The organism is Streptomyces sp. NPDC051569, from assembly GCF_044454085.1.
In the GTDB taxonomy this organism is placed as follows: Bacteria; Actinomycetota; Actinomycetes; order Streptomycetales; family Streptomycetaceae; genus Streptomyces.
On record NZ_JBITDJ010000021.1, the window covers coordinates 1 to 57333 of the forward strand.

At 71.6% G+C, this 57333-nt stretch carries 45 protein-coding genes, 3 pseudogenes and 1 riboswitch; of the genes and pseudogenes, 23 read left to right on the forward strand and 25 right to left on the reverse strand.

The features are described from left to right. Positions 1-281 (forward strand): hypothetical protein (locus tag ACIBAE_RS24675; RefSeq protein WP_399289361.1); only part of this gene is annotated, 281 nt, incomplete at its 5' end. Positions 282-349: 68 nt separating this feature from the next. Here ACIBAE_RS24675 and ACIBAE_RS24680 read toward each other — a convergent pair. Then, positions 350-1117, reverse strand: a complete 768-nt coding sequence (locus ACIBAE_RS24680; RefSeq protein ID WP_399289363.1) for an IS5 family transposase — start codon at positions 1115-1117, stop codon at positions 350-352. Between the two features lie 248 nt (positions 1118-1365). On the opposite strand from ACIBAE_RS24680, the gene ACIBAE_RS24685 reads away from it, so the two are divergent. Both ACIBAE_RS24685 and ACIBAE_RS24690 read left to right on the forward strand, forming a co-directional pair. Next, a complete protein-coding gene (locus ACIBAE_RS24685; protein ID WP_399289365.1) occupies positions 1366-1770 on the forward strand; it encodes a nucleic acid/nucleotide deaminase domain-containing protein in 405 nt (134 codons plus the stop codon). A gap of 57 nt (positions 1771-1827) precedes the next feature. Continuing rightward, positions 1828-2310: an SUKH-4 family immunity protein gene (locus ACIBAE_RS24690; protein ID WP_399289367.1), complete on the forward strand. Its 483-nt coding sequence runs from the start codon at positions 1828-1830 to the stop codon at positions 2308-2310. Between the two features lie 122 nt (positions 2311-2432). Here ACIBAE_RS24690 and ACIBAE_RS24695 read toward each other — a convergent pair. Then, positions 2433-3208 (reverse strand): annotated as a pseudogene (locus ACIBAE_RS24695) (tyrosine-type recombinase/integrase); the annotation flags it as partial. Positions 3209-3212: 4 nt separating this feature from the next. On the opposite strand from ACIBAE_RS24695, the pseudogene ACIBAE_RS24700 reads away from it, so the two are divergent. The 5 genes and pseudogenes from ACIBAE_RS24700 to ACIBAE_RS24720 form a co-directional block, all read left to right on the forward strand. Next, a pseudogene (locus tag ACIBAE_RS24700) lies at positions 3213-3705 on the forward strand (polymorphic toxin-type HINT domain-containing protein); the annotation flags it as partial. Positions 3706-5651: 1946 nt separating this feature from the next. Beyond that, positions 5652-6017 (forward strand): hypothetical protein, encoded by a 366-nt coding sequence (locus ACIBAE_RS24705; RefSeq protein WP_399289369.1) that lies wholly within the window; start codon positions 5652-5654, stop codon positions 6015-6017. Between the two features lie 1475 nt (positions 6018-7492). Continuing rightward, the gene (locus ACIBAE_RS24710; protein WP_399289371.1) at positions 7493-7834 is read left to right on the forward strand and encodes a hypothetical protein; all 342 of its coding nucleotides are present in this window, start codon (positions 7493-7495) and stop codon (positions 7832-7834) included. 159 nt (positions 7835-7993) lie between these two features. Then, positions 7994-8731 carry a DsbA family oxidoreductase gene (locus ACIBAE_RS24715; RefSeq protein ID WP_399289373.1) on the forward strand — a complete coding sequence of 246 codons (738 nt, stop codon included), beginning with the start codon at positions 7994-7996 and terminating at the stop codon, positions 8729-8731. Between the two features lie 69 nt (positions 8732-8800). After that, entirely contained in the window at positions 8801-9850 is a 1050-nt protein-coding gene (locus tag ACIBAE_RS24720; protein ID WP_399289375.1) for an aminotransferase class V-fold PLP-dependent enzyme, read from the forward strand. Positions 9851-9929: 79 nt separating this feature from the next. Here the strand turns inward: ACIBAE_RS24720 and ACIBAE_RS24725 are convergent, their stop codons facing one another. Then, a complete protein-coding gene (locus tag ACIBAE_RS24725; RefSeq protein ID WP_399289377.1) occupies positions 9930-10442 on the reverse strand; it encodes a MarR family winged helix-turn-helix transcriptional regulator in 513 nt (170 codons plus the stop codon). Between the two features lie 132 nt (positions 10443-10574). Here ACIBAE_RS24725 and ACIBAE_RS24730 point away from each other — a divergent pair, with 132 nt between their 5' ends. Next, positions 10575-11639 (forward strand): alkene reductase, encoded by a 1065-nt coding sequence (locus tag ACIBAE_RS24730; RefSeq protein WP_399289379.1) that lies wholly within the window; start codon positions 10575-10577, stop codon positions 11637-11639. A 214-nt stretch (positions 11640-11853) separates the two neighbouring features. Here ACIBAE_RS24730 and thpD read toward each other — a convergent pair whose 3' ends face one another. The 5 genes from thpD to ACIBAE_RS24755 all read right to left on the reverse strand — a co-directional run bounded on the left by thpD (position 11854) and on the right by ACIBAE_RS24755 (position 16668). After that, positions 11854-12750, reverse strand: a complete 897-nt coding sequence (gene thpD / locus ACIBAE_RS24735; protein WP_399289381.1) for an ectoine hydroxylase — start codon at positions 12748-12750, stop codon at positions 11854-11856. 2 nt (positions 12751-12752) lie between these two features. Next, on the reverse strand, positions 12753-13151 hold the full coding sequence (locus tag ACIBAE_RS24740; protein WP_399289383.1) for an ectoine synthase: 399 nt from the start codon (positions 13149-13151) through the stop codon (positions 12753-12755). A 156-nt stretch (positions 13152-13307) separates the two neighbouring features. After that, positions 13308-14576, reverse strand: a complete 1269-nt coding sequence (gene ectB, locus ACIBAE_RS24745; RefSeq protein ID WP_399289385.1) for a diaminobutyrate--2-oxoglutarate transaminase — start codon at positions 14574-14576, stop codon at positions 13308-13310. A gap of 101 nt (positions 14577-14677) precedes the next feature. After that, positions 14678-15217 (reverse strand): diaminobutyrate acetyltransferase, encoded by a 540-nt coding sequence (ectA, locus tag ACIBAE_RS24750; protein WP_399289387.1) that lies wholly within the window; start codon positions 15215-15217, stop codon positions 14678-14680. Positions 15218-15549: 332 nt separating this feature from the next. Then, the gene (locus tag ACIBAE_RS24755; protein WP_399289389.1) at positions 15550-16668 is read right to left on the reverse strand and encodes a pyridoxal-phosphate-dependent aminotransferase family protein; all 1119 of its coding nucleotides are present in this window, start codon (positions 16666-16668) and stop codon (positions 15550-15552) included. Positions 16669-16791: 123 nt separating this feature from the next. Here ACIBAE_RS24755 and ACIBAE_RS24760 point away from each other — a divergent pair, with 123 nt between their 5' ends. Beyond that, the gene (locus ACIBAE_RS24760; RefSeq protein WP_399289391.1) at positions 16792-17883 is read left to right on the forward strand and encodes an amidohydrolase family protein; all 1092 of its coding nucleotides are present in this window, start codon (positions 16792-16794) and stop codon (positions 17881-17883) included. 338 nt (positions 17884-18221) lie between these two features. Beyond that, a complete protein-coding gene (locus ACIBAE_RS24765) occupies positions 18222-19199 on the forward strand; it encodes an SCO1860 family LAETG-anchored protein (RefSeq protein WP_399289393.1) in 978 nt (325 codons plus the stop codon). 224 nt (positions 19200-19423) lie between these two features. Here ACIBAE_RS24765 and cobC read toward each other — a convergent pair whose 3' ends face one another. Further along, positions 19424-20485 (reverse strand): Rv2231c family pyridoxal phosphate-dependent protein CobC, encoded by a 1062-nt coding sequence (cobC, locus tag ACIBAE_RS24770; protein ID WP_399289395.1) that lies wholly within the window; start codon positions 20483-20485, stop codon positions 19424-19426. Positions 20486-20697: 212 nt separating this feature from the next. After that, positions 20698-21072, reverse strand: a pseudogene (locus ACIBAE_RS24775) (cobalamin biosynthesis protein); the annotation flags it as partial. A 45-nt stretch (positions 21073-21117) separates the two neighbouring features. Here ACIBAE_RS24775 and ACIBAE_RS24780 point away from each other — a divergent pair. Further along, the gene (locus ACIBAE_RS24780) at positions 21118-21873 is read left to right on the forward strand and encodes a ZIP family metal transporter (protein WP_399289397.1); all 756 of its coding nucleotides are present in this window, start codon (positions 21118-21120) and stop codon (positions 21871-21873) included. Positions 21874-21941: 68 nt separating this feature from the next. On the opposite strand, the gene ACIBAE_RS24785 is transcribed toward ACIBAE_RS24780, so the two are convergent. The 7 genes from ACIBAE_RS24785 to ACIBAE_RS24815 form a co-directional block, all read right to left on the reverse strand. Continuing rightward, complete coding sequence (locus ACIBAE_RS24785) at positions 21942-23324, reverse strand: cobyrinate a,c-diamide synthase (RefSeq protein WP_399289399.1); 1383 nt, start codon at positions 23322-23324, stop codon at positions 21942-21944. Then, positions 23318-23917 (reverse strand): cob(I)yrinic acid a,c-diamide adenosyltransferase, encoded by a 600-nt coding sequence (gene cobO, locus ACIBAE_RS24790; protein WP_399289401.1) that lies wholly within the window; start codon positions 23915-23917, stop codon positions 23318-23320. Before cobO ends, ACIBAE_RS24785 begins: the two co-directional genes overlap by 7 nt. Next, positions 23917-26061, reverse strand: coding sequence for a putative cobaltochelatase (locus ACIBAE_RS24795; protein WP_399289403.1), 2145 nt, complete (start codon positions 26059-26061; stop codon positions 23917-23919). The genes cobO and ACIBAE_RS24795 overlap by 1 nt, the downstream gene beginning before the upstream one ends. A 115-nt stretch (positions 26062-26176) precedes the next feature. Continuing rightward, positions 26177-27763: a cobyric acid synthase gene (locus tag ACIBAE_RS24800; protein WP_399289405.1), complete on the reverse strand. Its 1587-nt coding sequence runs from the start codon at positions 27761-27763 to the stop codon at positions 26177-26179. Further along, positions 27760-28758 (reverse strand): cobalamin biosynthesis protein, encoded by a 999-nt coding sequence (locus tag ACIBAE_RS24805; protein ID WP_399289407.1) that lies wholly within the window; start codon positions 28756-28758, stop codon positions 27760-27762. Before ACIBAE_RS24805 ends, ACIBAE_RS24800 begins: the two co-directional genes overlap by 4 nt. A gap of 32 nt (positions 28759-28790) precedes the next feature. Continuing rightward, positions 28791-28935: riboswitch (cobalamin riboswitch) on the reverse strand. A 70-nt stretch (positions 28936-29005) separates the two neighbouring features. Further along, the gene (locus ACIBAE_RS24810) at positions 29006-29236 is read right to left on the reverse strand and encodes a hypothetical protein (protein ID WP_399289410.1); all 231 of its coding nucleotides are present in this window, start codon (positions 29234-29236) and stop codon (positions 29006-29008) included. Continuing rightward, entirely contained in the window at positions 29233-30501 is a 1269-nt protein-coding gene (locus ACIBAE_RS24815) for an anion permease (protein ID WP_399289411.1), read from the reverse strand. Before ACIBAE_RS24815 ends, ACIBAE_RS24810 begins: the two co-directional genes overlap by 4 nt. A gap of 322 nt (positions 30502-30823) precedes the next feature. On the opposite strand from ACIBAE_RS24815, the gene ACIBAE_RS24820 reads away from it, so the two are divergent. The 3 genes from ACIBAE_RS24820 (at position 30824) to ACIBAE_RS24830 (ending at position 34286) form a co-directional block, all read left to right on the forward strand. Beyond that, positions 30824-31483: a class II aldolase/adducin family protein gene (locus ACIBAE_RS24820; RefSeq protein ID WP_399289413.1), complete on the forward strand. Its 660-nt coding sequence runs from the start codon at positions 30824-30826 to the stop codon at positions 31481-31483. Positions 31484-31568: 85 nt separating this feature from the next. Then, positions 31569-32711 (forward strand): alpha/beta hydrolase, encoded by a 1143-nt coding sequence (locus tag ACIBAE_RS24825; protein ID WP_399289415.1) that lies wholly within the window; start codon positions 31569-31571, stop codon positions 32709-32711. A gap of 132 nt (positions 32712-32843) precedes the next feature. Beyond that, on the forward strand, positions 32844-34286 hold the full coding sequence (locus ACIBAE_RS24830; RefSeq protein ID WP_399289417.1) for a hypothetical protein: 1443 nt from the start codon (positions 32844-32846) through the stop codon (positions 34284-34286). Between the two features lie 49 nt (positions 34287-34335). On the opposite strand, the gene ACIBAE_RS24835 is transcribed toward ACIBAE_RS24830, so the two are convergent. Then, complete coding sequence (locus ACIBAE_RS24835; RefSeq protein ID WP_399289420.1) at positions 34336-34776, reverse strand: VOC family protein; 441 nt, start codon at positions 34774-34776, stop codon at positions 34336-34338. Between the two features lie 281 nt (positions 34777-35057). On the opposite strand from ACIBAE_RS24835, the gene ACIBAE_RS24840 reads away from it, so the two are divergent. The 3 genes from ACIBAE_RS24840 (at position 35058) to ACIBAE_RS24850 (ending at position 38204) form a co-directional block, all read left to right on the forward strand. Further along, a complete protein-coding gene (locus tag ACIBAE_RS24840; RefSeq protein ID WP_399289422.1) occupies positions 35058-36656 on the forward strand; it encodes an ABC-F family ATP-binding cassette domain-containing protein in 1599 nt (532 codons plus the stop codon). Between the two features lie 407 nt (positions 36657-37063). Further along, positions 37064-37285 carry a helix-turn-helix domain-containing protein gene (locus ACIBAE_RS24845; protein ID WP_030753304.1) on the forward strand — a complete coding sequence of 74 codons (222 nt, stop codon included), beginning with the start codon at positions 37064-37066 and terminating at the stop codon, positions 37283-37285. Positions 37286-37412: 127 nt separating this feature from the next. Next, on the forward strand, positions 37413-38204 hold the full coding sequence (locus ACIBAE_RS24850; RefSeq protein ID WP_399289424.1) for an enoyl-CoA hydratase/isomerase family protein: 792 nt from the start codon (positions 37413-37415) through the stop codon (positions 38202-38204). 71 nt (positions 38205-38275) lie between these two features. Here the strand turns inward: ACIBAE_RS24850 and ACIBAE_RS24855 are convergent, their stop codons facing one another. Beyond that, positions 38276-38986 carry a hypothetical protein gene (locus ACIBAE_RS24855; RefSeq protein WP_399289426.1) on the reverse strand — a complete coding sequence of 237 codons (711 nt, stop codon included), beginning with the start codon at positions 38984-38986 and terminating at the stop codon, positions 38276-38278. A gap of 94 nt (positions 38987-39080) precedes the next feature. On the opposite strand from ACIBAE_RS24855, the gene ACIBAE_RS24860 reads away from it, so the two are divergent. Genes ACIBAE_RS24860 through amaP form a run of 5 tightly spaced genes read left to right on the forward strand, consistent with a single transcriptional unit; the run spans position 39081 to position 41450 of the window. Next, positions 39081-39569, forward strand: a complete 489-nt coding sequence (locus tag ACIBAE_RS24860; protein WP_399289428.1) for an Asp23/Gls24 family envelope stress response protein — start codon at positions 39081-39083, stop codon at positions 39567-39569. Positions 39570-39617: 48 nt separating this feature from the next. Then, complete coding sequence (locus ACIBAE_RS24865; protein WP_399289430.1) at positions 39618-39827, forward strand: hypothetical protein; 210 nt, start codon at positions 39618-39620, stop codon at positions 39825-39827. 6 nt (positions 39828-39833) lie between these two features. Then, positions 39834-40181: an Asp23/Gls24 family envelope stress response protein gene (locus ACIBAE_RS24870; RefSeq protein ID WP_399289432.1), complete on the forward strand. Its 348-nt coding sequence runs from the start codon at positions 39834-39836 to the stop codon at positions 40179-40181. Next, positions 40178-40849, forward strand: a complete 672-nt coding sequence (locus ACIBAE_RS24875) for a DUF6286 domain-containing protein (protein WP_399289434.1) — start codon at positions 40178-40180, stop codon at positions 40847-40849. Before ACIBAE_RS24870 ends, ACIBAE_RS24875 begins: the two co-directional genes overlap by 4 nt. Before the next feature lie 4 nt (positions 40850-40853). Then, the gene (amaP, locus tag ACIBAE_RS24880) at positions 40854-41450 is read left to right on the forward strand and encodes an alkaline shock response membrane anchor protein AmaP (protein ID WP_399289436.1); all 597 of its coding nucleotides are present in this window, start codon (positions 40854-40856) and stop codon (positions 41448-41450) included. 136 nt (positions 41451-41586) lie between these two features. Here the strand turns inward: amaP and ACIBAE_RS24885 are convergent, their stop codons facing one another. From ACIBAE_RS24885 to ACIBAE_RS24910, 6 genes are all read right to left on the reverse strand, one after another. Continuing rightward, the gene (locus ACIBAE_RS24885) at positions 41587-43389 is read right to left on the reverse strand and encodes a glycoside hydrolase family 15 protein (RefSeq protein WP_399289438.1); all 1803 of its coding nucleotides are present in this window, start codon (positions 43387-43389) and stop codon (positions 41587-41589) included. Between the two features lie 41 nt (positions 43390-43430). Continuing rightward, entirely contained in the window at positions 43431-44237 is an 807-nt protein-coding gene (locus tag ACIBAE_RS24890) for an SURF1 family protein (protein WP_399289440.1), read from the reverse strand. Between the two features lie 192 nt (positions 44238-44429). After that, on the reverse strand, positions 44430-44894 hold the full coding sequence (locus ACIBAE_RS24895) for a hypothetical protein (RefSeq protein WP_399289442.1): 465 nt from the start codon (positions 44892-44894) through the stop codon (positions 44430-44432). A gap of 18 nt (positions 44895-44912) precedes the next feature. Continuing rightward, positions 44913-45668, reverse strand: a complete 756-nt coding sequence (locus tag ACIBAE_RS24900) for a thioesterase II family protein (RefSeq protein WP_399289444.1) — start codon at positions 45666-45668, stop codon at positions 44913-44915. After that, a complete protein-coding gene (locus ACIBAE_RS24905) occupies positions 45665-48106 on the reverse strand; it encodes a beta-ketoacyl synthase N-terminal-like domain-containing protein (protein WP_399289446.1) in 2442 nt (813 codons plus the stop codon). Before ACIBAE_RS24905 ends, ACIBAE_RS24900 begins: the two co-directional genes overlap by 4 nt. A gap of 6 nt (positions 48107-48112) precedes the next feature. After that, on the reverse strand, positions 48113-57319 hold the full coding sequence (locus ACIBAE_RS24910; RefSeq protein ID WP_399289448.1) for an SDR family NAD(P)-dependent oxidoreductase: 9207 nt from the start codon (positions 57317-57319) through the stop codon (positions 48113-48115). Positions 57320-57333 lie beyond the last annotated feature (14 nt).

Genomic DNA, 57333 nt, shown 5'->3' on the forward strand with positions numbered 1-57333 from the left:
ACTCTCCGAACGCCGGCGCACCAGTACGCGATGCCTCTCGGGGGCGCTACCGCTTCCGCGAGTACCACGTGACCACCGTCCCCGACCCTCTGGCGCTGCCGACCATGGAGGCGGTCTGCGTCACCGGTGAAGGGCGCAACTGCGGTGCCACGTCAGGCACGCTGCACACCTCGGACGAGCTGACCCGTTGGATCGCCGGACACTGCGCCCAGAGCGGCCACGAACTGTATGAGCAGACCGTCCGCGCCCTCGTCCGTGCCGAGCCTGGCGCATGGCCGTGAAGTCCCCGAGGGTGACACCACGCCAGCGGCAACGCGACCGCGCGGCCCGAGCCCTTGAGGCTTTTCCATCATGGCTCTGAGCTGGCCAGATGCAGGGTGAGGACGGCTTTGACGAGGGCGGTGATCCGGGTGGTGGAGCATCGGATCTTGCGCAGGAGTCGCCAGTTCCTGAGGGTGGCCATGGCCTGTTCGACGAGTGCGCGGATCTTGGCGTGGGATCGGTTCACTGCTTTCTGACCTGGGGAAAGGGTGTCCCATCGTCCCCAGTACGGGATGCGAACTGTGCCGCCGGCGCCGCGGTAGCCCTTGTCGGCCCAGCATGTGATGTCGGCCTGGGCGAGGGCGTCGATGATGCCGTGTTCGCGGGCGGCTCGGATGTCGTGGACGGCGCCGGGCAGGGCCGGCGAGGCCCACAGCAGGCGGCCGAACGGATCGGTGAGGACCTGCACGTTCATGCCGTGCCTCTTGTGCTTTCCGGAGTAGAAGGGTTGGTCTGCGGCGATGCGGTCGATCGGCAGGAGCGTGCCGTCCAGGAGCACGAAGGCCTTCGTGGACGCGGTGCGTACGGCATCGGCCAGGGTGGGTGCGAGGGCGGCCAGGAGGTCGACGGCCTCGGTGACGTAGCGGTAGGCGGTCGTGGTCCCGACGCCGAACCCGGCGGCGAGCTGGGCGTAGGTGTGCCCCACGCGAAGGTGGGCGAGCGCGAGGAGGGCCTGGCGGCCGGCACTCAGCCTCCGCCAGCGGGAGCTGATCGCACGGCGGTGCCGCCGCAGTTGCTCGGCGAGGAAGCGAAGGGTGGAGCTGGACACGTCCACGCCGGACGGGTAGACAAGCATGCGAAGCCTCTGGTGGAGACGGTTCTCTTGGTCGAAAACCCATCTACCAGGGGCTTCGCCGTGTTGTCACTCCAACTGCACCACCGCATCAGCAGGTTGGAAAAGGCTCCTTGACGGCAGTAGCGACGGCAACGCCCACGGATTCCCCCGCACAACCACGGACACCAGCGGAACCCGAAACAGGCGCTGACCTGCAAAGAAGCAGGTAGAAGGGGTCCGCATAGCACACGTACTATGTGCTGGCGGGAGTGACGCCGGTCCTGGTTCACAACTGCCAGGTCGAATACGGGAGCACGGATCTCAGCCAGGCGGTAATTCAGGAGCGCCTCAAGCTCGGAAACAAGGCCAACAACTTCGCTGCGGCCCGCTACACGGATTCGTCAGGTGCGGAGCAGGTCATGGTTGCCTTCTCCTCCAAAGGGCGAGGTAATCACGCTGAGCAGAAGCTGATTCGAGCAATCGGGAAGGATAACATCTCCGAGATCTATTCGGAGTTGCAGCCCTGTCGGAATTCGTGCGCTCCGGCAGTTGCGGGAATCAGAACTACATGGTCCTGGAATTGGACCACTTCCGCGGAGGGTGCGGTCTCCCGCAAGAGCCAGCTAGCGGCCGTGCGTGGAGTGTTTGCTGACGCCCTCTCTGGGAACTGGTAGCCTGCGCGAAGTCGTCAGTGTCCGCCACTTTGGCTGCAATTGAACCTGGATCTGTATATGTCACCGAAACTCACGTACGCCATCCAGTCCCTGAAGGGCCTGCGCAACGACCCGGCTCGGCGGTTCTTGGGTGATGTCGGGCTTCCGGCCGACAACCTACTGTTCGGATTTGCGGAGCCCATCGCTCGGCAAGTCGAGGCGGATGGTGGTGAGCGAAAGTTCATCCGGGTTGGCGAGGGTGGAGACGATGAGGAGTTTTGCGTAGATATTGACACGGGAGAGGTTGTCTGCGTCAACCTGGCGGATGCCAGTGTCTGGCACGTGAATGAATCGCCAGAGAAGTTCCTTGCATGTCTCGAAGAGTTCACGTCTCGTTACCCGTATGGGGAAAGCGAATCTGAACTTGAGGACAGAGAGGTCATGGCGAACGCTCTGAAAGAGGCGCTTCTTGCGATCGACGCCACCGTCTTCGATGAGGACCCGGGGTATTGGTACACAATCCTCGGCGACGTGGCTATCGGTGACTACAGTGATGAGTGACACTTTGGTTTGAGGCGCTGATTCTCTCGCGAAGTAAGCTACGCAGTAGCAAATTTGAGGTCCCGTCAGGTGTGTTCTGACGGGGCTTCCGCGTGGGGTGACGGCAGTAGTTGACGGCAACGTCAGTGGACGGTGGCTGCACACAGTGGCGGATCGTCGCCGTCGTCGCGGGCAGGGCCGTCAAGGGCACTGCTGAGGGTGTCGATGGCGTCGCGCTGGAGGCGGAGTCGGACGTGGGCGTAGACGGTGGCGGTGACGCCGATGTGGGCGTGGCCGAGGAGTTCTTTGATCACGATGAGTTCGACGCCTTGCTCCAGGAGGAGGGTGGCGGTGGAGTGCCGTAGGTCGTGGAAGCGAATCCGGCGGAGCCCTGCCCGATCGAGGAGGGCGCGGAAGCTGCGGTTGAGGTTCGCGGGATCGATCGGCCCTCCTGCCCGAGTGCTGAAGACGAGGCCGTTGTCCCTCCAGTCGTCCGCTGCCGTCTCTCGTTCTCCTTCCTGTACCTCACGGTGTTCCTTGAATGACTGGATGCACTCGCTGGGGAGGGCGATGCGGCGTTCGGAGGCGCGGGTCTTGGTGGGCAGGTGGGTGAGGCCGTCGGTTCGGGTGCGCTGGAGCGAGCGGCGGATGCTGGCCGTTCCGGTGCTGAGGTCGAGGTCTTCCCAGTGGAGGCCGAGGAGTTCGCCCTTGCGGAGTCCGGTGTGGAGGGCGAGTTCGAACAGGGCGTGCAGCCGGTGACCGCGCACGGCGGTGAGGACCGGAGGGCTTCGTCGGCGGTGAGGGGTTCGAAGCGGCGGGGCCTAGGGTTTCCGGTGCGGGCGTTGCGGGCGATGTTGCGCGGGATCTCCTCTTCGCGGACGGCGTGTTCCAGGGCGGGCTTGAGCGCGGAGTGGACGTAGACCGGCTCCGGTAAAGCCGACGAAGGCGGTTCCTGCTCGGCCAAGAACAGCTTCATGCCGGGTGCGAAGGTCCTGATGGCCGACGGCACCACCAAGTCGATCGAACAGGTGAAGGCCGGCGACCGGGTCATCGCGACCGATCCGGAGACCAGCGAGAGCCGGGTGGAGACGGTCACCGCGGAGATCACGGGCGAGGGCCTCAAACACCTCGTCAAGGTCACCATCGACACCGACGGCGACAAGGGCACGGAAACAGCCGGGACCACCGCGACCGACGGCCCCTCCTTTCTGGGTCCCCGAACTCCGCCAATGGATCGACGCCACCGATCTGAACGCCGGCCAATGGCGCCGGACCAGCGCGGGCACCCACGTCCAGATCACCGCGATCACCCGCTGGACCAGCCACGGCACCACCGTCCACAACCTCACCGTCGGTGACCGCCACACGTACTATGTGCTGGCGGGGGCTACGCCGGTACTGGTTCACAATTGCGGAACGGGTCCCCGAGATGGTGCAGGTCTGGGTCCAGATGAACTCATGTCGAAGGCGGAAGGGCTTCGAGATGAGTACGCCGGAGAAATGGCCCAGCTCTCCAATAGGAAGAGGCCAGCCACTGTCACGGCTGGATACAATTCGGAGACCGGACAGTACGCCGCAGGTGCATCGTCTAAGGGTGTCTGCGCAGAGACTTGCGTTGTCAATCAGCTCGGAGGCGACCCGTCGAAGATTGTATTCACTACTGCCGTAAGGCCTCGGACTGGGGCGCCGATCAATATCTGCGTCTCATGCGAAGGCCAGTTCGGACGTAGTGGGTTCAAGGGGGCGGGTACAGTGTTCGATTCAGACGTATTGAGACTCTTCGATGAATAACGCTTAAGGGTGGTTGGGGCCGATATGGACCTTGAACTGAGACGGCATTCCTGGGGATCGCTCCAAGGAGTCTCTGGTGATGCTCGTATACTCGGGGATGCTCTCTGGGACCTTTCCCGCGCTGGCAGCCGGGAGGTTGCGGTGGGCGCTGCGCGCCGGGTAGAGCAGGTCGCATTTGCGCAAGGACTTCTATGTGAAGCCTCAACCGCCTTGGCGTCTAGTCTCGTTCATTGCCTATGGCGCTGCTCGGACTATTCGGAAGATCTAATTCTAGGGCTTCTCTCGGATATTTCGGCCGCCGTGGTGAGCGAGGAGGATCCGGGCGTATACGGCCCGGCGTCCGAAGCGGAGTGCATGAAAGAGATCAGCCTAGGATATCCGGCCTACGTTGAGATTCTTGAAACGAGCGCAACGCTTGATTCTCGTACGGCTTGTATCGACCTAATTCTCATGTGTGGGCTATTTAGTAGCGAGCTTAGGTCTCGGTCCGTATATTTCCTGGAGAGTGCTCAAGGGCTAGCCGGACTAGAGGGGAATCTAGGCCTAATTTCTGCCTCGATTGAAGAATTGCGAGACGCTGGCTAATTTTCTCGGAATGTTCGAGACATCTCCGATGGTAGGGGTGGTGTCGATGTTCAGGGATGAGCAGACTGACCTCCGTCGGATTTTGATGTCGCCGAGGATCTGCCGAAGGCCCGCCGGAAGCATTCCGGCGGGCCTTCGGGGCTTTGACGGCAACGGTGACGGCAACGTCCGTGGACGACGGCTGCGATGGATGGGTCTTCAGGGTCGTCGTCGGCCTGGCCGAGTGCTTCGTTGAGGGTGTCAATGGCTTGGCGGGCAGTTGCCGATGCACCCCACCCAACAACTCGGGCTCCAGCACACTTCCAGGAAACAGCGAGAAGCCGTACCTTGGCTGAACCCACTGACGGCAGTAGCTGACGGCAACAACCCCGGACAACCACAGACGCCCACGCACTTCAACGGACCAGCAAATGAAGCTTGACCTGCGAAGAAGCAGGTCGAGGGGCTCGCGTAGCACACGAACTATGTGCTCGCGGGTACCACGCCGATCTTGGTCCATAACACTGGTGGGGAATGCCCGACCGGAGGGAGCAGCGGCGGGGCGAGTGGTGGACGTGGCGCGCAAATAGCGGGCGATGCCTATGAGGCGCATCTTGTAAATACTCGGCGGTGGCGGCGGATTCTCCGAAATGGGGCGTCAGTTTGATGGAGCTTTCGTCGATCCTGAAACAGGGGTGGGCGCGTGGTATGAGGCGAAATCGGGTGGATTCTGGCAGAGCACGCTTAAGAATCCTGGCCGCATGAGCAAATTCTTCTCACTGAGGGGCAGAAGCTCGGGATTGCCAATCAATATGGCGTCGGATATCGAGTGATATCCGAGAATCCAATCCCCAGCGAGTTTACAAATTGGTTCGACAAGAAGGGTATTCCGTGGCAGGTAATTCCCGGGTCGTCGGGGTGAGTATGGAGCTGTTGGGGCAATGAGTAGGTCGGCGGATATTGACTTCACGTTCAGGAGTCCGGTTGATGTCGCAGGTATGCTAAACATGCTGGCAGTGGTCGGCGTCTCGTTCTCCAGGGCGGGGCATGTGTCTTACCTGTTGGACGACGACGGCATGTTCGATTGGATCCAGGATGCCGACGACGATCTAAGTAGAATCATCTTGGAAATGGGCGATACCCGATGGAGCCGGGGAATCGTCGGCATCTCTCTGATGTTCTCGGGCTCGGCCCAAGGGGGCGATCTTCTTTTTCAGCCAGGACGATCGGTCATTTCCTTTCTGATTTCAATCAATCGAAAGAACCTGTCGAAATCCTCCAAGTTTTGTGATCTTGGATGGTACCTTGATCGCCTTGTCCCTGCATTGGAGCCGCTGGGGTTGGTTGAGATCGAAGCAAGGGACTCGGAATGATGCGCGCAGATTAAGGGCGTGAGGAGATGTCGATCGAGGCGTCCGCTATAATTTCCGATCGCTCCCAATTGGCTTCCATTCGAATGTCTAAATAAATTCTGGAGTAAAGCCAAAAAATTCAGAGGCCCCACCGGGTGGCGCTCCGGTGGGGCCTCTGGCCTTCTGACGGCAGTAGCTGACGGCAACGTCGGCGGACGGGGCTGCACGAGTGGAAGGTCTATCGCCGTCGCCGGTCTGGCCCGTGGTGTCGGTGAGGAGTGGGGAAGCGCGTCCGGATGCGGGTGTCGTGGCCGGTGACGCCGATGCAAGTGTGTCCGAGAGGGCTCCTTCATGACGGCGTACTCGACTGCCCGCTCCTCGTGCTCATCGTCGTGCCGCCTGCGGCCGGACAGGGACACATGCGGTTTCTGCGCACGTTGTGGAGCTGTTCAGAGTTCTTTACTGGATCAAGGCGGCCCGCCGGCGCGGCCCGGGCACGCAACAGCCAGCACAGCGAACCATGCTGGGGCCCTGCCCCAGACCCCTGCCCTCTCTCTGAGGGGCAGGGTGCCCGGTGCGGGTGCGGCTTCGTCGTGTTGAAGGGTTCGCGGTCGCGGGAGAGGTCCCTCGTCGCTCGGTCACCGGGGGCATACCAGGAACCCCCGGGGGCCGCCAAGGCCGAGCGCACGCGTCACGGATGGAACATTCGACCTCGCGTTGAGCAGGCCCTATCCCGGATACCGGCTGCCGGCCGGAGCCGCAGCTGGGTATGAAACGCACGTTGAAGCTCAGGCAGCCGCATTGATGGATCACTTCCAAGCAAAGAACGCGCGGCTGATGATCAGTCACCTCGATGAGATCTGCGGTACATGCGCCGGCACGATTCGCGCGAGCTCCCGACAGGCGCAGAACTCGGGTTGAGATTCCAGCATGGCAGAAGATTCCTCACGGGTGGAGTTTTCGTTGGGGATTGACACCTCCAGAGAATGACTGATGCCCTGCCTGTAGAGGACGGGGCCTCCTGGTAGCTCACGGCCATCAAGGCAAAAGTCTCCTGGAGGCCCTGTCGCCGTTTCTCGTCCTGCATGTGACATGGTTCGTACCGATGGGTTTCCCTGACGGCTTTGGGGATTCCTGGTCCGTCGTTAGATTGACCTTGCGGACGGTGTGGCAGTAATGGGCGTGATCAATCCTGGCCTATATCCAGAGATTCGAGAGTTTGGCTCACTATCATCGGCGATGACTGCTCCTGACGGGGATTCTTCGTCTTCTTCATCGGTCCGCATGAAGGCGCCCCAGGTCGCTCGACGGAGAATCCCGGCCTTTCCTCCGGAGATTCTCCGGCCGACGAAGGGGAACATCTGGCCGGGCAGGGGCCCGATGGGTGAAGGGGGAACGATTCTGCGCACTGCGTTCGGGTGACCCGGCGCCTATGCGCGTGCCCTTCCGGGCAGCTTCTCGGTGCCTGATCATCCATCCGACAAGGAGTATTCCTCATGCGTTTCCGTACCGCCCTGGCCGCCGCCCTCGGCGCGTTCGCGCTGGTCGTCACCGTTCCCGGTTCCGCATCGGCCGCCGAAGGGCACTTCGAGTACCTGTACACCGGCTTCGACGGGGAAACGGAGGTCGGGCTGCTGGTGAATCCGGACAGCCGTGAGTGCATCACCCTCCGCGAGGTGGCCGGTGAGTACGTGCCGCCCGCCGACGCGCCGCGTAACCGCACCGATGCCAGTGCCACGGTCTTCACGGGGGCGCACTGCGAGGGCGACTACTACACGCTGCGGCCCGGCGGGTCCGCGAGTCGCCGGCTCAAGCTGCGGTCCGTCGTCTTCTCCTGATTCCGGTCCCGCGCACGCGCCCCGTCCGGTTCGTCGAGCCGGGCGGGGCGCGCGGGGAGCGCGGGAAGAGCGGGGGCGGGGAATGGGGTCCGGGGCGGGCGCGTTGGCGTCCAAGCGGAGGACTGCTCCGCATCCACGGACCTGGAGAAGAACAGACACATGCGCGTCGAGATATGGAGCGACATCGCCTGCCCCTGGTGCTATGTCGGAAAAGCCCGCTTTGAGAAGGGCCTCGCGGCCTTCGCCCACGGGGACGAGGTCGAGGTGGTGCACCGCTCCTTCGAGCTGGATCCCGGGCGGGACAAGGCCGACATCGTGCCGGTCGCCGAAATGCTGGCGACCAGGTACGGGCGTACTCCCGAGGAAGTTCTGGCCATCGAGGAGACCATCGCCGCCAGCGCGCGATCCGAAGGGCTCGATTACCGTGCCGAGGGCCGGGACTCCGGCAGCACCTTCGACATCCACCGCGTGCTGCACTACGCCACGTCCCAGGGGCGCGGCGAGGAGATGCTGAACGGCGCCTACCGGGCCAACTTCGCCGAGGAGCGTTCCGTCTTCGCCGAGGAGACGCTGGTCGCCGTCGCCGTCGAGGCCGGTCTGGACGAGGTGGAGGTGCGGAAGGTCCTCGCCGACCCGGTCGCGTACGCCGATGACGTACGGGCCGACGAGCGCGAGGCCGCCGAGCTGGGCGCGAACGCGGTGCCGTTCTTCGTGCTCGACCGTAAGTACGGGGTGTCCGGCGGGCAGCCCGCCGAGGTGTTCACGCAGGCGCTGGAGCAGGCGTGGGAGGCCCGTACGCTCCCGCAGATCACGACGGTCGGCGGATCCGGGCACGACGCGGCGGTCTGTGACACCGACGGTTCCTGCGCGATTCCGCACGCCGGAGCCCATACGTAAGCAGCGCTTGGGTGTGTTCTTCAGGGATGCGTGATTGACGATGGGGTCCGGCCGTCCCAAGGTGGGGTCATGGACACCCTGGGAGGCGCCGAGTTCGCGCCGGACACGACGTATCTGGACACTGCGGCCTGTGGCCTGCTGCCCCGTCGTGCCGTCACAGCCGTACAGACCCTGGCCGAGGAGAACGCGACCGGGCGGCGGGGCCAAGGCCCGGGCGGGTTCGGGACGGTGGGTGCGGCCCGTGCGTCCTTCGGCCGGCTCGTCGGGGTCCCGGCGGAGCGGGTGGCCGTGGGTGTCGCGGTCTCCGTGCATGTCGGGCTGATCGCCGCCTCGCTGCCCGCAGGTGCTGAAGTCCTCATCCCCGAAGGGGAGTTCAGCTCCGTGGTCACCCCCTTCGTCGTCCGCGGCGACCTCAAGGTCCGTTACGCGCCGCTGGACGGCCTGGCCGACGCGGTCCGGCCGGGCACCGCGCTGGTGGCCTGTTCCGCGGTCCAGTCCGCGGACGGCAGGATCACGGATCTGGTCGCGGTCCGGGCCGCTGCCGCCACGCACGGCGCCCGTACGCTGGTGGACGCCAGCCAGGCCGCCGGCTGGCTGCCGTTCGAGGCCGGGGCGTACGACTACACCGTCACGGGCGGGTTCAAATTCCTGGTCTGCCCGCGCGGGACGTCCTTCCTCACCGTGACGGAAGAGGCGCAGGAGTCACTGGTGCCGTTGCACGCGGGGTGGGTCGCCGGCGAGGACCTCGGGGCCAGTACGTACGGTCCCCTCGGGCAACTGGCCCACTCCGCGCGCCGCTTCGACGAACCGGTGTCCTTCCTCTCGTACCACGGCGCCGAGCGCTCCCTCGCGCTCCTGGAGGAGATCGGGGTCGAGGCCATTCACGCCCATGGCACCGCGCTCGCGGCCCGTTTCAGGGAAGGGCTGTCCGGGCTCGGGCTCGAAGCTGTGCCCGGGACGTCCGTGACGGTCGCCGTGCCAGGGGTGGGAGACCGGCAGTCGGATCTGCACCGGGCGGGAGTGGACGTCTCCGTACGCGCCGGGAATCTGCGGGTGGCTTTCCACCTCTACAACTCCGCCGCCGACGTGGACCGGGTGCTGGACGTGCTCGCCGGCTGAGTGCGGGCGGGCGGGCCGGGGGCGCTCATGCCCGGCCGGTCTCGCCCGGCTTCATGCCCGGCTGTTCAGGCCCGGCCTTTCATGTCTCGGTGGGCCGGCTCCCGGGGCAGTTCTCGGTCTCCTGACCGTGCGTGCACAGGTTCGCCTCGACCTTGGCGAGCAGCCGGACCAGCTCCGCCCGCTCGGTCTCGTCGAGTCCCGCGAGCGTGGTCTCCTCCAGCTCGGTCCACGCGCCCTCGACGTCGGCGCGCAGCGCGCAGCTGTCCACCGTGGCCTCCACCAGCACGGCCCGCCGGTCGTCGGCGCACGGGGAGCGCTGTACGTACCCCGCCTGATCCAGTCGCTGGAGCATCTTGGTCACCGTCGACGGGTCCAGGTCCATCGACTTGATCAGCTCGGACTGCCGTACCGCCTCCCCGTCCCACAGGCGCATCATCAGGAACTCCTGGCCCGGATAGAGGCCGGTGCGCCGCAGGAGTTTGGCCGCCGTGTTGCGGTGCAGCCGGGAGATCCGGGACAGGGCGTGGCTGACCGGGCCGCCGCGCGCGGCGCCGGGCAGGTCGTCGGTACAGGCAGGGTCGTCCGATGTCATACGAGCGAGCTTAACCGGGGCGGCCAAGGGCCCGGCCGGATCGGCCCAGAAGTTAGCTTGGTCGGCCAAGGAATGGGCTACAGTGACGATCGATTGATACTTGGCCGACCACATATCGCCTTGGGAGTCTCCTTGACCACCGCGTTCGACCCGATCGATCTCTCCGGTACGCAGCTCGCGAACCGCATCGCCATGGCCCCGATGACCCGTAGCCGCGCCTTCGGCCCCGGGAACGCGCCCACCGACTCGGTGACGGAGTACTACGCCCAGCGCGCCTCCGCCGGTCTGATCATCACCGAGGGAACCCAGCCCTCGGTGGTCGGCCAGGGTTACCCCTTCACCCCTGGTCTGCACAGCGCGGAGCAGATCGCCGCCTGGCGCAATGTCACCGACGCGGTGCACGCCAAGGGCGGGACGATCTTCGCCCAGATCATGCACGCCGGCCGTATCGGCCACCCGGACCTGCTTCCCGAGGGCCTGCACCCGGTGGCGCCCTCCGCCGTCGCCGCGACCGGCCAGGTCTACCTCCCCGAGGGCCCCAAGGACCTGCTCACCCCCCGTGAGCTGACCTCCGACGAGGTCCACGCGACCATCGCGGACTTCGTCAGCGGCGCCCGCAACGCCATCGAGGCCGGGTTCGACGGCGTCGAACTGCACGGTGCCAACGGCTACTTGATCCACCAGTTCCTGGCCCCGAACAGCAACCTGCGCACCGACGAGTGGGGCGGCTCCGTCGAGGGCCGTATCCGCTTCGCCGTCGAGGTGGCCAAGGCCGTGGCGGCGGAGATCGGCGCCAACCGCACGGGCATCCGGCTCTCTCCCGGAAACCCGTTCAACAGCATCGAGGAGCCGGAGCCGGCGGAGACGTACACGGCGCTGGTCCAGCAGCTGGAGCCGATCGGCCTCGCCTACCTGCACCTCATCGAGAACACCCGCGAGTTCACCAACGTCGTGCGCAAGCTCTTCACGGGCACGCTGATCCTCAACGCCGCGACCGAGGGCCCCACGGGCGCCGGCGAGCTGGCCCTGATCGAGGACGGCACCACCGACCTCCTCTCGTACGGCTCGCTCTTCATCGCCAACCCGGACCTGCCGGCGCGGCTGAAGACGGACGGCCCGTACAACACCCCGGACAACGCCACCTTCTACGGCGGCGACGACAAGGGGTACATCGACTACCCGGCCCTGGAGGCCTGAGCGGTCGCAAGGCGCTGAACAGGGGCGGGGGGGGGGGGGGGGGGGGCGGCGCCCCCCCCCCCCCCCCCCGGGGGGGGGGGGGGGGGGGGGGGGGGGGGGGGGGGGGGGGGGGGGGGGGGGGGGGCCCCCCCCCCCCCCCCCGCGCCCCTGCCCCGCTGTCGTCGTCCGTCGCGTCTGTCGTTGTCTGTCGTTGTCCGTCGTCGTTGTGGAGGCGTCAGCGCACCGGCGTGAAGTCCCGGGCTCCGATGAAGTCCGGTCGCGGGGTGGGTGCCGCGAAGGGCTCCACCGCCGCGTTCTCCACGCTGTTGAACACGATGAAGACGTTGCTGCGCGGGTACGGGGTGATGTTGTCCCCGGAGCCGTGCATGCAGTTGCAGTCGAACCAGGTCGCGGAACCGGCCTTGCCCGTGAAGAGCTTGATGCCGTGCTGGTCGGCCAGGCTTGTCAGCGCGTCGTGCGACGGCGTGCCGGCGTCCTGCATCTTCAGCGACTGCTTGTAGTTGTCCTCAGGCGTCTCGCCCGCGCAGCCCAGGAAGGTCTTGTGCGACCCAGGCATGATCATCAGGCCGCCGTTGGTGTCGTAGTTCTCCGTCAGCGCGATCGAGACCGACACGGTCCGCATGTTCGGCAGACCGTCCTCGGCGTGCCAGGTCTCGAAGTCCGAGTGCCAGGAGAAGCCCGAGGCACCGAAACCCGGCTTGACGTTGATCCGCGACTGGTGGACGTAGACGTCCGAGCCGAGGATCTGCCGGGCCCGGCCCACCACGCGCTCGTCGCGGACGAGGCGGGCGAAGACCTCGCTGATCCGGTGCACCTCGAAGACGGACCGTACGTCCTGGGTCCTGGGCTCGATGATCGAGCGCTCGTCGGCCCGTACGCCGGGATCGGTGATCAGCCGTTCCAGTTCGGCGCGGTAGAGCGACACCTCGTCCGGGCCGATCAGCTGGTCGACGGAGAGGAAGCCGTCCCGCTCGAAGGTGCCCAGTTCGAGCGGTTCGATGGGTCCCGGGGCGTCGGGCGCGGACCAGACGACGGGGTCCTGACGCGGGGTGATCACCTCGCCGACGCCACGGGTGGGATAGAGATCGGTACGTACAGGGGCGGTGGTCATGGTCAGCCCTCCTCGGTCAGCAACGGGTAGACGCCGTTCTCATCATGGTCCTCCCGCCCGGTTACCGGCGGGTTGAAGACACAGACGCAGCGGAAATCGGTCGTGGGGCGGAGCGTGTGGCGCTCGTGCCCGTCCAGCAGGTACATGGTGCCGGGGGCGATCCAGTGGGTCTCACCGGTCTCTTCGTCGGTGAGTTCGGCCTCGCCCTCCACGCACAGCACGGCCTCGATGTGGTTGGCGTACCACATCGACGTCTCCGTGCCCGCGTACAGGACGGTCTCGTGCAGGGAGAAGCCGACCTTCTCCTTGGCGAGCACGATGCGCTTGCTCTCCCAGGTGCCCGAGGCCGACTTCACATGGCGGTCGGTGTTCTCGATGTCCTTGAACGATCGGACGATCACGGTGGGTTCGTGCCTTTCTCTTGGGCGGGATCGGGCTCGGGATCGGGTCTCGGGATCGGGGTCTCGGGGCCCTGTGTGCCAGGTCCCTCGACGAGCTCTCCGGTACGGAGCCGGGGCAGGGGGCCTGTCCGTACGCGCCCGGCGGGCGGGTCCGGGTCAGGCGGTCTCGCGGACCGCCCGGGCCAGCGTGCGCAGGCCCTCGTCCAGCTCGTCGGGCGAGACGGTGAGCGGCGGCAGCAGCTTCACCACCTCGCTGCGCGGGCCCGAGGTCTCCACCAGCAGCCCCAGCTCGAAGGCGCGGGAGCAGACGGCGGACGCCCGGGTCTTGTCCCCGAACTCCAGGCCCCAGACCAGTCCCCGGCCGCGGTATTCGACGGCCGTACCGGTGGTCTCGGCGCAGATCGCCAGCAGTGCCTGCTCCACCTGCTCGCCGCGTGCGATGGTCTGCTTCTCCATCTGACCGTCGGCCCAGTAGGTGGTGAGGGCGGCGGCCGCGGTGACGAACGCCGGGTTGTTGCCCCGGAAGGTTCCGTTGTGCTCGCCCGGCTCCCAGATGTCCAGTTCCGGGTTGAACAGGCAGAGCGACATGGGAAGCCCGTACCCGCTGATGGACTTCGAAAGCGTCACGATGTCAGGTGTGATGCCCGCCTCCTCGAACGAGAAGAAGGCGCCGGTACGGCCGCAGCCCATCTGGATGTCGTCGACGATCAGCAGCATGTCGCGGCGGTGGCACAGCTCCGCCAGCGCCCGCAGCCACTCCGGGCGGGCGACATTGATGCCGCCCTCGCCCTGCACCGTCTCGACGATGACCGCGGCGGGCTTGTTCAGGCCCGAGCCCTGGTCCTCCAGCAGCCGCTCGAACCAGAGGAAGTCCGGGACCTGGCCGTCCAGGTAGTTGTCGAACGGCATCGGGGTGCCGTGCACCAGGGGGATGCCGGCGCCGGCCCGCTTGAACGCGTTGCCGGTGACGGCGAGCGAGCCCAGCGACATGCCGTGGAAGGCGTTGGTGAACGAGACGATCGACTCCCGGCCCTTCACCTTGCGGGCGAGCTTGAGGGCGGACTCGACCGCGTTGGTGCCGGTCGGGCCGGGGAACATGACCTTGTACGGGAGGTCACGCGGCCGGAGCACCACATTCTGGAAGGACTCCAGGAAGGCGCGTTTGGCGGTCGTCGCCATATCGAGGCCGTGGGTGATGCCGTCGCGCTCGATGTAGTCGATCAGCGCCCGTTTCAGGACCGGGTTGTTGTGCCCGTAGTTGAGTGAGCCCGCGCCGGCGAAGAAGTCGAGGTAGCTGTGGCCGTCCTCGTCGGTCAGGCGGCTGCCCTGCGCCCGGTCGAACACGGCGGGCCAGCCGCGGCAGTAGCTGCGCACCTCGGACTCAAGCGTCTCGAAGACACTCAGGGCGGGCGGGGTGATGGTCACAGGGGTCTCCTGCCGATGGGGTGATGAGAGAAGAGGAAAGAGGGAGCGTCCGCGCTAAAGAGGGAGCGTCCGCGCTCGTGCGCCGGGGCCGGCCCGTGTGCTCAGAGGCCGAGCGGGCCGATCCGGTACAGCACCTCGGGCTGGTGCACCCCATCGGGGAACAGCCCGCCGTCGAAGAGGACCTCGCGCTCCAGGACCGCGCCGTGCCGCGCGGCGTACGCGGTGAACAGCCGGTCGGAGGCGGTGTTGTCAGGCGTCACGGTCGTCTCGATCGCCGTGATCCCCTGCTCCCCGGCCACCCGGGCGGTCAGCTCGTCGAGCAGTGTGCCGGCGAGGCCCTTGCCCCGCTGGCCGCTGTCGACGGCCACCTGCCAGATGACCAGCGCACCGGGGCGTTCGGGCCGGATGTATCCCGTCACGAAGGCGATGGGTGATCCTCCGTCGTCGCGGGCGACGACGGACGTGGCGGCGAAGTCACGACACCACAGCAGATAGCTGTACGAGGAGTTCAGATCCAGGACCTCGGAGTCGCGGGCAATGCGCCAGATCGCGGCCCCGTCCTCCACTCGCGGGGTATCGATCGCAAAGGATCGGGTGAATTCACTTCGGGCACCTGCAAGGTCTGCTTGTGCGGCGGTCATGGGGATTAAATTTACCCAGCAAATTAAAAAGATGCATCGCCGGAAGGGGTTGGGTGCGGCGATGACCTGTGTTATCACGCGGGCGCGGAGGTCAGCACGGACGCCCGGCTCATGCGGGTGATGTGTGCGTAAATGATCGGGCAAAGCGGATGGCTCTGTGGACTCGATCACATATTCGTAACGCTCGCGAGACCCGCCCGAATTGCACCGGGCGTGCTGCGGAAATCTCGGCGTTTGATGTCGGGAAAAGCGGGCACAAGAAAAGGGGCAGCTGCCTGGATCAAAGCAGCCGCCCCACGGTGTCAATTAACGCTTTGTTTGATTTGCCGAGGCTATTCCCACACGTCGCCGACGGCTCGCGCGGCGTTTCCGACGGCCCGGTCGACCGCGGCGCCGCTCTCCCCGAGCGCCTCCCCGAGCGCCGCGCCCAGCGCCGCGAGCGAGGACCGTACGGTCTCGGGCGTCGCGTCGGCGCCGTAGTGGTTGACCCGGATCATCTCGGCCGCCAGCGCGCCGCCACCCGCGATCAGCGGCAGCGTCGCGTCGGCCGCCAGCGCCTTCGCCACCACCTCGGCCGCGTCGATCCCGGCCGGGGTGCGGAGCGTCGTGGCCACCGGAGCGGCGGCCGCCGCCTCGTGGACGAAGGGCGTCAGGCCGCTGCCCAGGGCCTGCGCGCCCGCGCGCGTGGCCGCCGCGGCCGAGGCGTGCCGGGCCATGACACCGGTCAGCCCTTCCGCCTCGATGCGCTCCACGCACGCCTCCAGCGCCAGCATCTCCAGCTGGGCGGGCGCGTGCGGCAGAGCCTTGCGGCCCGCGTCGATCCAGCGTTCCTTCCAGTCGAGGAGCGAGAGGTACGAGCGGCGGGGCGCACGCGGGTTGGCGGCGAACCGCTCCCAGGCGCGCGCGCTCACCGACACCGCCGAGACCCCGGCCGGACCGCCCATCGCCTTCTGGGCGCCGATCACACACAGGTCCACGCCCCACGCGTCGGTCAGCAGCGGCTCCGCGCCCACCGAGGCGACGGCGTCCAGCATGAACAGCGCGCCGTGGGCCCGTACCACCTCGCCGATCTCCGCGACCGGGTTGGTGTTGCCGGTCGCCGCCTCGGCGTGCACCAGCGAGACGAAGTCGATCTCGGGGTGCGCGGCCAGGGCGCTTTCGACCTGCGCGGCGGTGACGGCGGTGTCGAACGGCACCTCCAGGTCGACGACGGTCGCGCCGCAGTCGCGCAGCCAGTTCCCGAAGGTCTGCCCGTACGGCCCCGTGACCACGTTCAGCGCGGTCGAACCGGGCCGCGCGCCGCCGCGGATACAGGCCTCCAGGGGCAGCAGGGCCTCGCCCTGCATGATCACGACATCGTTCTCGGTGGCGAGGACCGAGGCGACGCGGCGCTCGATGGCGGCGAAGTGCGCGGCGGTCAGCGGGGGCAGGTCCAGCAGCGGATGTGTCACGGCGGTGCTCTCTTCAGGAAGGGCGTGGGGTGCGGTGCGGGTCGGTGGGGTGTCTCCGCGGATCCGGACCGGTGTTCGGATCCGCACGGTCGAGATTACCCACGGCCTCGTACAGTGCTGGTCATGAGTGATCACACGGTGCTGCGGGTCAAGGGGCGGGTGCTCGTCGGGCCCGAGGAGGTCAGGGACGAACTGTGGGTGGCCGGCGGCCGGATCACCTACGAGCGGCCGGCCGGCGCGCGTGAGGTCCGTACCGTCGAGGGGTGGGCGCTGCCCGGCCTGGTCGACGCGCACTGCCACGTCGGCCTCGACCACCACGGCGCGGTCGACGCGGCGACCAGCGAGAAGCAGGCCATCGGCGACCGCGACGCGGGCACGCTGCTCATCCGGGACGCCGGATCGCCCGCGGACACCCGTTGGACCGACGAGCGCGAGGACCTGCCGAAGATCATCAGGGCGGGCCGGCACATCGCCCGCACCCGCCGCTACATCCGCAATTTCGCCCACGAGATCGAGCCGGACGATCTCGTCGCGTATGTCGCCCAGGAGGCCCGGCGCGGCGACGGCTGGGTCAAGCTCGTCGGCGACTGGATCGACCGGGAGGCGGGAGATCTGACCGCCTGCTGGCCGCGTGGCGCCGTCGAGGCGGCCATCGCGGAGGCGCACCGGCTCGGCGCCCGGGTCACCGCGCACTGCTTCGCCGAGGACTCCCTGCGTGATCTCGTCGAGGCGGGGATCGACTGCGTCGAGCACGCCACCGGGCTCACCGAGGACACCATCCCGCTCTTCGCGGAGCGCGGGGTCGCCATCGTCCCGACGCTGGTCAACATCGCGACGTTCCCGAAGCTCGCGGCGGGCGGCGCGAGCAAGTTCCCCCGCTGGTCGGACCATATGAACAGGCTGTACGAGCGCCGGTACGACACCGTGGGCGCGGCGTACGAGGCGGGTGTCCGGGTCTTCGTGGGCACGGACGCGGGCGGCTCCCTGCCCCACGGGCTGGTGGCGGCCGAGGTCGCGGAGCTGGTGAAGGCGGGCATCCCGCCGCTGGAGGCGCTCTCCGCGACCACCTGGGGGGCGAGGGGCTGGCTCGGCCGCCCGGGGCTGGAGGAGGGCGCCCCGGCGGACCTCGTGGTGTACGACGAGGATCCGAGGGCGGACGTGCGGGTGCTGGCGGCGCCGCGGCGGATCGTCCTGAACGGACGCTTGGTCGCCTGACGCCTGGGGGGCGCTTGGTGACGGGCGCTTGGTTGACGGGCCGTGACGTGACGGCGGCCGGCCTCGTTGAAGGGCTTCATGTGCTCCGGCCGGGAGCGGCCGGAGACTGACCGGCGTACGACCCTAGCCGCTTCCGCAGGAGTGAAGCGGAGGAACGCATGTGCCACAAGAATCGAATATGAGCCCGGAAACCCCCCTTTAGAGTGAACTCACCACAGGTGTCCGCCAGTTCACTCTCAGTGCGTAAAGATTCCGGTGTCTCAAGTCGCCGCCGCCGCCGCGTGTCCCCGTGTCGGCAGGCCGGCGACATCATGTTCTCCTGTGGGGGTTTCACCATTTTGAACAGCAACACCTTCCGTATGCCCGCACGCCGCTGCGCCGGCGTCGTGGCCGCCGCCGCGCTGGCGGCGGGACCGGTACTCCTCGCGGCACCGGCGCAGGCGACCAGCCGTGGCGCCGGCCACGGCGAAGGGCGGGCGACCGCGGTCGTCCTCAGGGCCGATCTCGACGTGTCCCTGCTCAACAAGAGCGTCGACGTCCCGCTCAGGACCGCGCTCAACGAGGTCCAGGCGCCGGCCGCCGCCGAGAAGAAGGCGCTGAGCGCCCAGCTGAACGGGGTCGATCAGGGGCAGCCCTTCAGCGTGCTGCGCGCCGACGTGGCCACCGCGAAGGCGACGGCCGACGCGCGCGGGGCGAAGGGCTACACCAACATCGCCCACGCGAAGGTGCACGTCCCCGGACTGCCCCGGCTCTCGCTCATCGAGATCCAGGAGGTCACCTCCCGGGCGGTCTGCGAGGCCGGCAAGCGGCCGGTCGCCGAGTCCAACCTGCTCGGCCAGGTCACCGTGCTCGGCGAGCGGGTCACGCTCTCCGCCGGGGGACCGACCCGCGTCCGGGTGCCGGGGGTGGGCGAGGTGACGCTCGACCTGTCGAAGACGCGCACCACGTCCCGTACGGCCGCCGCGACCGCGCTCGAACTCACGGTCTCGGTCAACCCGCTCAAACTGAACGTCGCCGACGTCGAGGGCTCCCTGACGCTCGCCGAGGCCACCTGCGAATCGCCGAAGGCGCACGCGTCGGCCGACGTGCCGGAGCAGGCGGACGCCTCACCGGCCCCGCAGGTGGACGCCACCTCGAAGCCCGCGCCCGCGAAGGAGGATCTGAAGCCCCGGACCGCCGCCACGAAGCCGGCCACGGCGAACCTCGCGGAGACCGGCGGCAGTTCCACGACCCCCTACCTCGCGGGCGGCGCGGCGGTCCTGCTCGCCACGGGCGCGGGCGCCCTCTTCCTGTCCAGGTCCCGCGCCCGCCGCTGACGCCGGGACGCTGATACCCCCGACGCGGGAAGCGGAAAGCGGGAAGCGGGAGGGGGTCGGAGGGGGAAGCCGGAGGGCCCGGGGGGACCCATGGGGATCCGGTGAACGAGGGGAAACGAGGGGAAACAAGGGGAACAGGGCCCGAGGGGGGCCTTGAAGGAGAGGGGGCCTTGAAGGAGAGCGGCGCCCATCGCGGGGGCGCCGCTCTCCGCTCCGGGCCCCTGTCAGGGGCCCACCGCTATCAGGGCCTGGTCCAGGGCCTGGAGGAAGCGGTTCGTCGTGGCTCTGTCGCGGACGGCCAGGCGGAGCCAGTCCGGGCCCAGGCCCGGGAAGGTGTCGCCCCGGCGGGCGGCGAAGCCCAGGGTGCGCAGGCGGGCCCGTACGGCGTTCGCGCGCGCCATGCGGACCAGGACGAAGGGGGCCTCCGCCGCCTCGACCGCCTGGATCTCGTCGAACTCCGTCAGTCCCGCCAGCAGATGGGCCCGCTCCACCGCGATCAGGCGGGCGGCCGCTTCCGCCTCCGCGAGGGCTCCGGGCGCCATGCAGGCCTCCGCCGCCGCCAGGGCGGGCGTCGAGACCGGCCAGAGGGGCTGGGCGCGCTCCAGGGCGGTCACGGTCGCCGGCTCGGCCAGGACGTAGCCGATCCGCAGACCCGCGAGGCCCCAGGTCTTGGTGAGGCTGCGCAGGACGACCAGGCCCGGCAGGTCCGTGCGGGCGGCCAGGGCTTCCGTCTCGCCCGGGACCGCGTCCATGAAGGCCTCGTCCACCACCAGGATCCGGCCCGGGCGGGTGAGCTTCGCGATCATCCCGGCCGGGTGCAGGACGGACGTGGGATTGGTCGGATTGCCGATCATCACCAGGTCGGCGTCGTCGGGCACCGCCTCCGGGTCCAGCCGGAAGCCGTCCGCCGCGTGCAGGTGGACCCGCCTCACCGTGTGCCCCGCGTCCCGCAGCGCCGCCTCCGGCTCGGTGAACTGCGGGTGCACGACGACCGGCCGGCGGACCGGCAGCGCGCGGGCCAGCAGGACGAAGGCCTCCGCCACCCCCGCCGTCAGCAGCACCCGGTCCGCCGTCAGCCCGTGCCGGGCCGCGACCGCCGCGCGCGCGGCCCGGCCGTCGGGGTAGGCGGCCAGCCCGGTCAGCGAGTCGGCGATGCGTTCGCGCAGCCAGGCCGGGGGAGTCCCGGTACGCACGTTGACCGCGAGGTCGATGAGTCCCGGCGCCGCGTCCCGTACCTCGGCGTCGCCGTGATGCCGCAGATCGTGCGGGTCAGCGCGCGTAGACATGGCAGCCGCACGGGTGGTCACACGTTATGACGGTACGTACGCGCGGCCGTGCCGGGCGCTCCGGGGGCGCCATGCTCTCGCAGGGCTGGACGACGCGGGTCACCGGGCTCCTTCCACCAGCCACCGGTACCCCCGTGGCGTCAACACCGACATGTCTACCGTCAACACCGACATCATGTCCGCCCACGCCGGTTCCACTCCGCCCGGGTCCCGCGCGCCACGGCGCAGGTGACCGCGGCGGGCCGGCCCTCCGGGTTCGACTTCCTCTTCGGTACGAGCAGCTCACCCCCGCCCGCCAGCGCGGCGGCCTCCGCGACGGACGGCGTCCCGACGGCGGCCAGCGGCGCACCGGACGGATGCGGTACGGCGATCCCGGCCAGCAGCTCCGCCGCGTATCCCCGTACCGGCACCCCGAGCAGGGCCGCCGCCGCGACGATCCCCGGTTCGCCGGCCCTGCTGTCGAGCGTCGCCACCTCGGCGACGGAACGGGGGGAGAGCCCGGCGTCCCGCAGCGTGTCCTCGATCAGGCCCAGGATCTCCCCGGCGCGCGCGCCCCCGCGCGCGCCGATGCCGACGACGAGATCCGGTTCCGGACGTGCGGAGTACGGGCCCGATCGGCTATGCAGGGGCTCATGGCGGTCTTCGTCGCGCTCGGCGCGTTCCTCATGACGCTGTTCGGCGGCTGGACGGCGCAACGCGTCACCGACCGCCGCCATCTCGTGCTGGGCCTGGCCGGGGGACTGATGCTCGGCGTGGTCGGCCTCGATCTCCTGCCGGAAGCGGTGCGCGCCGCGGGCCAGGAGGTGTTCGGGGTGCCGCAGGCCCTGCTGCTGTTCGTCGGGGGCTTCCTCGTCGCCCATCTGGTGGAACGGCTGCTCGCCGCCCGTCAGGCGGCGCACGGCGCGGGCCCGGGGGAGGAGAGCCACGGGATGGGCGGGGCCGGCGACCGGGCGCCGCAGATGGGGCTGACGGCGGCCGCCGCGATGGTGGGGCACAGCGTGATGGACGGCGTCGCGCTCGGCGCGGCCTTCCAGGTGAGCGGCGGCGTGGGCACCGCCGTCGCGCTCGCGGTGATCGCCCACGACTTCGCCGACGGCTTCAACACGTACACGCTCACCAGCCTGTACGGGAACGACCGCCGCAGGGCGGTCATCATGCTCGTCGCGGACGCCGTCGCGCCGGTCGTCGGCGCCGCGTCCACCCTGCTGTTCATCCTGCCGGAGGAGGCGCTCGGCAGTTATCTGGGCTTCTTCGGCGGCGCCCTGCTCTACCTCGCCGCCGCCGAGATCCTCCCCGAGGCACACCACGAGCACCCGGCGCGCTCCACGCTGCTCTGTACGGTCCTGGGTGTGGGTTTCGTCTGGCTGGTGGTCGGCTTCGCCGGATGAGCGGTGGCCCGGTGCCGAGCCCGCTGAACGGCCGCCCGGCGGGCGCCCTGATGAGCGGCCGGGCCCTGTCACGCCGCGCATCTCCCGACGAATCGCCGCGCCATCTCCGGCGCCGCCGCCCAGTGCGTGTGCAGATAGCTCGCGTGCACGCCCCGCTGGACGAATCCCTCCACCCGGCGCTCCGGACGCACCACACCCCACGCCGGTTCCGCGCCCGCGCCCGGCTCCAGCACGGTCCGGTGGAACTCGTGTCCCCGCACCCGCGTCCCGGCCGCCGCCAGCGCGCTGTCGCCGATGGCCACCGCCTCCCGGTAGCCCAGGGTCAGCCGTCCCGACATCCGCGCGTCGGCGGCCAGCACGCCGCACATCGGCTTTCCGTCCAGGGAGCGCGCGAGATACAGCAGCCCGGCGCACTCCGCCGCCACCGGTGCGCCGGAGTGCGCCAGCTCCGCCACGGCCTTGCGCAACGGTTCGTTGGCGGACAGCTCGGGGGCGTACACCTCGGGGAAGCCGCCGCCGATCACCAGTCCCCTCGTCCCGGCGGGGAGTTTCTCGTCCCGCAGCGGATCGAAGGGGACGACGTCGGCGCCCGCCGCCGTCAGCAGCTCGGTGTGTTCCGCGTACGAGAAGGTGAACGCCGACCCGCCGGCCACGGCCACCACCGGCCGGGCCGCCCCCGGTGTGACGACGGGCGCGGTGCCCGGCTCCGCCTCCGGTGTCCAGGCCCGCGCGTCCAGCGCGGGCGCGCTGCGCGCCAGCGCCAGCAGCGCCTCCAGATCGCAGCCGGCCCGTACGCGCGCGGCCAGCTCCCGCATCGAGCCGACCGCGTCCGCCTGCCGCTCGGCGACCGGCACCAGACCCAGATGACGGGACGGCGTGACGACCTGTTCGGTGCGCCGCAGCACCCCCAGCACCGGTACACCCGACTCGTCCAGCGCGTCGCGCAGCAGCCGTTCGTGCCGGTCGGTGGCGACCTTGTTGAGGATCACCCCGCCGATCCGCACCTCCGGGTCCCAGGACGCGAAGCCGTGCACCAGCGCCGCCACCGACCGGGACTGCGACGACGCGTCCACCACCAGCACCACCGGTGCCCGCAGCAGCTTCGACACCTGGGCGGTGGAGGCCAGTTCGCCCTGCCCCGACGCGCCGTCGTACAGCCCCATCACGCCTTCGACGATCGCCAGGTCGCTGCCCGCCGCGCCGTGCGCGAACAGCGGTCCGACCAGGCCGGGGCCGCACATGTACGCGTCGAGATTGCGGCCCGGACGCAGCCGCCCGCCGGCCGACACGGCCAGCGCGTGGTAGCCCGGATCGATGTAGTCGGGCCCGACCTTGTGCGGGGACACGGTGAGTCCGCGTTCCGAGAAGGCCGCCATCAGGCCCGTCGCGACGGTGGTCTTGCCGCTGCCGGACGAAGGGGCGGCGATGACCAGGCGCGGGACGTTCACCACTCGATGCCCCTCTGGCCCTTCTGACCCGCGTCCATCGGGTGCTTGACCTTGGTCATCTCCGTGACGAGGTCGGCGAAGTCCAGCAGTTCCGGCGGCGCGTTGCGCCCGGTGATCACCACGTGCTGGGTGCCGGGACGGGTGCGCAGCACCTCGATCACCTCGGCGGTGTCCACCCAGCCCCAGTGCAGCGGGTAGGCGAATTCGTCGAGGACGTACAACCGGTGCGTCTCGGCCGCCAGATCACGCTTGACCTGCTCCCAGCCCTCGCGCGCCGCCTCCTCGTTGGACAGCTGGCTGTCGCGCTGCACCCAGGACCAGCCCTCGCCCATCTTGTGCCAGGCCACGGAACCGCCCTCGCCGCTCGCCCCCAGCACCTTCAGGGCCTGCTCCTCGCCGACCTTCCACTTCGCGGACTTCACGAACTGGAAGACCCCGATCGGCCACCCCTGGGTCCAGGCGCGCAGCGCCAGCCCGAACGCCGCCGTCGACTTACCCTTGCCGGTCCCCGTGTGGACGAGAACGAGCGGGCGGTTGCGGCGCTGACGGGTGGTGAGACCGTCGTCCGGTACGGTTTCCGGCTGTCCCTGCGGCATTATGCGGCCCTCCTGGGTGCGTTGGTTCCCTGTACGTCCCTGACCAGCCCGGCGATGCTGTCGGCGCGCAGCTCGTCCAGGGTGATGGCCATGCCCTCCAGATCGGCCGCGAGCGCGCCCGCGAGACCGAGCCGTACGGGCCCCGACTCGCAGTCCACGACCACCGACGCCGTCCCGTCCGCCGCGTGCAGCCGCGCCGCGCGTGACGCGAGCGCCACCGGGTCGGGGCCGCCCGCCGCGCGTGAGCCGCGCGCGCCGGTCGCCCGGCCGTCCGTCACCACCACGAGCAGCGGGCGGCGCGCGGGATCGCGCATCCGTTCCACCCGCAGGACGTCATGCGCCTTGAGCAGCCCGGCCGCGAGCGGAGTGCGCCCGCCCGTCGGGAGCGACTCCAGCCGGGCCGCCGCAGCGTCCACCGACGACGTGGGGGGCAGCGCGACCTCGGCGTCCTTGCCCCGGAAGGTGACCAGCCCGACCTTGTCGCGGCGCTGGTACGCGTCGAGCAGCAGCGACAGCACGGCGCCCTTCACGGCGCTCATCCGCTGCCGGGCCGCCATCGACCCGGACGCGTCGACCACGAAGAGCACGAGATTCCCCTCGCGCCCCTCCCGGGTCGCCTGCCGCAGATCGTCCCGGCGGACCACCAGGCCCGGGCCGCTCCGCCCGCGCGCCCGCTGGTGCGGGGCGGCGGCCTGCACGGTCGCCGCGAGATGCAGCTTGGTCAGGGCGCCGCGCGGGTGCCGCGAACCGGTCGTCCTGCCGTGCTCGGTGCGCGCCCGCGACCGGCGCCCGGCCGCGCCCTCACCCAGACCCGGGACGCTCAGCATCTTGGTGCGGAACGGCTCCGCGGACCGTACGGCGGACTGGTCACCGGCGCTGGCGCGCTGGGGCCCTCCGCCCTCGGGCGTGCTCTCCGGCGCGGTCCCCGGTTCCGGCCGCGCGGGCGTGTCGTCCTGCCCCGAGGTGTCCTGGGGCGGCGTGTCGGATTCCTCCGGGCCGGATCGCGGCGGCTGCCCGCCCCCGCCGCCGGGTCCGTCAGGACCGTCGGGCCCGTCGGGATCGGGGTCGTGGTCCGGGTCGTCGTCCCCGTCGGGGCCCTGGCCGTTCGTACCGCTCGCGTCGTTCCCCTCGTCGCCGGCGAACCGCTCCAGCGTGTCGTCTAGCTTCTCCTCGTCCAGACCCGGCGCGTCGAACGGATTGCGGCGCCGCCGGTGCGGCAGGGCGAGCAGCGCGGCCTGCCGTACGTCCTCGGCGGTGACATCCGTACGACCCGCCCACGCGGCCAGCGCCGTCGCGGTCCTCGCCATCACGATGTCCGCCCGCATCCCGTCGACCTCGAAGGCGGCGCAGGTCGCGGCGATCTGCAGCAGCGCCGCGTCACCGAGCCGCACCCCGGGCAGGAGGGCGCGCGCGGCGGAGACGCGCTCCCGCAGCGCGCTCTCCTCGTCGGCCCAGCGCGCGGCGAAGCCGGCCGGATCGTCGTCGTACGCGAGCCGCCGCCGTACGACCTCCACCCGCAGCTCCGGCTCGCGCGAGGCCGCGACCTCGACCGTGAGGCCGAACCGGTCGAGCAACTGCGGCCGCAGCTCGCCCTCTTCGGGGTTCATCGTCCCGACGAGCAGGAAGCGCGCGGCGTGCCGTACGGAGACGCCTTCCCGCTCCACGTACGAAGCACCCATGGCGGCCGCGTCCAGCAGCAGGTCCACCAGGTGGTCGTGGAGCAGATTGACCTCGTCGACGTACAGCACGCCCCGGTGCGCGTCCGCGAGCAGCCCGGGCTCGAAAGCCTTCACGCCCTCCGCCAGAGCCCGTTCGATGTCCAGCGCCCCGACGAGCCGGTCCTCGGAGGCGCCGACGGGCAGCTCGACCATCCGGGCCGGCCGGGATATCCCGGGACCGCTCTCGTGCGGGCCGTCCGGGCAGCCGGGATCGGGCGCGGCGGGATCGCAGCTGAACCGGCAGCCGGCGACGGCCGCCACCTCGGGCATCAGTGTCGCGAGGGCCCGTACGGCCGTGGACTTGGCCGTGCCCTTCTCGCCGCGTACGAGGACACCGCCCACGGCGGGACTGACCGCGTTGAGCAGCAGGGCCAGCCGCAGATCGTCCATCCCCACGACGGCGGTGAACGGGAAAGGCGTGCTCATATGCTGATCGCTCCTTCGTACTGCTTCACGGCTTCAAGCGGCTTCACGGCGTCACACGGCTGTACCGTCCCGCGCGGCTGACGCGGCTGACGCGGCCGACGCGCCTCGACGGTCGTCATGGCGCCCCCGGCGGGATGAAGGGCAGCCCGGCCGGGGCCCCCTCCTCGATCAGACGCAGCAGCGCGTCCGTGTCGGCGTGCTCCTCGATGAGGTCGCCGAGCAGGTCGAGCTGCTCCTCGCGCAGCGCTCCGAAGCTCGTGTCGGGCGCCGGGACGAAACGCCGGCCGGCCGCCCGCGCCACCTCCGTCAGGAACCGCCGCCGGAACGCGTCGCTCTCCAGCGCCCCGTGCCAGTGCGTGCCCTGGACGGCCCCCACCCGGCAACCGTCCAGCGGCGTTCCCCGCTCGTCCGAGACGAACGCCTCGCCGCCGCGCACCTCCGCGACGCCGTGATGGATCTCGTACCCCTCGACGGCTTCGCCGAGGGCCGTCCCGGCCGGCCTGGCCAGGGTCTTCTCCCGGTCGAACCTGACCCGCACGGGCAGCAGGCCGAGACCCGCCACGGCCCCCGCCCGCGACTCCACCTCGTCCTCGATGTGCTCGCCCAGGATCTGGTAGCCGCCGCAGATGCCCAGCACGGGACGCCCCTCGGCGGCCCGCCGGACGATCGCGTCGGCCAGCCCGCGCTCCCGCAGCCATGCCAGCGCCTTGACCGTGCCGCGGGTGCCCGGCAGGACCACCAGATCGGCGTCGGCCAGCTCCTCGGCCCGGTCCACGAAGCGCACCACGACCCCCGGCTCGGCCGCCAGCGCGTCCACGTCCGTGAAGTTGGACATCAGGGGTACGGCGCAGACCGCGACCCGCAGCACGTCCTCGCCGTACGGGGCGGACGCCGGTGACTCGCGGACGGCGCCGCGCACCGAGACCCGCAGCCCGTCCTCCTCGTCGATGCCCAGACCGTGCCGGAACGGCAGCACGCCCAGCGTGGCCCGCCCGGTCAGCCCGCGCAGCATCTCCAGACCCGGCTCCAGCAGCGACACGTCGCCCCGGAACTTGTTGACGAGATAACCCGCGATCAGATCCTGGTCCTCGGGGCTCAGCAGCGCGGTCGTCCCGAAGAACGAGGCGAAGACCCCGCCCCGGTCGATGTCCCCGACCACCACCACCGGCAGCCGCGCGGCCCGCGCGATGCCCATGTTGACGATGTCGGTACGGCGCAGATTGATCTCGGCCGGGCTGCCGGCCCCCTCGCAGATCACGGCGTCATACGTGCTCCGCAGCTCCTCCAGGCACTCCAGAACGGTCGCCAGCAGGGCTTCCCGCCCCCCGTGCGGTGTGCTCCCGGGGGACGCCCCGGTCCCGCCGAAGAAGCCGCGCGCACTCATCTCGCCCACCGGCCGCCCCATCAGCACCACCTGGCTGCTGCGGTCACCGCCCGGCTTCAGCAGAACGGGATTCATCAGCGCGGACGGCTCCACACGGGCCGCCTGCGCCTGCATCGCCTGGGCCCGGCCGATCTCCGCGCCCTCGCGCGTCACGAACGAGTTCAGCGACATGTTCTGGCCCTTGAAGGGCGCGACCTTCACCCCCTGGCGTACCAGCCAGCGGCAGATGCCCGCCGTGACGACGCTCTTCCCGGCGTCCGAGGTGGTCCCCGCTATCAGCAGGCCACCGCCGGGCGCGCCCCGACCCATCAGCCTCATCGGCGTTCCTTCCCGCTTCCGGACGTACCCGCCGCACGGGCACGCCGCAGCGCGCCGTACGCGAACCGGCCCGTGACACAGACCGCCAGCGCGAGGGTGTTCACCCGGCGCGACAGCCGTACGGCCCGCTCGATGTCCGCGACCTCGACGGGCCGCCCCGCGCCGTTCAGCACCGGCCGGTGCTCGACCCGGCCGCCGTAAGTCAGCGTCCCGCCGAGGCGTACGCCCAGCGCGCCCGCGAACGACGCCTCCACCGGGCCCGCGTTGGGGCTCGGATGCCGGTGCGCGTCCTGCCGCAGCGCCCGTACGGCTCCGCGCGGACGGCCGCCCGCCAGCACCGCCAGGGCGGCGGTCAGCCGGGCCCCCGGCCAGCCGGCCACATCGTCGAGCCGGGCCGAGGCCCAGCCGAACCGGCGGTACCTGGCGGACCGGTGACCCACCATCGCGTCCAGCGTGTTGACCGCGCGGAACGCCACCAGACCGGGCGCCCCGGCGACCGCTCCCCACACCAGCGCGCCCACCACGGCGTCGGAGGTGTTCTCGGCGACGGACTCCACGACGGCGCGGGCGATCTGCTGCCCGTCCAGGGCCTGGGGGTCGCGTCCGCACAGATGCGGCAGCCGCCGCCTGGCCCGCTCGATGTCCCCGGCGGTGAGCGCCCCGCCGATGGCCCGTGCCTCCCGGCCCAGTGAGGTGCCGCCGACGACGGCCCAGGTGGCGGCGGCGGTCAGGACGGCGGAGGCGGCGGGGCGGTCGCGTACCCCCCGGGCGGCGAGCGCCGCGGCCCCGGCGGCGCCACCGGCGCAGACCAGGGTGTGCAGTGCGCCCCACCCGCGGTGGTCGCGCCAGAGCGTCCGCTCGACAGCCCCCGCGGCCGTACCGAACGCGGCGACCGGATGCCCCCGGCGTGGATCGCCGAACATCCGGTCGGCGAGGAGGCCGGCGGTGGCGCCGTACGCGAAGATCCGCTCGGCGGCTGAACCCCAGCCAGGCATGGCGACATGTCCTCACTCAGGGTCCGCGCCCCGGCTCGACGTGATGCGGCGGCGAGAGTTCCTGGCTCCTGGGGGACGAGGCCTCCAGTGACAGTGGCGGGACCGCGCCGGATTCGCACCGGCTTCCTCTTCTGCCTCCGTAAATGGCCCCGGAAGTCCACCACGCTCCGCGAACACCGTCAACTCACCTCTGACCTGCGACGGGACAGTGTGCCGCGCCCCACACGGCACGCGTTCGGTGGCCGGGTCAGGCGACGATCAGATAGATCCCGTACGCCACGGCCGCCGCGCACAGGGCGAAGCAGGCGTAGGCGCCGATACGGGCCGGTGCCACCACGGGGCCGGCGGCGCCCCGCCCGGACGCGGAGTCCCGCTTGGCGAGACCCACGATGCCCAGGGTGAACAGGCCGACGAGCCCGATCGTGGCCACGAGGCTGACGCCGAAGACGGAGCCGAGAGCCGCCCAGTCGATGTTCATGCGGCTTGTTCCTTTACCGGGGTGGGTGCCGGGGCAGCTGCCGGAGCCGCTGTCTTGACGGGTCGTGCCGGGTCGGCGGCCGGGAGGTCCTGCGCGCCGCCGGCGGCTGCCACGGGCGGCGGGGCGACGGCGGTGACGGCGGCCGCCACCGGTGCGGTCGGGCCGCCGGTCTCCGTGACATTCGTGTGGTCGACCGGACGGCGGCGCGAGGCGAGCCAGATCCCGCCGGAGGCCGCGACGAGCAGGACGGCCACGGCCGCGACGCCCCAGCTGCCCTGGCGGGTCAGGAACTCCGCGCCGGCGGCGACCAGGCCCGCGGCGGGCAGGGTCAGGCCCCAGGCGATGAACATCCGGGTCGCGGTCGACCAGCGGACCACCCCGCCCTTGCGGCCGAGGCCGGAGCCCATCACGGCGCCCGAGACGGACTGCGTGGTGGAGAGCGAGAAGCCCAGGTGCGAGGAGGCCAGGATGACGGTCGCGGCGCTGGTCTGGGCGGCGAAGCCCTGCTGCGGCCGGAGATCGGTGAGGCCGGCGCCCATGGTGCGGATGATCCGCCAGCCGCCGAGATACGTACCGAACGCGATCGCCGTACCGGCGGAGACGATGACCCACAGGGGAGGATTGGAGCCGGGGGCGAGGACGCCCCCGGTGACCAGCGCGAGCGTGATGACGCCCATGGTCTTCTGCGCGTCGTTGGTGCCGTGGGCGAGCGAGACGAGACCGGCGGAGGCGATCTGCCCGGCGCGGTAGCCCTTGGCGGTGGCCTTCTCGTCCGTCCCCCGGCCGATCCGGTACGTCAGCCGGGTGGCGAGCAGGGCCGCGAGGCCCGCGACGAGGGGCGCCGCGAGCGCGGGGATCAGGATCTTGGTGATCACGACACCGCCGTTGACCCCGGAGGATCCGACGGACATCAGGGTGGCGCCGATCAGGCCGCCGAAGAGTGCGTGGGAGGAGCTCGACGGCAGGCCGAGCAGCCAGGTGAAGAGATTCCACAGGATGGCGCCGACGAGCGCCGCGAAGATCACTTCTGTCCGGATGCCCTGTTCATTGATGAGCCCGCCGGAGATCGTCTTGGCGACCTCGACGGACAGGAACGCGCCGACGAGATTCAGGACGGCCGACATGGCCACCGCGATCTTGGGTTTCAGGGCGCCGGTCGAGATGGTCGTCGCCATCGCGTTGGCGGTGTCGTGGAAACCGTTGGTGAAGTCGAACACGAGAGCCGTCGCGATCACTATCGCGAGCAGCAGCGTCATGTGCTCCATGTACCCAGGCAATCGTTCGACGTCAGTGGCTCGGTGAACGTAGGGAGTCAGAATGAACGGAAGATGAACAGAGCACGTATGTGCGGTGACTCATGGGGTTTGTCACGTGTGATGTCACCCAGATGTCATTTTCATGTCGTCCGGGAATCGCCCCTCCGCCGCTGAATTCACCTATCCTTCCGCGCCGCTCCCACCCGCTCGCTCCGTCCGGGGACCGGGCCGCCCTCTCCGGAAGCGGAGCCGGAGCCCCCCGGAGCCCGAGCCGGCTTCCGCCGGGCACGGCCGGCTGACAAGATCGCCGGCCGGCTGACAAGATCGCCGCATGACCGGAGAGCCGTCGCGGGACGCGATCGAACAGGCCTGGCAGGACCTCGTGGCCACCGCCCGCAGGACGGCGGCGGAAGGGCTCGTCGTCGGCACCTCGGGCAACGTCTCCGTACGCGTCGGCCCCCTGGTCCTGGTCACGCCGAGCGGCGTGCCCTACGACCGGCTCGCCCCCGGGGACGCACTCGCCGTCGATCTCGACGGCCGCCGGGTCCTCGGCGAGTTCGTGCCCACCAGCGAACTGCCGCTGCATCTCGCCGTCTACCGGAACACCTCCGCGACCGCCGTGGTCCACACCCACGCCGTGCACGCCACCGCCGTCTCCACCCTCGTGTCCGAGCTGCCGCCGATCCACTACATGACGGCGGCCCTCGGCGGCCCCGTCCGGGTCGCCCCGTACGCGCTGTACGGCTCCGACGAACTGGCCGCGCACCTGCTGTACGCGCTGCGCGGGCGCACCGGCTGCCTGCTCCGCAACCACGGAACCGTCACCTACGGCGACACCCTCGCCCAGGCGTACGACCGCACGGCCCAGCTGGAATGGATGTGCCGTCTCTGGCTCGCCGCCGCCTCCGTCCCGGGGCGGACGCCCACGCTGCTCACCGGGGCACAGCTGGACGAGGCCGGGAAGAAGCTCAGGGGCTACGGCCAGACCTGAGCCGTGGCACCGGCGCACGGCCGGTCCGTCCCCTGACGGCCCCCGCCCGCTGGCCGGAACGGCCGGCCGCGCCGACACTGAGAGCGTGCGCCCGGCTACAGCGACGGCAGCTGCCGTCTCCACACTCATCGGTGTCGGCGCGGCCGCGGTCGCGGCCGGCCGGTACGCCAGCGATGCCGCGCTCAAGGCATCGCCCGGGCGCCCCCTGCCCGGCGATCCCCGCCTCACCGTGCACGCCACGGCCGCCGGACAGGTCACCCTGACCCGCAGCCTGGCGTCACTGCGACCCGGCACGTACGGCCTCGAAGGGCGCGGCGTCCACGCCGTCGTCGGGCCCGTACAGGCCGGGGTGGCGCGCCCCGCCGACACCGTCGTACGGCGGCTGGAACGCGTCAGTTACGGCAGGCTCACCCCCGGCACCCGGGTACACCTCACTCCGCAGGTGTACAGCGGCACCCCCGCCGTCGCCCTCGGCCTCGACCACAAGGACGTGGAGATCCCCGGCGAGCTCGGCCCCCTCCCCGCGTGGTTCGTGCCCGGGCACCGGGACACCTGGGTGATCACCGTGCACGGCCTGGGCACCACCCGCGAGCACCCCATGAACCTCATGGGATTCCTGGCCGGCCGGCAGTTCCCCGTGCTCGACCTCGCCTACCGGGGCGACGCCGGCGCCCCTCGCTCCCCGGACGGCCTCGGTCACCTCGGTGACTCCGAATGGCGCGACCTCGACGCCGCCATCCGCTACGCGGTGCGCTACGGCGCGGAGCGCGTGATCCTCTACGGCTGGTCCACCGGCGCCTCGATGGCGCTCCACGCCGCGGCCGAGTCCGCGCTCGCCGCCCGTGTCTCCGGGCTGGTGCTCGACTCGCCGGTGCTGGAGTGGGAGGCCACCCTGCGGGCGCTGGCCACCGCCCGCCGCGTCCCCGCGCCGCTGCTGCCGCTCGCGGTCAGGGCGGCCCAGGGCAGGGCGGCCCAGAGCAGGAACGGGCTGCGCGGCGGCCGGCCCGGTGCGGGAGCGGGCCACGGCGCCCCCCTGATTCCCACGCTCATCTTCCACGGCCCCGATGACACCCTCGCGTCGTGGGAACCCGCCCGCGCACTGGCGGCCCGGCGTCCGGACCTGATCGGTCTCCACACCGTGCGGGGCGCTCCGCACGCGGCGATGTGGAACGTCGACCCTGCCGGGTACGAAGAGGCTCTGAGGCGCTTCCTCACCCCCCTGATGTAGCGCCTCAGCAGGCATTTCCGGCCCCTCGTCGCCTCCCGCGCGGCCTCCGCCGGAGGGGCGCCTCCGCTCTTCCGGCAGCGACGGAACACGTTCCGTTTGGGCTTTCGGGCGGTCAGCGGGAAGACTGCCCCCGTGACGTCCCGAAAGCCTGATGAGCAATTGGCGCGCAACTCCAGACTCCGACTCGTCCGCTCACGGCCGTTGGCCACGGCCCGACGGGCCGTAAGCGATGGGCGCGGGCGGCCGGCCCCCCGGCCGCCCGAGGGCACTCCGCCCCCCGCGGAGCTGGCCCGTCAGGCGAGAGAGGTGCTCGCCGATGCCGTACGCATGGCCCGCTGGGCGGCCGTCGACCGCGACCCCGGAGCGGGTCCGCTCCCCGTTCCCGCGCGGGAACGGGCGGGGGCCGCACTGGAACTGACCCCCGAGCAGGTACTCGCGGGCTGGGACCGCGCCCGGCTGGCCGGACTCGTCGAACTGCACGGCGGCACCGTGCGGCCCGGCTGGCGGCTCCAGGCATGGGACCGCGACGACAGCGCCGTGCTGCGCGGCTGGGTCGCGCTCTTCGACGCCTGGTCGCTGGTCCACCCCGCCCCCGCCGACGTCGCCCCGGCGACGGTCGCCGAGGTCGTCGAGGCCGTGCCCCAGGTGCTCTCCCTGCTGCAGCTCTCGGCCGGACCGGTGCTCGCACCGGCGCTGCTGGACCTGCTGCGCCAGCGGGTGGCGGAACTGCACGAGGAGCGCTGCGAGGTCCCCTACGGGCTCCAGCCGGACGGCTCCGGGGACGGCGCCACCGAGCCCGCGTCCGGGGCCGCCCCCGAGCCCGCTCCCGATCCCGCGCCCGAACCGGTCGACGTGCCTCTTCCGCCGCTGCTCGACTGGGCCCTGGAGGGCCTGGCATCCGTCGGCGCGCTGACCCTCGGCGAGGGCCAGGCGACCCTCACCCCGCTCGGCAACTGGGCGGTGTGGGTCAAGCTGGAGCAGATCTGCGTCGCCGCGCAGAGCCCGGCGGGCAACATCGAGCAGAACGCGCAGGACATGCTGCGCGGCTGCGCGGGCCTCACCCCGGGGCCCGCCCGCGCCGAATACCGTGCCTGGCTCGCCGCCCGCACCGTCGGCAGCGCGGTCACCGAACTGCTCGCCGTCGCCCGGGGTGAGGACGCGCTCCTGCGCGGGCTCGCCTTCGACGCGCTGCGCGTCGTCGGCGCCCCCGCCGAGGCCGGTGTACGCGCGGCGGTGGACGACGCCTCGCTGCGCCCCTACGCCCTCATCTGGCTGGCGGAGTACGAGGGAGCCGACCCCGACGAGGCCGCCGAGGTCCTCACCCGCGAGGAGTCGACCTGGCTCTGGGTGGACACCGCGGCCGCCGTCGCGGACCACGGCGAGAGCGACCTGCTCGTACGCCACCTGGACTCCGCCGTGCAGGGCAATGTGCCCGCCCTGCTCGAAGAGGTCAGGGCCATCGGCCACCCCCGGACCGTCCAGGTCCTGGTCGCGCTGGCCGCCGCGCACCCGGATCCCGCCCTCGCCAAGGCGGTCCGCCGGGCGGCGTTCCAGGTGCACACCGGAGGCAGCTGACCCGCCCGGCCGCGCGGGTTCCTGAGGGAGGGCCGGGACGGGCCCCGCCTCAGGAACCCGCGCCCGGTGCGTACGTCCCGAAGCTCCACACGTTGCCCTCGGCGTCGCGCGCCATGTAGTCCCGGGAGCCGTACTCCTGGTCCCTGGGCGGCATCAGGATCTCGACACCGTGCTCCACGGCCCGCGCGTGATGCGCGTCGGTGTCCTCCACCACCACATAGACCCCCACCGGGCCCCCGTCCGCCATGACCCTGGCGAATACGCCCTCCCGGCCCTTCGAGCCCAGCATCACCATGCCGTTGCCGTAGGACAGCTCGGCATGCGTCACCCGGCCTCCGTCGTCCTCGTACACCGCCACCTCGGTGAAGCCGAAGGCGTCCCTGAGCGTCCTGATGGCGGCCTTCGCGTCCTCGTACAGGAAGGACGGACAGATGCTCGGTGCGCCGGTACCCGGTGTTCCGGGCGGTGTTCCGGGCGGTGTTCCGGCCATGCTGATCACCCTCTCAGGGAGCCGACTGTGACCTGGATCTCAGTCTCGCACCGGCCGCTGACAACAGCCGGGTGACGTCCCGCCGCCTTCGGCACCGGCCGGCGACAGCGGTCGCGCGGCCCGGCCGGTGCCGTGACCGGCAATGTCCGCCGCCGGGGCAAAGCTTGCCGGGAGCGGCACTAGACTGACCCCTATGGCATTTCTCCTTGTGCATTAGCCGGCGTCGAAGAATCTCCTCCGCCTGCCCTCTTCCGCCGTCCATACCGCCCTGGAGTCTTTCCGTGATCACCGCAACCGGTGTCGAGCTGCGCGCCGGCGCCCGCGTCCTCATCGAGTCCGCCTCGTTCCGTATCGCCAAGGGCGACCGCATCGGTCTCGTCGGCCGCAACGGAGCCGGCAAGACCACCCTCACCAAGTGCCTCGCGGGTGAGGGGATCCCCGCCGCCGGCACCATCACCCGCTCCGGCGAGGTCGGCTATCTGCCGCAGGACCCGCGCACCGGCGACCTCGACATCCTCGCCCGCGACCGCATCCTGTCCGCCCGCGACCTCGACTCCGTGCTGAAGAAGATGCGCGAGAACGAGGACCGGATGGCGAACGGACAGGGCGCCACCCGCGAGAAGGCGATGAAGAAGTACGAGCGCCTGGAGACGGAATTCCTTACCAAGGGCGGGTACGCCGCCGAGGCGGAGGCCGCCACCATCGCCGCCGCGCTCGGCCTGCCCGACCGGATCCTCGGCCAGCCCCTCCACACGCTCTCCGGTGGTCAGCGCCGCCGCGTGGAGCTGGCCCGCATCCTCTTCTCGGACGCCGACACCCTGCTCCTCGACGAGCCCACGAACCACCTCGACGCGGACTCCATCGTCTGGCTGCGCGACTACCTCAAGACGTACCGGGGCGGTTTCATCGTCATCTCCCACGATGTCGACCTGGTCGAGACGGTCGTCAACAAGGTCTTCTACCTGGACGCCAACCGCTCCCACATCGACGTCTACAACATGGGCTGGAAGCTGTACCAGCAGCAGCGCGAGGCCGACGAGAAGCGCCGCAAGCGTGAGCGGGCCAACGCGGAGAAGAAGGCCGCGTCCCTGAACTCGCAGGCCGACAAGATGCGCGCCAAGGCCACCAAGACCGTCGCGGCCCAGAACATGGCCCGCCGCGCCGAGCGGCTGCTGTCCGGTCTTGAGCAGGTGCGGGTGTCCGACAAGGTCGCCAAGCTGCGCTTCCCCGAGCCCGCGCCCTGCGGCAAGACCCCGCTGACCGCCGAGGGCCTGTCGAAGTCGTACGGCTCCCTGGAGATCTTCACCGATGTGGATCTCGCCATCGACAAGGGCTCCCGGGTCGTCATCCTCGGCCTCAACGGCGCGGGCAAGACCACGCTGCTCCGGCTGCTGGCCGGGGTCGAGACGCCGGACACCGGCCAGGTGACCCCCGGCCACGGCCTCAAGCTCGGCTACTACGCCCAGGAGCACGAGACCCTCGACCCCGAGCGCTCCGTCCTGGAGAACATGCGCTCCTCCGCGCCGGACCTCGATCTCGTCGAGGTCCGCAAGACGCTGGGCTCCTTCCTCTTCTCCGGGGACGACGTCGACAAGCCCGCAGGCGTGCTGTCCGGCGGCGAGAAGACCCGGCTGGCGCTCGCCACCCTGGTCGTCTCCTCCGCCAATGTGCTGCTGCTCGACGAGCCGACGAACAACCTCGACCCGGCCAGCCGCGAGGAGATCCTGGGCGCGCTGCGTACGTACAAGGGCGCGGTCATTCTCGTCACCCACGACGAGGGAGCGGTCCACGCGCTGGAGCCGGAGCGGATCATCCTGCTGCCGGACGGGGTCGAGGACCTCTGGGGCGCGGACTACGCGGATCTCGTCGCGCTCGCCTGACCGCCGGCCTCCTGATCGTGTGCTCGCCCGGCCGCCCGGCTCTCCTGACCGCCGGCCCGGCGGCCCGCTCCGGGAACCGGTGATCCACTCCGTATGGATCATTCGGCTCAGGAGTGATCCTTCATCTGAGTGAGGGCGTCTCGTACCCCCGGCGTGCCGCGCGGCCTGTCGGGCCGCTCCGGCCATGATGCGCGCCTGCGCCTTCGGTACGCCTCTGACCTGGCACTTCGGCCGGGGTCCCGGTCGTGTGCGGCCGGAGCCCTCTCCGGAATGGCGAATTCCGGACGCGCTCGGACCTTGAAGTACGCCGAACCTTGTCGTACGGACCTTGCCGAATGGGTGGCCAGGACGCCCGGGAGGGGTGATCATGAGAAGTCCAGAGCGCACTTCCCATAGAGGAGGCACGGGTGGCCGAGACTCTGAAGAAGGGCAGCCGGGTAACCGGCGCCGCGCGTGACAAGCTCGCGGCAGACCTGAAGAAGAAGTACGACAACGGCGCGAGCATCCGGGCGCTGGCCGAAGAGACCGGACGCTCCTACGGATTCGTTCACCGGATGCTCAGCGAGTCCGGCGTCACGCTGCGGGGACGCGGCGGGGCCACGAGAGGCAAGAAGGCCGCTTCGGCCTGACAGCCCGGTATGGCTTCGCCCGCCACCGGTTCGGACAGTGGACACCCGGTCGGTCACCTGACCGGCCGGGTGGTTACTGTGCAGTCACTTGGCTCGCTGCCCTGACTGCCCGCACCGGAGGCGCCGCATGACTTCGCTCGTATCGGTACTCGACAAGGACGGCGTGCGGCTCACCGTCGAGGACGCGGTCGCCACGGTGACACTGACCAATCCGGCCAAGCGCAACGCTCAGTCTCCCGCTCTGTGGCGGGCGTTGTCGGAAGCCGGAAGGTCACTGCCGGGCACTGTGCGGGTCGTGGTGCTGCGCGGTGAGGGAACATCCTTCTCCGCGGGTCTCGACCGGCAGGCTTTCAGCCCCGAGGGGTTCGACGGAGAGCCGTCCTTCCTCGATCTCGCCCGGGGTTCCGACGCGGAGCTGGACGCGGCCATCGCCGGGTACCAGGACGCGTTCACCTGGCTGCGCCGCAACGACCTCGTGTCGGTCGCGGCCGTCCAGGGGCACGCGATCGGGGCGGGCTTCCAGCTCGCCCTCTCCTGTGACCTCCGGGTCGTCGCCTCGGACGTGCGGTTCGCCATGCGGGAGACGAGCCTCGGCCTGGTCCCCGACCTCACCGGCACGCACCCGCTGGTGGGGCTCGTCGGCTACGCCCGCGCGCTGGAGATGTGTGTGACCGGCCGCTTCGTCGAGGCCGACGAGGCGGAGCGCACCGGACTCGCCAACCTGGTGGTGCCCCCGGACGAGCTCGACCCCGCGGTGCGTGATCTGACGGCGGCGTTGCTCGCCGCGCCGCGCGACGCGGTGATCGAGACCAAGGCGCTGCTCCGGGGCGCCGCCGGGCGCTCCTTCGAGGACCAGCGCGCGGCCGAGCGCGCCGCCCAGGCCCGTCGCCTGCGCGACCTGGCGGGCCTCGCCGACTAGTCCTGTCCGGCGGATCTTCGTGGATCGGCCCGGGGCGTCCGGTGCGGTGCGCCGCAAGGGCCGCCCCCGCTTCACCGCCTGCGGGTGGTCACGCCCACCGCCGTGATCAGTACGGCCACCGGGGGAGCTCCCGGCAGGGACGCGGCGACGGTCTCCCGTACCACCCGCGCCACCTCCAGCGGGCGGTACCCCGCCGCCGTCGCCAGCTCCACCGAGACGTGGTCCGCCGCGACGACCAGTGCGCTGCCCAGGGCCTCCGTCAGGCACGCCACCCCTGGGACCACCGCCGCCGCGAGCGCCGCTTCCCCCTGCGGCGCCGCGGGCTCTACCTCCATCGGCCCAGTGGGTGCCGACGATTTCTCCGCCGCGTCGGCCCGGTCCAGCAGCGCGGTCACCCGCAGATCGACCTCCGCCACCAGCAGTCCCAGCCGGTCCACCGCGCAGTCGAACAGCACGCCGCGCAGCCGCTCCGCGACAGCCTGCAGCGGCTCGCCCGGCTCCGCCGCGAAGTCCCCCTCGATCCGGAGCTGGCCCGGCGGCAGCGCGCTCGGCGGGAGCGGGGCGGCGGGCGCCCCGGCGGCATCCGGGTCCACGAGACCGAGCCGCAGCGGGCCGAGCGCGGCGCCCGGCACCCGGGCGGCGACACACCGAAGTTCCGACGCCGCGGCCCGCTCCGCCAGCCAGGTCCCGTCCGCCGCCGTGCCCAGCGGCAGCAGCCTCCCCACGCTGAGCCGTTGCCGTACCGCAGCCGTCCAACCGTCGGTGCTGTGCGCAGTCGTCATCGCTCCACCCTGCCGTATCCGTGACGCGGGGACGGGCAAGCACACCTAATGTGTGCGAAGGAGTCCATCACCGCCCGGAAAGGGATGAATGGCGATGTCAGAAACAGCACCCCGTGGTCAGTCCGAGTCCTCCGACAGGGACCTGTCCGGCGATGACGGGAGGAGGACGCCCGTCAAGCGCGGCGGCGGCGATCCCGGTTCCCGGGGGCGCACCACCATCGCCGACGGCGTGGTCGAGAAGATCGCCGGCCTGGCGGCCCGGGACGTGTTCGGCGTACATGCCATGGGCAGCGGGGTCTCCCGGACCTTCGGCGCCGTACGCGACCGGGTCCCCGGTACCAGCAAGTCCGTCAGCCAGGGCGTCAAGGCCGAGGTCGGCGAGGTGCAGACGGCGCTCGACCTGGAGATCGTCGTCGACTACGGCGTCTCGATCACCGACCTGTCCCGCGAGGTCCGGGAGAACGTCATCTCCGCCGTCGAGCGGATGACGGGCCTGGAGGTCGTCGAGGTCAACATCGCGGTGAGCGACGTCAGGCTGCCCGACGAGCAGGACGACGACGGATCCGAGTCACGGCTCCAGTAACGGCCGCACCTGACCAGGAGCGGAAGAGGAGCGGGAAGAGGAGCGCACATGAACATGGCGGTGATCGGCCTCGTGGCCGGTATGGCGCTCGGATTCGCCGGGTATTTCGGCGGTTTCGGAGCCTTCGTGCTGGTGGCGGCGTTGGGCGTGATCGGCTTTGTGGCCGGGCGGTTCCTCGACGGCGACCTGGAACCCGGCGACTTCTTCCGCGGCCGTGACCGCGACCGTGGTCGTGACCGCTACGACCGGCGGCGGTGACCCCGGATGGCCGGTGACCGGGTGGCGGCGGCCGAACGCGGGGCGACCACGATCGCTGACCGGGTCGTCGCGAAGATCGCCGCGCAGGCGGCGCGGGAAGCGCTGAACGGCGTACCGGAAGGCGGCGCCACCCCGCACGCCACGGTCAGCGTGCACCGCGACAGCGCGCGGGTACGGGTCGGCGTCGAACTCGACTACCCCTGCGACATCGGTGCCCGGTGCGGCGCGGTGCGGCAGCAGGTCGCGCAGCGGGTACGTACGTTGACGGGCATGGAAGTACCCGAAGTGGCGGTACAGGTCGAGCGGCTGCACTCCGTCCATTCGCGCGCCGCGGCGCGGGGGAGGATCCGATGAGCGAACCCGGGGCCGGCGGAGCGCACCCGGCGCAGGGCGACGACCGGGGCGGCGTGCTCGAACAGGACCGGCTCTCCTCCGCCACGCGGTACACCGCCGGAGCGCCGGCGGACGGCGGGGGCGGCCGGGCCGGCCGCTTCTGGTCGGCCCGCCGCGTCCCGGCCGCGCTGGTGGCACTGGTCGTGCTCGGCGCGGCCGGACTGCTGCTGTACGACATCGCGGCGGTGCGGGCCGGCCACCGTGCGATGGACTGGCGCCGCGAGCTCGCCGGGGAACTGGCCCGACAGCCCCTCGACGAGACCTGGATGCTGGTGGCCGCGGCCGTCGCGATGGCTCTCGGGGTCTGGCTGATCCTGTTCGCCCTCACACCCGGACTGCGCGCCGTGCTCTCGATGCGGCGCGACTCCGCGCACGTACAGGCCGGGCTGGACCGGGACGCCGCCGCGCTGGCGCTGCGCGACCGGGCCATGGAGGTGTCCGGGGTGCAGTCCGTGAAAGTACGGGCGGGGCGCCGCAAGGTGAAGGCACACGCCCAGTCCCACTTCCGGGCGCTCGACGACGTACGGGCCGACCTGGACGAGGCGCTGGGCAACGGCATCCGCGAACTGGGCCTCGCCAGACCACCGTCCCTGTCGGTGCGCGTCCGCCGGCCCGCGAAGAAGGGGTGACGGCATGGCCGGAACGGGCGGAAAGACCCGGGTCGTCAACCGTGTGCTGCTGTGTCTCATCGGCCTGGTGCTGCTCTGCGCGGGCGGCGTGCTCCTCGCGCAGGGGCTCGGCTGGGCGGTGCCGTCGTGGTGGCCGTACAGCGGGCCGCACGACGTACTGCTGAGCCGCGGGAACCGGATCCGCTGGCGCCACGACGGCTGGTGGTGGCCGGTCGTCATCGCGGCCCTCGCGGTCGTGGTCGTCCTGACCCTGTGGTGGCTGCTGTCCCAACTGCGGCGGGCCAGGCTGACGGAGGTGCTCGTCGACAGCCACGACGGGGAGAGTGTCGTGCTGCGCGGGAGCGCGCTGGAAGGCGTGCTGGAGAGCGAGGCGGCGGCGCTGAACGGCGTGGCCCGCGCCCGGGTCCGGCTCACCGGCCACCGCCGCGCGCCGGCCACCCGCGTCCGCCTCCACCTGGAGTCGCACGTGGCCCCGGGGGACGCGCTGAACCGCCTCACGGGCGAGACGCTGGCCCATGCGCGGGAGTCGGCGGGGCTGGAGGCGCTGCCGTCGGAGATCCGCATGCGGGCGGCGAAGCACAGCGCGGAACGGGTGAGCTGAGGAACCGGGGCGGGCGGGGTGGGGCGGGCGCCGCGCGGGACTTCCTCCCGCCCGCCTCGCCCCGTCCCTTTTCCCGGGCCGGGACCCGGGCCCGGGCCCCGGCCCGGGAGCGCTGTCCCGGCCCCGGCACGTGGTCCTATCCCGCCGTGCCCACCGCGCCCGCCCCGTCCTCCCCGGCCAGGGTCAGCGCGGTGACCACCAGGCCGATGTGGCTGAACGCCTGCGGGTAGTTGCCGAGCTGGCGCCGCGCCACCGGGTCGTACTCCTCCGAGAGCAGCCCGACGTCGTTGCGCAGGGCGAGCAGCCGCTCGAAGAGTTCCCTGGCCTCCTCCTTGCGCCCCGTCATGTGGAGCGCGTCGGCCAGCCAGAACGAGCAGACCAGGAACGTCCCCTCGTCGCCCGGCAGCCCGTCCACCGCGGGGCCCGTCGTGCTGTAACGGCGGACGAATCCGTCGCGCGCCAGTTCCCGCTGGACCGCGTCGACCGTGCCGATGACCCTCGGGTCGTCCGGCGGCAGGAAACCGAAGCGCGGGATGAGCAGGGTCGCCGCGTCCAGCTCCGTGGAGCCGTACGACTGGGTGAAGGTGTTCCGCACCGGGTCGAACCCCTTCTCGCACACCTCCCGGTGCACCTCGTCCCGCATCGCCCGCCACCGCGCCACATCGCCACCGAGCGACGGATCGGCCTCCAGGGTCTTCACCGCCCGGTCCGCGGCGACCCACGCCATCACCTTGGAGTGCACGAAATGCTGCCGGGGCCCGCGTACCTCCCACAGCCCCTCGTCCGGCTCCCGCCATTTCGACTCCAGGAAGCCGAGCAGGCTGAGCTGGAGACTCCAGGCGTGCGGCTCGCCGGAGAGGCCCGCCGTCCGCGCCACGTGGAAGGAGTCGATGACCTCCCCGTACACGTCGAGCTGGAGCTGCTCGACCGCTTCGTTGCCGGTGCGGACGGGCGCGGAGTTCGCGTAGCCGCCCAGCCAGGGCAGCTCGGTCTCCGCCAGCCGTCGCTCACCCGCCAGGCCGTACATGATCTGCAGATCGGCCGGGTCACCGGCGACCGCGCGCAGCAGCCAGTCACGCCAGGCCGCCGCCTCCTCCAGATACCCGACCGACAGCAGCGCCCCCAGCACCAGCGTGGAGTCACGCAGCCAGCAGTAGCGGTAGTCCCAGTTCCGTACGCCGCCCAGCTCCTCCGGCAGGGAGGTGGTGGGGGCGGCGACGATACCGCCGGTCGGGCCGTAGGTGAGCGCCTTGAGCGTGATGAGGGAGCGCATGACGGCGGCGCGGTGCGGGCCCTCGTAGCGGCACCGCGCCGACCACACCTCCCAGTCCTCCAGGCACTGGGCCAGCGATTCGTTCGGATCGACCAGGGCCGGGCGCGGTTTGTGCGAGGGGTGCCAGGTGAGGACGAAGGCGACCTGCTCGCCCGCTTCGACGGTGAACGACGAACAGGTCGAGTAGTGCTGCCCCCAGGTCTTGACGTGCGGCTCGCTGCGCAGCCACACGGAGTCGGGGCCCGCGACGGCGACCCGGTGACCGTCCGATCGGCGCATCCACGGCACGACGGAGCCGTAGTCGAAGCGCAGCCGCAGCGTGGCCGCCATCTCCACCGAGCCGCTGACGCCCTCCACGATCCGCACGATGTCGGGGGCGATGTCGCGCTGCGGCATGAAATCGAGGATCTTGACGGTCCCGGTGCGGGTCTCCCAGACGGATTCCAGCACCAGCGAGTCACCCACATAGCCGCGCCGGGTGCAGTCGCCCGCACCGGTGGGGGCGATCCTCCAGTGGCCGTTGTCCTCGTCGCCGAGCAGCGCGGCGAAGCAGGCCGCCGAGTCGAAGCGAGGAAGGCACAGCCAGTCGATGGAACCGTTCATGCCGACCAGGGCGGCGGTCTGGAGATCGCCGATGAGTGCGTAGTCCTCGATGCGTTGGGTCACGATGGGCCTGTTCCCGCACCACCGGGCCGTTAAGCAGGTGGTCAGGCGGGAGCGCCGGCGGGCACGGGCTCCGGCTCGGGACCGGGGGCGCCGGCCCGCTCGGCCGCCCGGCGTTCGCGCTTCTCCCGCCGTACGAGAATCACCCAGCCGACGGGCACCGCGGCGGCGAACAGCCACCACTGGACGGCGTACGCCATGTGCGGGCCGATCGAGCTGTCGTCGGGGTCGACGATCTGCTCGGGGGAGCCACCGGGCGGTACGGGAGAGGTCAGCTCGACGTAACCGCCGAGGACGGTACGGCCCAGGGACTCCCGCTGCCGCTCGCTGTTGATCAGCATGACCTGGCGGGGCGGCAGATCCCGGATGTCCTTGATGCCGCTGGCCGCCGACGTCTCGTCGGCCTTGAGGCGGCCGGTGATGGTGACGACGCCCCGGGGGGCGGGCGGGATGGCCGGGAAGACGTGCTGGTCGCCGTCGGCGGGGATCCAGCCCCGGTTGACGATGACCGCGCGGCCGTCGGCCAGGATCAGCGGGATCAGGACGTGGTAGCCGACCTGGTCGTCGCTGGAGGTCCTGCGGCGTACGACGATCTCATGGGCCGGGTCGAACCTGCCGGTGGCGGTGACGCGGCGCCAGTAGTCGGCGCGCGGGACGGTGTGCCCTGGGGAGGTCAGCTCCGTGACCGGGACGGGCTTCGCCTTGAGGTTGTCCGAGATCAGGGAGTTCTGGGCGACCTTGTGCTCGTGCCGGTGAAGCTGCCAGAAACCCAGCTCGACCATCACGGGGATGAGCACGAGGGCGAGGAGGGTGAGGATCACCCATTGCCGGGACAACAGGAAGCGGTACACGCCATCGAAGGTACCCGGCCGCCGGGGGCCGCCGGACGGCGGGTGGGCACCGGGGCGGCGGACCGGCCCGGCCCGGGGGCGCGTGCCCCCGCCCCCTGACCGGCCGGTCCCGTGCTCCCGCCCGCCGCTGTTCGTGCTCCCGCCCGCCGCGCGGGAGGCGGCGCCCCCCGGGCGCGTCCGCGCATCCGTTCGTCACGCTTCGAAGACGCTCGCCACCTCTCGCGGGACGGTCGGCCCGCCGCCGTGGTCGCAGGAGACGACGAGGCGGGGACTGTCCGGATGACAGGCGTACGCGAACCGTTCGACACGGCCCGCCGCGCGGCCGAGGCCGTGCACCAGGCCGCCGCCGTGCCGTACCGAGACGGCCAGGGCGGGCGCCCCCGCCCCGGCGCCGGGGCGGAAGTACTCCGAGAAGTCCCACGGAAGGGCGGTCGGCGCGAGGAGCGCGGCGACCTCCTTGAAGGCTCCCGTCACACTCTCGTCCCGGGGGTCCGGGAGGCAGAGTCCCTGCGACCACGACAGGGCCGTCCGGAGCGGCACCCGTGGAGTGATCAGAGCGACGAGGAGCATCGCCCCGTCCGGCACCAGGGGCAGCGCCCGGCGTACGGCCGCCAGGCCGCACGGCTGTTCGTCGATGAACGCGACGATCTTCCTCACCTGTCCGCGCCCCCGCCGTCAGTTCCCGGCCATGGCGGCGACGGCGCGGATCTCGCCGGTCACCGTGCGGGCGAAGCCCTCCAGGGCGGCCCCCAGGAAATAGAAGTGGCCGCCCGGGAACACCTCCCGGCGGGGCTCGTACCGCGTCTCCCGCGACCATCCGGACATGGCGGACGGCGCGGCCCACGCGTCGTCGGTGCCGCAGAAGACCGTCAGGGGACAGGACAGCGGGACCCGGTCCGGCGCCGGCTCGTACGACTCCGCCGCGCGCAGGTCGGAACGGATGATCCGCAGGAAACGCTCGACGAACTCCGGTATCTCGCTGACGCGTTCCGGCATGCCGCCCATCGCGACCATCTCCCGCATCAGCCCCTCGTCGTCCAGCGCCGAGAGCCGGGTCACCGGCTGGTGGCTCGGCGGCACCCGCCCCGAGACACCGACCCAGATCGGGGGGTGCCCCTCGCGCTCCAGGGCCCGGCCGACCTCCAGGGCGACGAGCGCGCCGAAACTGTGGCCGAACAGCGCCACCGGTGCGCCGTCGAGCCATGGCTCGATGTCCGCCACCGCGCGGGCGACCACCTCGTCCAGCCTCTCCAGGGGCCGCTCGCCATGGCGCTTGCCCCGGCCCGGCAGATCCAGGAGCAGCAGCTCCCAGTCCGCCGGGAACACGCGGTTCATCGGGTGATAGACGGCGGCGGAACCGCCGGCGTGGTGGAAACCGAAGACCCGCAGCGAGGGATCGACGGTGGGGCGCGGACGGACGAACGGGCTCACGCGCCGACCTCCTGCTCCACGGCGGGCGCCTCTCCCCGGGTCCGGGCGATGTAGTCGCTCAGCCGCTCGAACAGCTCGGCCAGCGGCAGATCGATCACGAACTCGTCGAGAGGCACCTCGATCTCGTACCGCTCCTCGATGCTCATCGTGAGCTGCATCGCCGTGAAGGAGTCGCCGCCGACGTCCAGGAAGGTCAGAGCCGGGTCCAGATCCTCGTCCGCGCGCATCACCTTCTTCAGCTCCGTGAGGAGGAAGCCGGTGATCGCCTGCCGGTCGGGGCCCGCGCCGGCCTCCTCGGGGACGCCGGCGTGCCCGGCGGTGGCCGCCGCCGGTCCGGGGACCGGTTCGTCGATCCAGCACCGCTTGCGGCGGAACGCGTAGGTCGGCAGGTCGCCCGCGTGCGGGGTCCCCGGCGCGCGCAGCCCGTCGAACCGCAGGTCCGCACCGGCGCGGAACAGCTCGGCGAGCAGGTCGAGCAGCAGTCCCGGCGCCGCGTCCGCGTCGTCGGTCAGCAGCGGAAGAGCCCGGCCGCCCCACTCCGCCTCGGCGGCGCGGGACGCGACGGCCGTGTCCTCGGTGACGCGCAGCCCGAACCGCCGGAGCAGCAGCCGCAGTCCGGTCCGGGGATCACTCACCGGGGGATCACTCACCGGGGCCCGCTCCTCGGTGGGAGCCAGCGCCGGCCAGGCGCTCAGGAGCGCGGCGAGGCCCTTCTCCAGCGGCTCCCGTTCCGGGCCGAAGCGCAGCCGTACGCTCGTCACGGCCGCCCGCGCCGAGGGCGCGCCGTACGCCTGAGCCGCCGCCATGAGCCGCTCGGCGAGCTGTGCGGGGGTCCGTCCTGTGACGGCGATCCGGTGCTCGAAGGCGACCCGGCCGTCGCGCAGCGTCGCGCACGCGGACGCGAGGTGTGCCGGGTCGATCCCGGTGAGATACGACGTCGTGGTGTCGGCCAGGGCCTTGAGGCTGTCCGGGTGCCTGGCCGTGAGCGTGAGCAGCTCGGTGCCCGTGCCGGACGGGGACGCCCCGGGGGCGCCGGGCTCGTACGCCTCCAGCAGGGCGTGGGCGTTGGTGCCGCTCATGCCGAAGGCGCTGACCCCCGCGACCCGCCGCGCGGGCCCCTCGGGACCCCCGGGCCAGTCCTGGGCGACGCGGGGCAGCGTGAGCCGCAGACGGTCCCAGGGGATCAGGTGGTTGAGGGCGCCGTCGGTGGCGCGGGCGCTCGCCGGGATCCGGTTGTTGCGCAGCATCAGGACGACCTTGATCAAGGCCGCGATGCCCGCCGCGCTCTCCAGGTGCCCGATCCGGGCCTTGACGCTGCCGATGGCCAGCGGTGTCCGCCGGCCGGCCGCGCCGCTGCCGAGCACCGAGTCCAGCGCTCCCGCCTCGATCGGGTCGCCGAGGGCGGTGCCGGTGCCGTGGGCCTCGACATAGCCGACGTCCTCGGCGGCCAGCCCGCCGTCGGCGAGCGCGGCCCGGATGACCTCCTGCTGGGCGGGCCCGTTGGGCACCGTCAGACCGGATGACGCCCCGTCGTGGTTGACGGCGCTGCCACGCAGCACCGCGAGGATGGGACGGCCCTCCTTCTCGGCGTCGGCGAGCCGCATGAGGACGACCATCCCGGCGCCCTCGCCACGGCCGTAGCCGTCGGCGGAGTCCAGGAACGCCTTCGAACGGCCGTCCGGCGCGAGCGCCTTGCTCTGGGACAGCGAGACCATCAGATCGGGGGAGAAGAAGATGTTCGCACCGCCGACCAGGGCGTAACGGCACTCCCCGGCGCGCAGGCTCCTGGCCCCCATGTGCAGCGCCACCAGCGACGACGAGCAGGCCGTGTCCACGCTCATGGCGGGACCGGAGAGCCCCAGCGCGTAGCTGACGCGGCCGGCGGCCATGGAGTGGCCGCCCCCGGTGCCGTAATAGGGGTCGATCCCCGTCCGGTCGTCCTGGCCGCCCAGCCGGTTGATGTAGTCGGCGGTCATGATGCCGACGAAGACGCCCGCGTTCAGACGCTCCTGACGGCGGATCGGGATACCGGCCCGCTCCATCGCCTCCCACGCGGTCTCCAGCAGCAGGCGCTGCTGGGGGTCGAGGGCGTCCGCCTCGCGCTGCGAGATGGCGAAGAAGTTCGGGTCGAAGTCCGCCACGTCCGACAGGAAGCCACCGCGGTTCACGTAGGAGGTACCGGGGCGGTCCTGCCGTTCGTCGTACACCGCCCGCAGACCGGGACGGTCCTCGGGGATCTCGGACAGGGCCTCCTCGTCGCCGAGCAGGAAGTCCCAGTAACCCTCCGGGGTGGTCAGACCGCCGGGCAGCCGCAGTGCGGTCCCGACCACGGCCAGCGGGGCGTGCCGTGCCGCCTCCAGTTCCCGCACGCGCGCTTTGAGATCGCGGGACAGCTTGAGTTGACTCTCCATCAATGCCCGTACGTCGTTGAGTTCCACGATCCCTCACACCTCCAGGTCGTTGCGTACCGCTTGGATGAGATCCTCGAAGGACAGGTCTTCGAGGTCGGCCTTCCCGGCCTCCATGTGCTTCCCGGCCTTCTCGGCCGGGTCGTCGTGCCCTGTCCGCTCCGTGGCGGCCGGCGCGGTGGGGGCGGCCACGTCGGTGAACAGGGACTTGGCCAGGAACCGGACCATCGCCGGCACACTGGGGTGGTCGATCGCGATGGTCGCGGGCAGGTCGGCGTCGAGCGCGTGGGCCAGCTGCGTACGCAGATCGATCACCATGATCGAGTCGAGACCCATGTCCGCGAAGCCGAGCGACTCGTCGACGGCGCCGGAGTCTCCGATGATCTCCCCGACCAGCACGTGCAGCGCGTCCTGCAGCGCGTCCTCCCGCTCGGGTGCGGGCACGCCGTCGAGCCGCTCACGCAGCCAGCCCTTGGGCCGCACGCCCGCCCCGTCGGCCGCTTGCCGCCGGCTGTCCGCCGGGGCCAGTGCCGAGGTGAACGCGGCTCTCGGGTGCGCGCCCAACTGCTCGGCGTACCGCCCGGGTTCGAGGGAGAGGGCCACCAGCTGCCGCTGGGATCCGCCGGCCGCGAGGGCCAGCAGCGGCGCTGCCTCCTGGTCCGTCAGCGGGCGGATGCCCAGCCGCTCGGTGGCGCGCTCCACGGCGGCCGCGCCCGCCATGCCGCTCTTCGCGGCGGGCACCCACGGGCCCCAGTTGACGCTGGTCGCGGGAACCCCGGCCGCCCGCAGACGGTGCGCCAGGCCGTTGAGGAAGCCGTTCGCCGCCGCGTAGTTGACCTGTCCGGCGGAGCCGAGCACGCTCGACACCGACGAGAAGAGGACGAACGCGTCGAGTGTCTCGCCGCCGGTGGCCTCCACCAGATTCTCGGCGCCGCGCACCTTGGCCGCGAAGACGTTCCGGTAGCTCTGCGCGGTCAGATGCTCGAACGCGCCGTCGGCGTTGATGCCCGCGAGGTGGAAGACACCCCGCAGAGGCGCCGTCGCCGTGGCGGTCCGTACCGCCCGGACACAGTCCGAGAGGTCGGTGACATCGCCTGCCACGACGGAGACGTGCACGCCGTCGGCCACCAGTTCGTCGATCACCCGCCGGGCGGTCCCGTCCGGCGCCGACCTGCCCATGAGGGCGATCGACCGCGCTCCCTGCCGGGCGAGGAGCTGGGCGACGCTCAGCCCGAGCGCGCCGAGTCCGCCCGTGACCAGGACACTGCCCCGCCAGGAGGGGGTGGCGGAGGCGACGGTCACGGGGCCGAGCCTGGCCACCCGTACCGGGCCGTCGCCGATCGCGAGCCGGGTCTCCGGCGTCGCGGTGTCCAGAGCCGTGGACAGCGCCCCGGCGAGGGCCTCGGCGGTCCATCCGTCGTCGAGCCCGACGCGGAGCAGCCTGCGCTCGCTCTCCTCGGCCTCCAGCGCCGTGAGCAGGCCCCACAGGGCCTCGCGCACGGGCGCCGCCTGCGCGCCACCGTCACCGAGCACCGCGTAGGGCACCGACCGGGGCGCGGTACGGAGCGACTCGGCGAGCGCGAGGACCGCGTCCAGGGTGTCCTCCGCGCCCGCCGGGGCCGAGGGCGCGCAGAAGCGGGCGTCGAGGACGAGCCCGGTCGACGCGCCCGCCGACGCGGTGTCGTCGGCCACGGTCACCTCGTGGCCGAGGTCCCGGAGCGCCGCGAGGAGCGCGGGCCCGTGGGTCCCGCCCGCGCCGACCAGCAGGATGTCGCGGCCGGTGACCCGGCCCCGGGGAGCCTGCGGCAGATCGGTCCAGGCCACCTCGTACGCGTGCGGCAGTCCGCCGCGCAGGCTCTGCTCCAGGACCGCCTTCGGCGCGTGCCGGACCCGGAATCCGTCGGCCACCATGACGCTCGCGCCGGAGCCGGTGAACATGTGCAGGTCCGCCGTCTCCACCCGGGAGCGGCCACGCGGCAGCGCGTCCGCCCTGGTGACCTGGACGTGGCCCCACAGCTCACCGCCGGTCTCGGGACGGCCGGGGAAGGAGAGCTTCGTCGCCGCGAAGGGGATGGCGAGCGACGGCGCCTCGTCGGCCACGTCGTCGACCATGAAGCCCGCGATGCTCTGGAAGCAGGAGTCGATCAGGCCCGGGTAGATCTCGTAGTCGGCCCTGTTGTCGGGCAGTTCGGGCTGGGCGTACCGGACCAGGGCCTCGTCGCCCCGGATCCACACGTCGGCGATCCAGCGGAAGGACGGGCCGAGGGTGTAGCCCAGCTCCCGGAAGTAGCGGTAGAAGTCCTCGCCGGTGATGTACCGGTCCGCCTCGGCCATGAAGGCGTCACGGTCGGGGGCGGCGGGTCCGTGCTCCTCGGGCGAGCCGACGCGGGCGGACAGATGCCGCTCCCACACCCCCCGCTCCGGATCGATCAGGCTGTCGACGGTGAGTTCCGGCGACCCGGCCCCCTCGCCCACCACGATCTGGGTGTCGAAGACCTCACCGTCCTTGATCACCAGGGCGCGGGGGCAGATCAGGTCCTCGACCGCGAAGGGGCGGCCGTCGGCGGCGAGCGCCGACAGGATCGTGCCCAGGTGCGAGGCGGCGGGCGTCACCACGGTGCCGTACAGACGGTGGTCCGTGAGGTACGCGGGGAAGGTGGAGCCGCGCGGGAAGGAGAAGGCGCGACCGGTCAGGGCCGGCGAGCGCAGCTCCGTCCCCCAGTGCCGGGTCCCGGCCGCGACGGACGGGGCCGCCGATGAGGCGCCGCCCGCCGGTACCTGGACCTTCGTCCAGTACGTGGTCGCGGCGAACGGGTAGAGCGGCGCCGCTCCGCGCGGACCGCCGAGGTAGCCCTGCACCTGGTCCCACCGCAGGTCCTGGCCCTGCTCGTAGAGCGTCTTGACGGCTTCGAGGATGATCTTCCGGTCCTTGCCGCCCCGTCGCAGCGACGGCACCGTGCCGCCGGCGGGCGCGAGCCCGCCGGCCGTGACGAGGTGGCCGAGGGTACGGTCCGGGCCGATCTCCAGGCAGACGTCCACGCCGAGTTCGGCCAGCTGCCGGGCCCCCTCGTGGAAGCGCACGGGCCGGCGGACATGCTCCGACCAGTAGTGCTTGTCGTACTCGTCGGGCCGGGCGAGCCGGCCCGTCACATTGGCGATGAGGGGGATCGCCGGGGCGCTGAAGGCGAGCGGTTCGATCGCCGTCTCCAGACCGGCGAGCATCGGCTCCATCAGCCGGGAGTGGAACGCGTGCGAGACGACCAGGTTCCTGGCGGTGACGCGCTGTTCCTTCATACGGGCGGCGAAGGCGTCGATGTCCTTCCGCTCACCCGCGACGACGATCGCTTCCGGTCCGTTGACCGCCGCGATGTCGAGGCCGGTGTCCTGGAGCCACTCGGTGACCTGCTCCAGGGGCGCCCCGACGGCGAGCATGCCGCCCGGCGACGTCTCCTGCATCAGCCGCGCGCGGTGCGTGATCAGGGTGAGGCCGGCTTCGAGGTCCATCACCCCGGCGTGGATGGCGGCGGCGATCTCGCCGACGCTGTGACCCATCACGGCGGTGGCGCTCACCCCCCAGGACTCCCACAGGGTGGCCAGGGCCAACTCCAGCGCCACCAGGGCGGGCTGGGTGTACCTGGTCTGGTTGATCAGGTCCTTCTCCGCTCCGTAGAACATCAACTGGTGCAGGGAGAGGCCGAGTCGCGGGGCGACGACCCGGTCGCAGGCGTCGATCACGTCGCGGAAGACCGGCTCGGTCTCGTACAGCTCGCGGCCCATGCCGAAGTACTGGCTGCCCTGTCCGGAGAACAGGAATGCGACTCTCGGCTGCCGGGCGGCGGCGGATCCGGCGGCGGATCCGGCGGTGGTCCCCAAGAACCCGCGTACCGCCGCGAGCAGCTCTTCCTTCGAACCGCCGGTGATCGCGCGCCGCACCGGGAAGTGGGCGCGGCCCGCTCCGGCGGTCGTGGCGAGCGCCGGGACAGTGCCCTCGGGGGCGGCCGCGAGATGCTCCTCCCAGGCCGCCGTCAGACGTCCGAGACCGGCCGTGTCCGGCGCCGAGAGCGGTACCACGTAGGGGCCTTCGGCACCGGCGGTCGTGGGGGCTGGGCCTTCGGCGGCGGCGGCCGGGGCGGCGGACAGCGGTGCCTCCCCGATGACGATGTGCGCGTTGGTCCCGGAGAAGCCGAAGCCGGAGACGCCGGCCAGGCGCGGCCGGTCGCCCGCCCGCCACGGGGTGAGCGAGTCCACCACGCGGACGTTCATGTCACGCCAGGGCACATGCGGGTTGAGCGAGTCGCAGTGCAGGTTCGCGGGCAGCCGCTCGTGACGCAGGGCCAGCACCGTCTTGATGATGCTCGCCATGCCCGAAGCGGACTCGCTGTGGCCGATGTTGCTCTTGACCGAGCCGATGAGCAGCGGCTCGCCGGGGCGCCGGTCGGCGCCGAGCGCGGACCAGGCGGCGCGCAGCTCGATCGGGTCGCCCAGGGAGGTGCCGGTGCCGTGGGCCTCCAGGTAGGAGATGGCGGCGCCGTCGACACCGGCGTCCGCGAGGGCGGCCTTGATGACCGCCTCCTGGGCCCGGCCGCTGGGCGCCGTCAGCCCGGACGAGGCGCCGTCCTGGTTGATCGCGCTGCCGTGCAGGACGGCGAGCACCCGGTCCCCGTCGCGCCGGGCGTCGCTGAGCCGCTTGAGGACGAGCACGCCGGCGCCCTCGGCCCGGACGAATCCGTCGGCCTCGGCGGAGAAGACCTTGCACCTGCCGTCCGGGGAGAGCATGTGCGCCCGGCTGACCGCGACCGAGCACGACGGTGCGGCGATGAAGTTCACGCCCGCGCTCAGCGCGTGGTCGATCTCTCCCTGGCGCAGCGCGCGGATGGCGAGGTGCAGGGCGACCAGGGAGGAGGAGCAGGCCGTGTCGACGGCGAGCGCCGGGCCGTTCAGGCCGAGGAGGTACGCGATGCGTCCCGCCGCGGCGTTGAGGGCCGTACCGGTGCTGAAGTACGCGTCCAGCTGCCCGAGGCCGCCCTGTTCGAGCAGGCGGGCGTAGTCGGAGTTGGAGATGCCGAGGTAGACGCCGGTACGGCTGCCCTTCAGGCTCCTGGGGTCGATCCTGCCGTCCTCCAGCGCGTGCCAGGCGGACTCCAGCACCAGCCGGTGCTGCGGGTCCAGGCTCTCCGCCTCGCGGGCGGGGATGTCGAAGAAGGAGGCGTCGAAGCGGGCGGGGTCGCGCAGGAAGCCGCCCTGGTCGGTGGTGACCGTGCCGGTGCGCAGCGGGTCGGCGTCGGTCAGTTCGGCGCTGTTCCACTTCTCGGGCGGTACGGGTCCGACGCCGTCGCGGCCCTCACGCAGCAGGTCCCACAGCTCGTCGACCGAATCGGCGCCGGGGAAGCGGCCGGCCATACCGACGATGGCGATGGGTTCCCGGGGGTCCGCGCGGTGCGGCACCGGCTGGGTGGCGGATGCCGCCGCCGGGGTGGCGGCATCCGGTACGGGGGGTGTCGCCGGGGCGACCGGTGCGGACCCGACGGGTGCTCCCGTGACCGGTGCTCCCGTGACCGGTGCGCCCGTGACCGGTGCGGCTGCGACCGGTGCGGCTGCGACCGGTGCGGCCGCGACCGGTGCCGGCGCCTCGTGGACCAGGCCCAGGATGTAGTCGGCCAGTTCGGTGACGGTCGGGTGGTCGAAGATGTCGGCGACCCGGACCTCCACCCCGAAGGCCGCGGACATGTCGCGCTCGATGTCCATCGCCATGACGGAGTCCACGCCCAGGTCGAAGAAGCCGACATCGGAGCGGACGGCGTCGTGGTCGGCGTGGCCGAGGACCGTCGCCACCAGGGAGCGGACCTGGTCACGGGCCGCGGCGGGCCGGGCCCGCTCCGGGAGCGCGAGCAGGGCCGACGCCACGGTGGCCGGGGCCGCCGTCGGCCGGGACCCCGTGGGAGCGGCCCCCGGCAGCGCGGCCGCGGTCCCGGCAGTCACTCGTTCGAACAGCGGGCGCCGTCGCCGTACGGCCATCACCTCGGTGAAGCGGGGCCAGTCCAGGGAGCAGACGATGAGCAGCGGCGCCGAGCCGCCGGCGGGCGAGACGAAACCGGCGACGCCGGTCCCGGGCGTCAGAGAAGCGACGCCCATCCGGGCCAGGCCCTCGCGGCCCGCCCCTTGCGCCATGCTGCCCTCGGCGGCCCACGGGCCGAAGGCGACACTGACGGCGGGCAGTCCGGCGGCGGTGCGTACGGCGGCCACGGCGTCGAGTCCGCCGTTGGCCGCCGCGTAGGCGCCGTACCCCTCGGTGCCCCACAGCGCGGAGACCGACGACGTCGGTACGAAGAAGTCGAGCGGCCAGTCACGGCTGAGCAGATGCAGCCACCACGCGCCGGTGAACTTGCCGCGCAGAGCGGTGGCGAAGTCGTCGGCGCCGGCCTCGGCGAGTGACCGCTGGGGCAGGGAACCCGCGCCGTGCACGATCCCGTGTACCGGCGGCATCCCGTCCAGCGTGGCGCAGGCGGCGGCGAGTTCGGCGGGGGAGTCGCAGTCCGCGCTCGCGTAGCGGACATCGGCGCCCGCCTCGCGCATGTCGGCGAGCAGCGCTGTGGCGGCCGCGCCGAGACGCTCACGCGGGGTGCGGCCGATGAGCAGCAGGTGGCGCGCGCCGCGCCGGACGAGGTCCGGGACGAGCGCCCGGCCGACGGCGCCGAGACCGCCGGTGACCAGGTACGTGGCGTCGGGACGGACCGGCAGCTGGACCACGTCGTCCGTGGCCACCTCCGTGACGCGGGCGGCCAGGACCTCACCGGCCCGTACGGCCGCCAGGTCCTCGCCGGTGCCGGCGGTGACCAGACGTACCAGCGCGGCGAGGTCACCGGGGCCCGGCTCGGCCGGCAGGTCGACGACGCCGCCCCAGGTCCGGCTGAACTCCAGGCCCAGCACGGGGGCCAGCCCCTGCAGCAGACCGTGGTCGCCCGCGACGACGGCGTCCTCGCCGGTGACCTGACGGGTGCCGGTGGTGAGGGCGAAGGTGTGACCCGCCACGGCGGCGCGGTCCAGGGCGTGCGCCGCCGTGGTGACGGCGGCGCACAGCGCGGCGCCCCGCGCGGCCGGGTCGCCCGGCTCCTGGAGGCTGACGGGAAGCGGCGCGGCCTTCATCGCCAGCACCAGGCGGACCTGTTCACCGGCCGGGCGGCCGGCCCAGAACGCGGCCCACTCCTCCTCGTTCGCGGGCAGCTCGCCGCGCTCGCCGGGCAGTTCGGTGCTCCGGTCCACCGGTCCGAGCACGGTGGGCCGCAGGCCCTGGGCGTGCGCCTGCCGGGCGAGCGGAGCCAGCAGCCCGGTGTCGTCGCCGGCGAGGACCAGGGTGCCGGAGGCGGCCTCGTCCGGCAGTGTGACCGGCTGCCAGACCAGGCCGTACAGCCCCGCCGGCGCCTCGGCGGCGGGGGCCTCCGCGAACTCCGCGACCTCTGCGGCCTGGGCGCGCTGCGGGGTCAGGCCTGGGGTCAGGCCTCCCGGAGCGGCGGCGGACGGTCCCGGCTCCGGGGCGTGGCGCCGCCGCTCCCACGGGTAGTGCGGCAGGTCGAGGATCCGCCGGGGCAGCGTGACCGGCGCGGGCCCACCGGTGGGCGCGGCGTCGGAGAGGGTGACGGCCGCAGACGGTTCACCCGAGGCGACGGCCTGAAGTCCGGCCAGCGCGGCGGCCCGGTCCTCCGCCGCGACCTGGGCGCGGACGGCATGGCGTGCCCGCCCCGCCGTCACCGTGTACGCGAACGCGGGGTAGTCCTGGTCGGAGGCCCGCGTCAGGTGTTCGCCGAACCGGGCGGCGAGCACGCGCAGCGCCTCGGGCGTCCTGGCGGACAGTTCGAAGCCCGTCGGGCTCCCGCCGGGGGCCGCCGGTGCCGCCGGGGCCGGTGCCTCGGCCGGGCCGACGATGACGTGCGCGTTGGTGCCGCTCATACCGAAGGAGCTGACGCCGGCGAAGCCACCCGTGCGGTCCGTCTCCCAGCGCTCCAGGCCGGGGCTCAGGGTGACGGAGCTCCCGCCCAGGTCGATGCGCGGGTTGAGGGTCTGGAAGTGGACGAGCGGCGGTACGACGCGGCGCCGCACGCAGAGGATCGCCTTGATGACGCCGGCGATCCCGGCGGCGGCCTCCAGGTGACCCATGTTGGCCTTCACCGAACCGACGTGCAGCGGGGCGCCGCCGTTCCTGCGGCCGAGGGCGGTGAGGATCGCCTCCATCTCGATCGGGTCACCGAGGGAGGTGCCGGTGCCGTGCGCCTCGATCAGGCCGATGTCCGCCGGGGTGAGGCGGGCGTCGGCGAGCGCGGTCTCCAGCAGGGCGATCTGGGAGAGCACGTTCGGTGCGGTGAATCCGCCGGAGCGGCCGTCCTGGTTGACGGCCGAACCACGGATGACGGCCAGCACACGGTCGCCGTCGCGCTCCGCGTGGTCGAGGCGCTTGAGCACCATGACACCGGCGCCCTCGCCACGGGTGAAGCCGTTGGCCCGCGCGTCGAAGGACTTGCACCGGCCGTCGGGGGCGAGCGCCCCCGTCTCGTTGATGATCCGGGTGGAGCCGGGCGACACCACGAGGTTGACGCCGCCGGCGAGCGCCACGTCGCACTCGCCCCGGCGCAGCGCCTGGCCCGCCTGGTGGATGGCGATGAGTGACGACGAGCAGGCCGCGTCGATGGCCACCGCGGGCCCGGTGAAGCCCATGGAGTAGGCGATGCGCCCGGCCGCGAAGCTGTGGCCGTTGCCGGTGGACCAGTGGGCGTTCAGATCACCGGACAGCCAGTCCCAGTAGTCGTGGCGGCCGGTGATGCCCACGTACGTCCCGACCCGCAGGTCCCCCAGCCGGTCCGGCGGCAGACCCGCGTGCTCCAGGCCTTCCCACGCCACCTCCAGCAGCAGCCGGTGCTGCGGGTCGATCGCGCCCGCCTCACGCGGGCTGATGCCGAAGAAGGGGGCGTCGAAGTCGAGGATCTCGTCGAGGTGGCCGCCCTGCCGGGGCAGGGTGGCCCACTCGTCGGCGAAGGGTTCCAGTCGGCCGGCCGGCCTGGCGGTCACCAGGTCGCGGCCGTTCTCCAGGGCCTCCCAGTACGAGTCGAGGTCGTGGATCCCGCCGGGGAACCGCAGGCCGACGCCGACGACGGCGAGCGGCTGGTTGCCGCTCTGCTCGTCCAGCCGGGCCTTGAGGTTTCTGATGGTTTCCAACGCACGGGTCAGGGGTGTCGCGGCGCTGCTCGAAGTCATGTCACGCAGTCCTT

Bases quoted from the DNA above. Each gene is read 5' to 3' on its own strand.
- ACIBAE_RS24875 (WP_399289434.1), top strand. From the start codon at position 40,178: ATGAGCGAACCCGGGGCCGGCGGAGCGCACCCGGCGCAGGGCGACGAC.
- thpD (WP_399289381.1), bottom strand. From the start codon at position 12,750: ATGACCACCGCCCCTGTACGTACCGATCTCTATCCCACCCGTGGCGTC.
- ACIBAE_RS24705 (WP_399289369.1), top strand. From the start codon at position 5,652: ATGCTGGCAGTGGTCGGCGTCTCGTTCTCCAGGGCGGGGCATGTGTCT.
- ACIBAE_RS24910 (WP_399289448.1), bottom strand. From the start codon at position 57,319: ATGACTTCGAGCAGCGCCGCGACACCCCTGACCCGTGCGTTGGAAACC.
- ACIBAE_RS24815 (WP_399289411.1), bottom strand. From the start codon at position 30,501: ATGGAGCACATGACGCTGCTGCTCGCGATAGTGATCGCGACGGCTCTC.
- ACIBAE_RS24780 (WP_399289397.1), top strand. From the start codon at position 21,118: ATGGCGGTCTTCGTCGCGCTCGGCGCGTTCCTCATGACGCTGTTCGGC.
- ACIBAE_RS24820 (WP_399289413.1), top strand. From the start codon at position 30,824: ATGACCGGAGAGCCGTCGCGGGACGCGATCGAACAGGCCTGGCAGGAC.
- ACIBAE_RS24715 (WP_399289373.1), top strand. From the start codon at position 7,994: ATGCGCGTCGAGATATGGAGCGACATCGCCTGCCCCTGGTGCTATGTC.
- ACIBAE_RS24680 (WP_399289363.1), bottom strand. From the start codon at position 1,117: ATGCTTGTCTACCCGTCCGGCGTGGACGTGTCCAGCTCCACCCTTCGC.
- ACIBAE_RS24725 (WP_399289377.1), bottom strand. From the start codon at position 10,442: ATGACATCGGACGACCCTGCCTGTACCGACGACCTGCCCGGCGCCGCG.
- ACIBAE_RS24710 (WP_399289371.1), top strand. From the start codon at position 7,493: ATGCGTTTCCGTACCGCCCTGGCCGCCGCCCTCGGCGCGTTCGCGCTG.
- ACIBAE_RS24860 (WP_399289428.1), top strand. From the start codon at position 39,081: ATGTCAGAAACAGCACCCCGTGGTCAGTCCGAGTCCTCCGACAGGGAC.
- ACIBAE_RS24690 (WP_399289367.1), top strand. From the start codon at position 1,828: ATGTCACCGAAACTCACGTACGCCATCCAGTCCCTGAAGGGCCTGCGC.
- ACIBAE_RS24800 (WP_399289405.1), bottom strand. From the start codon at position 27,763: ATGAGGCTGATGGGTCGGGGCGCGCCCGGCGGTGGCCTGCTGATAGCG.
- cobC (WP_399289395.1), bottom strand. From the start codon at position 20,485: ATGTCTACGCGCGCTGACCCGCACGATCTGCGGCATCACGGCGACGCC.
- amaP (WP_399289436.1), top strand. From the start codon at position 40,854: ATGGCCGGAACGGGCGGAAAGACCCGGGTCGTCAACCGTGTGCTGCTG.
- ACIBAE_RS24835 (WP_399289420.1), bottom strand. From the start codon at position 34,776: ATGGCCGGAACACCGCCCGGAACACCGCCCGGAACACCGGGTACCGGC.
- ACIBAE_RS24805 (WP_399289407.1), bottom strand. From the start codon at position 28,758: ATGCCTGGCTGGGGTTCAGCCGCCGAGCGGATCTTCGCGTACGGCGCC.
- cobO (WP_399289401.1), bottom strand. From the start codon at position 23,917: ATGCCGCAGGGACAGCCGGAAACCGTACCGGACGACGGTCTCACCACC.
- ACIBAE_RS24795 (WP_399289403.1), bottom strand. From the start codon at position 26,061: ATGAGCACGCCTTTCCCGTTCACCGCCGTCGTGGGGATGGACGATCTG.
- ACIBAE_RS24870 (WP_399289432.1), top strand. From the start codon at position 39,834: ATGGCCGGTGACCGGGTGGCGGCGGCCGAACGCGGGGCGACCACGATC.
- ACIBAE_RS24760 (WP_399289391.1), top strand. From the start codon at position 16,792: ATGAGTGATCACACGGTGCTGCGGGTCAAGGGGCGGGTGCTCGTCGGG.
- ACIBAE_RS24865 (WP_399289430.1), top strand. From the start codon at position 39,618: ATGAACATGGCGGTGATCGGCCTCGTGGCCGGTATGGCGCTCGGATTC.
- ACIBAE_RS24720 (WP_399289375.1), top strand. From the start codon at position 8,801: ATGGACACCCTGGGAGGCGCCGAGTTCGCGCCGGACACGACGTATCTG.
- ectA (WP_399289387.1), bottom strand. From the start codon at position 15,217: ATGACCGCCGCACAAGCAGACCTTGCAGGTGCCCGAAGTGAATTCACC.
- ACIBAE_RS24850 (WP_399289424.1), top strand. From the start codon at position 37,413: ATGACTTCGCTCGTATCGGTACTCGACAAGGACGGCGTGCGGCTCACC.
- ACIBAE_RS24855 (WP_399289426.1), bottom strand. From the start codon at position 38,986: ATGACGACTGCGCACAGCACCGACGGTTGGACGGCTGCGGTACGGCAA.
- ACIBAE_RS24810 (WP_399289410.1), bottom strand. From the start codon at position 29,236: ATGAACATCGACTGGGCGGCTCTCGGCTCCGTCTTCGGCGTCAGCCTC.